The sequence below is a fragment of the Streptomyces sp. NPDC005722 genome (assembly GCF_040630935.1).
In the GTDB taxonomy this organism is placed as follows: Bacteria; Actinomycetota; Actinomycetes; order Streptomycetales; family Streptomycetaceae; genus Actinacidiphila.
Genome location: NZ_JBEXYN010000010.1, coordinates 114,800 through 171,259, shown reverse-complemented (window position 1 = coordinate 171,259; position 56,460 = coordinate 114,800). Strand labels below are relative to the sequence as shown.

The following is a 56,460-nucleotide window of genomic DNA, read 5'->3' as shown; positions in this document are numbered from 1 at the left end:
TCCCCGGAGGCCCTGGCCGTCCAGGAGGCCTACGCGGCCGAGCACCCCCGGCCGCTCGCGGACATCGGCACCGTGGCGGACCACCTGGACCACATGCGCGAGGTCGCCGGCGTCGACCACCTCGGCCTCGGCGGCGACTACGACGGGGTCGCCCACCTCCCCGAGGGGCTGGGCGACGTCTCCGGCTACCCGCGGCTGTTCGCCGAACTCCTGCGCCGCGGCTGGTCCGAGGACGACCTCGGGAAGCTCGCGTGGCGCAACGCGGTCCGGGTGCTGCGCGACGCCGGGTCGGTGGCGGCGGGGCTCGCGGGCAAGCGCGGCCCCTCCACCGCCTCCATCGAGGACCTGGACGGCTGAGCGTCCGGTGACCGCCCCGGCCCGGCGTACGCGCGCCGCCGGGTCAGCGGCGCAGGCGGCTCCACGGGGTGAACGTGAAGACCGCACCGCCGAGGAGGAGCACCGTCCCGGCGACGAGGGCGAGGGCGTGCAGGGCGGCCCGGTCGGACGAACCGGTGGCGGCGAGACCGCCGGAGGTGGTGCCCGTGCCGCCGGACGTGCCCGACGTGCCGGACGACCCGCCGGAGCCGCCGGTGATGCCGCCCTCCTGTCCGGTGACGTCCAGGGTCAGCGAGACCCCGGGGTCCTCGGTGGGGGTGCAGGTCGTGGTGGTGCCCAGGGCCTCGACGGTCAGCACGCCCGGGGTGAGGGTGGCCCGCCCGTCGTGGGCGGGTGTGTAGGTGCCGGTGAGGTCGGGGATCTCGATGGGGTCGCCGGCCTTGACGGGGTCCTCGTTGGTGGGGCCCTCGACGGCGACCTCGCCCTGGTCGGCGCCGCCGACCACGACCTTCATGGAGGGCTTGACGGAGTCGGCGGGTATGTCGGCCGGGCTGTCCATCACGGACTCCCCGAAGTGGACGACGAGGTCGTAGGCGCCGCCCTTCTCCTCGGCGTCGATCCGCACCGGCGAGACCGCGCTCTTGTCGCCGATCGGGGTCTTGCAGGCGTAGGAGACGTCGACCTCCTCGCCGGTGTGGGAGGTTCCGCCGGTGGAGGTGCCGCTGGGCGTGGTGGTCGGGGTCGTGGTGGGCGTCGTGGTGGGGGTGCCGCTCGGGGTGGTCGTGGGGGTGGCCGTCGGGGTGCCGGAGCCGCCGCCGTCCGCGGTCACCTTGATCGTCACGGCGACGGGGACGTCCTCGGTGGGCACGCAGGTGGTGTCCGTGGAGAAGGCGTTGATCGCGTAGCCGCCGGGGGTGAGCGTCACGTCGCCGGGTGCGGTGAGCTTGAGCGTGCCCTTCATGTCGGAGAGCTTCATCTCGCTGTTCTTGGGGATCGCCGGGTTCTCGCGCGGTCCCTCGACGGCGAGCGTGCCGTTCTGGGCGCCGGCGACGGTGACCTCGCCGGAGGGCTTGACGCTGTTCGCGGGGAGGTCGATCAGGTCCGGGTTCTTGGAGGCGGCCTGGGTGAACTTCCAGACCACCTCGACCTCGTCGCCCACCGCGGCGGTGGCGGGCGCGGTGACGTCGGCCTTGGTGGTGCCGTCGACCTTGGGCAGGCCGGACGCCGCGGGCGGGGTGCACTCGGTGGCGTACGCGACCTCGGCGGCCGCCGCCGGGAGGGCCGCGGCGAGGACGCCCGCACCGCTGAGCACCAGGGCGAGGCCGACGGCGGTGGCGGCCCGGGATCGTCGGTTGGTCACGAGGGGTTCCTTTCGTGGCGGTGGGCGGTGCCGTCCGCCCTGGGGATGCCCTCAGCGGTGCGGTGCTGCGGCTGGTGGTCGTGGGTGAACCACGGCAGGACGGGTGCGTAGCCGGGCTGCGGGCCCGCCGGGCCGGGGGCGCGCGGGCGGACCCGGTCGACGACGGCCATGCCGAGCCGGAAGAGCGCGGCGGGCACGACGAGGCAGAGCAGGAGCCAGAAGAGGGTCACGCCCCAGGGGCGCGGGACGTCCCAGCCCTCGGTGACCAGGACCCTTCCCCCGTGCTCCAGGGTCACGGTGTAGTCGCCGTGGGCGCCGGCCGCCAGCTCGACGGGCAGTTCGACCCGGGCCTTCGCGCCGGGGCGTACGGTGCCGCGCCAGGTGCGCTCCTCCCACTGCGGGCCGAAGAGCCCGTGCGAGGTGCCGACCCGGAAGACGGGGTCCTCCACCGGGCCCGAGCCCAGGTTGCCGACGGTGAGCACCAGGCGCCGGCCGGGCGGCGCGCCGAACCAGGTGAGCAGGCCGCTCGAGCCGTCGAGCCGGGCGGTGAGCACGGCGAGCCGGCCCGTGCCGGTCCGTTCGGGCAGCGGGGCGGTGGGGTGGCCGGCGACCACGAAGGGCGCGTCCACCACGGTGTGCGCGCCGGTGACGGTGGCGACGTGGACGACGCAGGGACAGGGCTCGGGCGGCTCCGCCACCGGCATCGCCCGGCGGAAGGCGCCGCGGGCGTCGGTGGTGACGGCCCGGCCGTACGCGTTGGCGCAGGAGTTGGTGCCGCCGATCGCGTTCCGGCCGCAGATCAGCAGCGTCAGGAGGGTGCCGGGCCGCCAGCCGGTCCCCCGTACGGTGATGTCGCCGCCGACGCCGGCCTCCCCGGGGGCGACGGTCACCGCCGGGCTCGGGGCCGCCGCGGCGGGGACGGGGGCGTTCGCCAGGAGCAGCGCGAGCAGGCAGAGGGCTGCCGCCGGGATGCGGTGGGTGGGCCGTCGCATGGGCCTCACGCCGTCCTGCCGCCGACGGACGCGCCCGTGGCGCCGGGGTCGTCGGGTCCGCCGCCCGCGCGGGCCGCGAGGTCGGTGCCGCCGGGCGGATACGGGTGCTCCCGCGCCGCCGGGTCCGTCTCCCCCGCCCGGCGCCGCCTGCGGATCCGCACCAGCAGGAGGACCAGGCCCCCGAGGAGGGCCAGGGCGAGGCCCACCGCCGCCCAGGGCACGGCGAGGAACGAGGCGTGGCCGGTCTCGTCGACGTCGCCGCGTACGGCGGTGACGCGCAGCCGCACGCCGACCCGGTCGAACCCGGGGGCGTCCGCCCAGGGTTCGGTGAGTTCGACGCGCTGGCCGGGCAGCAGTTCCAGGGGCAGGGTGCGCGCCGGGCGGTCCAGCAGGGTGCGGCCGAACAGGCCGCGCGCGGTGACGGCGAGCCGGGGGGTGAGCGAGACGTTGCCCCGGTTCACGAGGGTGTAGCGGATCGTGGCGCGGCTGTCGCCGGTGCCGGGGAGGAGCGGGCCGCGATGGTCGACGCCGACGTCCTCCACGGACAGGGCGGCGAGGCCGGGTCCCGCGACGCGCAGGTAGACGCGGGCCCCGACGGCCCTGCGGACGCCGACCCGCACGTCGCCCGGGGCGGTGCCGACGCGGGTGTCGAGGGCGACGACCGCGCCGGGGTGGTCGCCGGGCGAGGCGTCGGCGGGGACCGTGACGGTGAAGGGGACGTCGGCGCGGGTGCGGGCCGGGACGGTGATGCTGCCGCGGGCCAGCCGTATCCAGGAGCCGACGTCGGTGTTCCTCTCGTCGGCGCCGCGCACGGCGAAGCCGCCGTCGCGCGGGGTGTTGTACGCGTCGGCGCCGTAGAGCCGGAAGGTCATGGGCTCGCCGGAGAGGTTGGAGACGGAGACCTTGTCCCGGAGCGTGGTGCCGGGGTCGGCCTCCAGGGTGAAGAAGGGCCGTTCCTGGGCGGTGGGGCTGCGGTCCGCCGCCCCGGCGGCCGGGGCAGGGAAGACCGACCAGCGGCCGTTGTCCGCGGCCAGGGCGGCGGGAGCGGACACCGTGCCGAGCCCGAGGAGGACGGACAGCACGCCGAGCACGGACAGGACGGCCGGGAGCGCGCCGGACACCGTGGCTCCGGCCCCGGCTGCGGCCCTGGCTCTGGTCATGGCGGCGCTCCCTCGCGGTCCGGTGGTGGGCCGGCCGGGACCGGCCCACCCGAGCTATCTGACTGTGCGTCAGGTGAGCGTGAGGGTCAAGACTCCGGAGTAGCTTCCCGTGGCGGAGTACGCGGGCACGTCCAGCGACAGCCCCGCGTCCACGGCGAACTCACCGCCGGTGAGGGGCGCGTCGGGCGCCGAGGCCAGCGTCGCTCCCGCGCTGCCCACGGTGCCGGCGGAGCCCGCCGCACAGGTGCTGGGGCTGCCGGACGCCGCGACGCACACGGGCTGCCAGCTGAGCCGGTCGGCGCCGATGAGCGCGCCCCCGGGCCCCTTGAAGTCGGTGACCTTGCCGGTGAGCGACCAGCCGGTGTTCCCGCCGCGGAAGTCCTTGACGGTCACGGTCCGCAGCGCACCGGTGGAGGGGCCGCCCTCCCCGAAGTCGACGGGGGTCATCTCGACGGTGTCCCCGGCCTGGGTCATCGACAGCGTCCCCGCCTTCACCGAGGTGGTGAGCTTCTGGCTGCCGGGTGGCGGCGGGGTGGTGTCGATGACGGTGTACGCCACCGGCCCGGCGGCGGTCGCCGGGTCGTACCCGCCGCCCTCGAAGGCGACGATGCCGGTGGTGTCGAGGGCGCTGACGGTCAGCGCCGCACTGAAGGCGCCGGAGCCGTCGGCGGTGACGGAGGTGAACTCGCCGGTGGCGGCCGCGCCTTGGACGCCCGCGACGGTCACGGTGGCGCCGGCGGTGAAGCCGGTGCCGGTGACGGCGACCTCGGCCCCGATCGGCCCGGAGGCGGAACCGAGCGCGATGTGGCGGCCGTTGGGCGCGCTCACGGTGAGGGTCTCGGCGACGGGGGCGGGCGGGTTGAGCACGGTGCAGGGGGTGTCGGCCGAGATGCCGTAGTCGGAGTGCACGTTGTAGTCGCCCGGGGTCAGGGTGATCTGACCGGGCGCGGTGACCGTGAAGGTGCCGGTGATGGTGAAGTCCGGGAACTGGGCACCGGCCGGGATGACCGGGTTCTCCTTGGGGCCGACGAGGGTGAGCTCCTGCGTCTGCGCACCGCCGAGCCTCACCTTGACGGTCGGGGTGATCTGGTCCTCGGGGATGGGGAGGTTGAAGGAGCTGGTGTTGGCCATCGGGCCGTCCAGCACGTAGGTGACGGTGACCGTGTCGCCGACCTGCGGCGTCGTGTCGCTGACCGAGATGCCGGCGACGGTCGGCCCGTCGAACGGCGGGATGCCGGAGATGCCGGGCGGTACGCAGTGCACCTGGAAGGTGGAGGTCGCCGCGGCGACGGGCCCCGAAAGGAGGGTCCCGCCGCCCAGCACGAGGGCGAGCGCCCCGAGGACGGCGGCAGACCTCCGTCTCCATAAGGCGCCTTTACGAGGAATGGCGATCATTTTGCACCTCTTGATCACTTTTCTGGCACAGAGTCCCTTTCTGTACCGACGACGGACATTGACGTCCGGCGATCAAGAGAAGTCAATGCGAAAGCCTGACCGAATTTGACGGATCGTCAGATACGGTGCCCCGGACGGCGGGTCAGCCACAGCACCCCTGCCGCACCCACGAGCAGGACGGTTCCGCCGAGGGTGCCGAGGGCGACCGCGCCGTCCTCGGGTCCGGTCTGCGGCAGGGACTCGCCGCCGGAACTCCCGGACCCGCCCGAGCCGCTCGAACCCCCCGAACCACCCGACGCGGAGCCGCCCTTGGAGCCGCCCGCCGCCGTGACGTCGAGGGTCAGCGAGGGCCCCGGGGCGTTCCCCGGGGTGCAGGTCGTCGTCGTGCCGAGGGCCTTGATGGTGAGCACGCCCGCGGTGAAGGTGACCCTGCCGCTCCCGCGCGGGACATACGTGCCCGACAGGTCATTGATCTTGATCGGGGTGTTGGCGGGCACGGTCTCGGCGTTCGCCGGGCCCGAGACCTTGAGCGACCCGCGGTCGGCCCCGCCCAGGGTGATGACGGCGCTCGGGTTCATGGCGCCCTTCCCCAGGTCGACGGGGCTGGAGGACACGCCCTTGCGGAAGGACATCACGATCCGGTAGCCGGACCCCGACCTGGCGGCGGTGATGTCGATGGGCGAGACGGCGCTCTTGTCGCCGATCGGGGTCTTGCAGTCGTACTTGACGTCCACGACCTTCGCGTACGCGGCCGGGGCGGCGCCGAGGACGACCGCCGCCGCTACGGCGACGACGGCCGGCACCCCGGCCGCCGCCGCTTTGCGCTTGGGGAGCGACACCGGATGTCTCCCTTCCCCCAGAAGTTACTGACGATCCATCAGATGTGGCGCGACAGTACGCCCGTGGGGGAAAGAGGGGAAGGGATGCGGCTCAGGCGGGGGCCGCGACCTCGGCCCAGACCGTCTTGCCCGGCCGGCCGTCGGCGTGGCGCACGACCCCCCAGTCCAGGCAGAGCCGCTGCACTATGAACATCCCGTGCCCGCCGGGCCGTCCGGCCCGGTGCGGGGTGCGCGGGGAGGGGCTGCCGGAGCCGCCGTCGGCGACCTCCAGCCGCAGCGCCTTCGCGTGCCGGAACAGCCGGAGCTCCTCCGGGCCGCCCGCGTGCAGGCAGGCGTTGGTCACCAGCTCGGACACCACCAGCAGGACGTCCTCGGCGGCCGCACGGCGGTCCGCGGTGTCGGCCGGCAGCCAGCCCCAGTCATGGAGGGCCTGGCGCGTGAAGTCACGGGCGCTGGGCACCACGCCGGCCACGTCGGTGAGCGACAGCCGACGTGCCTCGCCGTCCTGCCGGGCCTGACCGCGCGTCGGCTCTGCCGCACCGCCCGGGTCCGGGCCGCGGTCGTCGGCCGCAGGGGGCCGGGTGGTGCTCATCAGCGCCTCCACTCACCGATGTCCGCCAGTGTCCGAAGTGATCCCCAGGTCTCTCCTGCCCGGGCCGCTCCCGTGAACACCTCCGGACGTGGACGAAACAGGGCGTGCCGCGGCACCCCCCGTGGGGGCCGCCGCGGAGGGTCACTCCTCGAGTGCGTCGTCCAGGGTGTCGTGGACGGTGAACACGGCCTCGGCGCCGGTGATGGCGAATACCTTGGCCACGGCCGGCTTCATCCCGGCCAGATGGACCGCACCGCCCGCCGCCTCGGCCTTCAGCCGGGTGCCGAGCAGGACGTTCAGGCCCGTGGAGTCGCAGAACTCCAGATGCGTGCAGTCGACCACGAGGGTGCCGAAGCCGTCCTCGATCAGGGTGTCGAGCGGTTCGCGCAGTAGGTCGGCGGTGTGGTGGTCGAGCTCACCCGCCGGCGCCACGACCGCCTTCGTGCCGTAGCGCTGCACGGAAACGTGCAGCCGGTCACGCCCGGCCGTGTCGACCATCTCGCGGTCCATGCACACTCCTCCCGGACGACTCGGCGATCCGCACCTCGCACCCTACGCGCTTCCTGACCTGGGTGGTAGTCGCTCCGGCGGTCCGGAGATCGATGTCCGCCGGGTTGCAATATCCCCGCCGGACGGGGTAGGCGTTGAGTGTGGGCTGAATTTCACGCTCCGCTTGCCCTGCCGCCGCACCCGAGGGAGGAGAGCATGGCATCCCGGCTCGACGCGCACGACGCGTCGGCGACCACCGAGGCCGGCGTCCACGAGGAACACGGAACACCGGAGGGCCTGGAGGACCTCCCGGAGATCCCGCCCTTCGACGAAGTGGGCCCGGTGGACGCACGGGCCCTGTCCAAGACGCTCTTCCAGCGACTGGAGACGCTGGAGGAGGGCACCCACGAGTACAGCTACGTGCGGAACACCCTGGTCGAGCTCAACCTGGCCCTGGTGAAGTTCGCCGCCTCCCGGTTCCGCTCCCGCAGCGAGCCGGTCGAGGACATCATCCAGGTGGGCACGATCGGCCTGATCAAGGCCATCGACCGCTTCGAGCTGAGCCGCGGGGTCGAGTTCCCCACCTTCGCCATGCCGACCATCATCGGCGAGATCAAGCGCTTCTTCCGCGACACCTCCTGGTCCGTGCGGGTCCCGAGGCGGCTGCAGGAGCTGCGGCTGGACCTGGCCAAGGCGGGTGACGAGCTCGCGCAGCAGCTGGACCGCGCGCCGACCGTCGGCGAGCTGGCCGACCGGCTGCAGATCAGCGAGGCCGAGGTCGTCGAGGGCATGAGCGCGAGCAACGCCTACACCGCGAGCTCGCTGGACGCCCAGCCCGAGGAGGACGACTCCGAGGGCGCGCTCGCCGACCGCATCGGGTACGAGGACCACGGTCTGGAGGGGATCGAGTACGTGGAGTCCCTCAAGCCGCTGATCGCCGAGCTCTCGGCGCGCGACCGGCAGATCCTCTCGTTGCGCTTCGTGGGCAACATGACGCAGTCCGAGATCGGCGCCGAGCTGGGCATCTCCCAGATGCACGTGTCGCGGCTGCTCAGCCGCACCCTCGGGCGTCTGCGGCGGGGCCTGCTCGTGGAGGAGTGACCCGCCTCCCTCCCCCCGGAACGGAGCGACGGGCCCGGTGAGAGTCCTCTCACCGGGCCCTCCGCGTGCTCAGGACGGGCCGGCGGGGGAAGGCCGTGTACGCGATGTCGGCGCTGCCGGTGATCGTCTCGGACGCCGTCCCGCCAGGCGCGACCGAGGACGGCGCGGGCACGACCCGGCCGAGCGGCCGGGCCCCGTCACCGGCGCCGGAGGCCGGTGCCGCCGTGACGCACGGGGCCGTGCCGAAGGGGCCCGCGGCCGCCAGGGACAGCAGGGCCCCGGTCAGCACCCGTAGACGTCTCGATCCCGAACGTCCGCCACCGGTGCGGCCGCGTCCGCCCGCGCCTGGCGGGGGTCAGAGCGATGCGCGCACCCCGCGCCGCCATACGGCGGACACCAGCGGCACACCGGGCCGGTAGGCGAGGTGGACGTGCGACGGGGCGTCCAGCACGACCACGTCGGCCCGCGCGCCGGGGGCGAGCCGTCCGACGTCGTCCCGGCGCAGCGCCTGCGCGCCGCCCAGGGTCGCGGCCCGCACGGCCTCGTCGGGGGTCATCCCCATGTCCCGCACGGCGACGGCCACGCAGAAGGGCATCGAACTGGTGAAGGAGGAGCCCGGGTTGCAGTCCGTGGACAGCGCGACCGTCGCGCCCGCGTCGATCAGCCGCCGCGCGTCGGGGTAGACGGCGCGGGTGGAGAACTCGGCGCCGGGCAGCAGCGTGGCCACCGTGCGGCTGTTCGCGAGCGCGTCCACGTCGGCGTCCGTGAGGTGGGTGCAGTGGTCGGCGGAGGCCGCGTCCAGCTCCACGGCGAGCTGCACGCCCGGGCCGTGGCCGAGCTGGTTGGCGTGCACCCGCGGGACCAGCCCGCGGGCGGCGCCGGCGGTGAGGACGGCGCGCGCCTGGTCGCCGTCGAAGGCACCGCGCTCGCAGAAGACGTCGACCCAACGGGCGTACGGGGCGCAGGCGTCGAGCATCGGGCCGGTCACCAGGTCGACGTAGCCGGCCGGGTCGTCGGCGTACTCGGGGGCCACGATGTGCGCGCCGAGGAAGGTCACCTCGTCGGCGTGGTCGCCCGCGATGCGCAGGGCGCGGGCCTCGTCGTGCGGGGTGAGGCCGTAGCCGGACTTGGTCTCGATGGTGGTCGTGCCCTGGCGCAGGGCCTCGGCGACGTAGCGGGCGACGTTGGCGTGCAGTTCCTCGTCGCTCGCCGCACGGGTGGCGGCGACGGTGGTGCGGATGCCGCCCGCCGTGTACGCCCGGCCGGACATGCGGGCGTTGAACTCCTGGGTGCGGTCCCCGGCGAAGACCAGGTGCGAGTGGGAGTCGACGAAGCCGGGGACGACCGCCCGTCCGGCCGCGTCGTACGACTCGTCCGCGGCGGGCGCCGCCGCACGGGCGCCGACCCAGGCCACGTGCTCGCCGTCGATGACGACGGCGGCGTCCTCCAGCAGCCCGAGCGGGCCCTCCCCGAGCGCCGGGTCGTTGGTGACCAGGCTGCCGATGTTGGTGATGACGCTGCTGCTCATGACGGGTTTCCTTCGGCGGCGGGGACGGCGGAGATCGCGGCGGTCAGGGCGGCGCCGACGTCGTGGACGAGCTGGTGCACGCCGTCGCGGACGACGTGCCGGCCGCCGACCACCGTGTGGCGGACGTCGGCCCCGGTGGCCGCGAAGACGGCGGTCTCGGCGCCGAGCCGGGCGGGGGGTCCGGCGGTGCGCGGGCTGTCCAGCGCGATCGTGGTGAAGTCGGCGAGCGCGCCCGCCTCCAGCCGCCCGGCGTCGTCCCAGCCGAGTGAGGAGTGGCCGTCGGCGGTGGCGGCGCGCAGCAGCTGGGCGGCGGTCCAGTGGCCGCGGGTGCGGGTGCGCAGCCGCTCGTCCAGCTCCATGGCCCGCGCCTCCTCGAACAGGTCGATCACGGCGTGGCTGTCGCTGCCGAGGCTGAGCGGGCTGCCCGCCTGCTGCACCCGGCCGGCCGGGCCGATCCCGTCGGCGAGGTCCCGTTCGGTGGTGGGGCACATGCACACCGTGGTGCCGGAGCCGCCGAGCAGCGCGACGTCCTCATCGGTGAGGTGGGTGGCGTGCACGGCCGAGGTGCGCGGGCCGAGCACGCCGTGGTCGGCGAGCAGCCGGGTGGGGGTGACGCCGTACGCCGCCTGGCAGGCCTCGTTCTCGGCGGGCTGCTCGGACAGGTGGACGTGCAGCGGCGCCTGGCGCTCCTCGCCCCAGCGCACGACGGTCGCCAGCTGGTCCGCCGGGACCGCGCGCACCGAGTGGACGGCCGCACCGATCCGCGCGTGCGGCCGGTCGGTGAGGGCGGAGGCACGCTCGGCCCAGGCCTCGGCGTCGCCGTCGCTGAAGCGCAGCTGGTGCGGTTCGGGGGCGGCGCCGAAGCCGGAGGAGAGGTAGACGGTGTCGAGCAGGGTGATCCGGATGCCCGCCTCGGCGGCGGCGGCGATCAGCGCCTCGCCCATGGCGTTGGGCTCCTCGTAGGGGCCGCCGCCGGGCCGGTGGTGGACGTAGTGGAACTCGCCGACGCAGGTGATGCCGGCCAGCGCCATCTCCGCGTACGTGGCGCGGGCGAGGTCGAAGTAGGTCTGCGGGGTCAGCGCGGCCGCCACCCGGTACATGACCTCGCGCCAGGTCCAGAAGGTGCCGCTGCCCTGCTGCACGGTGCCGCGCAGCGCCCGGTGGAAGGCGTGGCTGTGCGCGTTGGCCAGGCCCGGCAGGGTGAGCCCGCGCAGCGTCACCGCCCCGACGGGCGGCGCGGCGGCCCCGGTGCGCACGGCGGCGATCCGGCCGTCGGCGGCGGTGTCGAGGACCACGCCCCGTTCGACGCGGCCGCCCGTCCACGCGTACTCGGCCCAGTAGCTCTGCGGCGTCAGCGACACGCCAGGCCCTCCAGTACGTCGGCGAGTGCGGTCACCCCGGCCAGGCAGTCGTCCTCGGTGGCCGTCTCGGCCGGGGAGTGCGAGACCCCGGTGGGGTTCCGTACGAACAGCATGGCGGTCGGCACGGCCTCGGAGAGGATGCCGGCGTCGTGTCCCGCCCCGGTCGGCAGCACGGGCACGTTCCCGAGCAGCTTGACCAGCTCGTCGCGCAGGCCGTGCGCGAACTCCACGACCGGGGTGAACGACTCCCGTGTGACCTGCACCCGGACGCCGTCGCGCGCGCCCCGCTCGACCGCGGCGCGCTCGATCTCGCCCACCACCTCGGCCAGGGTGGCCTCGTCGGCGGCGCGCGAGTCCAGCCAGCCGCGTACGAGGGAGGCGATGGCGTTGACGCCGTTGGGCTCCACGCCGACCTTGCCGAAGGTGGCCAGCGCCCCGGCGAGCCGGGCCTTCTTGCGGGCGGCCAGCACGGTGTTGGCGTAGGTCAGCATCGGGTCGCGGCGGTCCTCCAGGCGGGTGGTGCCCGCGTGGTTGGCCTCGCCGTGGAAGTCGAACCGCCAGCGGCCGTGCGGCCAGATGGCGGAGGCGACGCCGACCGCGTGCGGGGTGTCGGCGAGGAAGCGGCCCTGCTCGACGTGGAGCTCGACGAACGCGCCGATGCGGGCGAGGCGTTCGGGGTCCGGGCCGATCGCCTCGGGGTCGTGGCCGGCGCGTTCCATGGCCTGGGCGAGGGTGACGCCGTCGCCGTCGCGCAGGGTGTGGGCCCTGTCGGGGGTGAGCTGTCCCGCGGTCAGCCGGGAGCCGACGCAGGCCAGCCCGAAGCGGGCGCCCTCCTCGTCGCCGAAGTTGACGACCGCCAGGGGCCTTGCGGGAGCGGCGCCACGGGCGCGCAGCTCGTCCAGCGCCGCGAAGGACGACACGACGCCCAGCGGCCCGTCGAAGGCGCCGCCGTCCGGCACCGAGTCCAGGTGCGAACCGGTGACGACGGCGTCCCCCGCGGCGGGGTCGCCCAGCCAGGCCCACTGGTTGCCGTTGCGGTCCAGCTCGTAGGCCAGGCCCCGGCTCTCGGCCTGCGCCCGGAACCAGGCGCGGCAGTCGGTGTCCGCGCCGGTCCAGGCGTAGCGGCGGTAGCCGCCGGAGCCGGAGTCGCGACCGATCGGCCGCAACTCCGTCCACATCTCGTGGAACGAGGAGGTCACGCCTCCCCGCCTTCCGCGCCCTCGCGCATGGGCACGCGCACGCCGCGCTCGGCGGCGACCTCCTCGGCGCGCTCGTACCCGGCGTCGACGTGCCGGATGACGCCCATGCCGGGGTCGTTGGTGAGCACGCGGCGGATCTTCTCGCCCGCCAGCTTGGTGCCGTCGGCGACGGTGACCTGGCCGGCGTGGATCGAGCGGCCGATGCCGACGCCGCCGCCGTGGTGGATGGAGACCCAGGAGGCGCCGGAGGCGACGTTGACCATGGCGTTGAGCAGCGGCCAGTCGGCGATGGCGTCGGAGCCGTCGAGCATGGCCTCGGTCTCGCGGTACGGGGAGGCCACCGAGCCCGCGTCGAGGTGGTCGCGGCCGATGACGACCGGCGCGGCCAAAGTGCCGTCGGCGACCATCTCGTTGAAGCGCTCACCGGCCTTGTCGCGCTCGCCGTAGCCGAGCCAGCAGATGCGGGCGGGCAGGCCCTGGAAGTGGACGCGCTCGCCGGCCATCTTGATCCAGCGGGCCAGCGACTCGTTCTCCGGGAAGAGCTCCAGGATCGCCTTGTCGGTCTTGGCGATGTCGGCCGGGTCGCCGGACAGCGCCGCCCAACGGAAGGGGCCCTTGCCCTCGCAGAACAGCGGGCGGATGTAGGCCGGGACGAAGCCGGGGAAGGCGAACGCGCGCTCGTAGCCCGCGAGCTGGGCCTCACCGCGGATGGAGTTGCCGTAGTCGAAGACCTCGGCGCCGGCGTCCATGAAGCCGACCATGGCCTCGACGTGCTTGGCCATCGCCTCGCGGGCCCGCTGGGTGAACTCGGCGGGCTTCTCGGCCGCGTAGGAGGTCATGTCCGCGAAGTCGACCCCGATCGGCAGGTACGCCAGCGGGTCGTGCGCGGAGGTCTGGTCGGTGACGATGTCGATGGGCGCGTCCATCGCCAGCAGCTGCGGCACCAGTTCGGCGGCGTTGCCCAGCACGCCGATGCTGAGCGGCTTGCGCTGGTCGCGGGCCTCGGTGGCCAGGGCGAGGGCGTGCTCCAGGGAGTCGGCCCGCACGTCCAGGTAGCGGTGCTCGATGCGGCGCTCGATGGCGCGCGGGTCGACGTCGATGCAGATCGCGACGCCGCCGTTCATGGTGACGGCGAGCGGCTGGGCGCCGCCCATGCCGCCGAGACCGGCGGTGAGGGTGATGGTGCCGGCCAGGCTGCCGCCGAACTTCTTCTCGGCGACGGCGGCGAAGGTCTCGTAGGTGCCCTGGAGGATGCCCTGGGTGCCGATGTAGATCCACGAACCGGCCGTCATCTGGCCGTACATGGTCAGGCCCAGCGCCTCCAGGCGGCGGAACTCCTCCCAGGTGGCCCAGTCGCCGACGAGGTTGGAGTTGGCGATGAGCACGCGCGGCGCCCACTCGTGGGTCTGCATCACGCCGACCGGGCGGCCGGACTGGACGAGCATCGTCTCGTCCTGCTTGAGGCCCTGGAGGGTGCGCACCATCGCGTCGAACGACCGCCAGTCACGGGCGGCCTTGCCGGTGCCGCCGTAGACGACGAGCTTCTCGGGGTGCTCGGCGACCTCGGGGTCGAGGTTGTTCTGCAGCATCCGCAGCGCGGCTTCCTGCTGCCACCCCTGGGCGGTGAGCGCGCTGCCGCGCGGTGCGCGTACGGTCCTCGGTCCGGCACCGGTTCCGGTCATGCCCCTGCCTCCTCGTGACTGGATTGAGTCATTCACATCCTGGTCTGCTGAATAGCACTAGTCAACCGGGCCGCGGCACCTCCGCGACGCCCCTGCCGCCCCGATGCACCGCTGGACACGTCCCCCTTCCCGGCCCGCTCGTACCCGCCGGCCCCGCACGACGGCACCCAGCGGCCACGGGACGCGCGGGCGGCACCCGGCACGGCCCGGAGCCGGCCACCCCGCCGGCGGCCTCCGGCACCCGCGGCACGGACGTCGCACGCACCGTCGTCGCGCCGCAGGCAGGGCACCCGGCTCGGGCGCGTCGGCACCGGACCGGCGCCCGCAAGGGACGCCCCGCACGACTCGTGGGCCGCGACCGGCACCACCGTCGCGGGCGGACGCGGGGAGCCTGCCCGTAGCGGTCCCGGGCTGACACGATGGCGGTATGACCGAGGAACCGGCGGCACGACGGGGACGGGCACTGCGCGCGGCGGTCGAACAGGGCCTGGTCGGCCCGGACAGACCCGTGGTCGGACTGCTCGACCTGGACGGCGTCCGGGCGGCCGCCGCCGAACTGCGGGCGGCCTTCGCGACGCCCGGGGTGGAGGTCACGCACACCTTCGCGGTCAAGGCGGCCTCCTTGGTGCCGGTGCTGCGGCTGCTGTCCGAGGAGGGCATCGGCGCGGAGGTCGCCAGCCCCGGCGAGCTGGCCCTGGCCCGGGCCGCGGGCGTACCCGCCGGGAGGATCGTGCTGGACTCCCCCGCCAAGACCCCGGACGAGCTGCGGGAGGCGCTCGCCCTCGGCATCGCCCTCAACGCCGACAACCCGCAGGAACTGGCCCGCCTGGACCGGCTCGTACCCCCCGGCACCACCGCCGCCCCGCTGGGCCTGCGGGTCAACCCCCAGGTCGGCGCGGGCAGCATCGGGGCGATGAGCACGGCCACCGCCACGTCGAAGTTCGGCGTCGCCCTGCGCGACGAGGGCGCCGTGGACTGGGTGGTCCGCGCCTACCTCGACCGGCCCTGGCTCACCCGGCTGCACACCCACACCGGGTCGCAGGGAGTACCCCTGGAGCTGATGGCGGCCGGGGTCCGCGCCGCGTACGAGCTCGCGGAGCGGATCAACACGGCGGCCGGGCGCCGGCAGGTGACCACCCTCGACATCGGCGGCGGTCTGCCGGTCAACTTCGCCTCCGACGAGGTCCGGCCCGGTTTCCGCGCCTACGCCGACGCGCTCCGCGCCGCCGTGCCCGGGCTCTTCGACGGGCGGTACGCGCTGGTCACGGAGTTCGGGCGGTCACTGGTGGCCAAGCAGGGCACGATCCTGGCGCGCGTGGAGTACACCAAGTCCGCCGGGGGCCGCGCGATCGCCGTGACGCACGCCGGCGCCCAGGTCGCCACGCGCACCGTCTTCGCGCCCGGCGCCTGGCCGCTGCGGGTGCTGGCCCTCGATCCGCGGGGCCGCCCCAAGGACGGCGCCCCGGTCGTCCAGGACGTGGCCGGGCCGTGCTGCTTCGCGGGCGACCTCGTCGCGACGGCGCGCGAACTGCCGCTGCTCGCGGAGGGCGACCTCGTGGCGCTGCCCGACACGGGGGCGTACTACTTCTCGACGCACTTCGCGTACAACTCGCTGCCCCGCCCCGCCGTCCACGGCTACTCCGGGCCCGACCCGGACTTCCGCACCCTGCGCCGCGCCCAGACCATCGAGGACCTCGTACGGGAGAGCGGCGGCTGAACCGGCCGGGCCGCGGCACGACCGGCCCGCCCCGGCCGTCACCCGGACGGCTCAGTGGGCCGCCGCGGCCCGGCGGCGCGACGATCCGCCCGGACCGGCGTCGCCCGCGACCGGCCCGGTGGCCTCGTACCCGGGGACGGACGGGGCGGCGGGACCGCGTCTTGCGTGCTCGGGCCGGACCCACAGCAGCGTCTCGTGCGCCCGCTCCCAGCGTCCGAGCCATACGGCCTTGGCCCACAGCCCCGCCCCGGCACCGGCCAGCAGCATCCCCGCCGCCGCTGGCGCGGCGACGCCGGACGCGACGGCCACCGCGAACGCCCCGAGCAGCCACCAGCGCCGGGCCCGGGACCAGGCGCGTGCGGTGACCCGGCGGTCCTGCAGGAAGGCGCCCCGGGGCGCGCGCTCGGCCGCCTCCGCCAGGGCGGTGTACCGCCCCCGGCGCACCAGGAAGGCCACCACCGCGGCGACCACGAAGAGCGCGGCCCCGCCCAGCACCCCGATCCGGCGGCCGGTCAGTCCGGGCACGAACACCCCGACGCCCGCCGCCACGAGCCCCAGCCACCACAGCCACCGCGCCGGTACCCGCACCAGGACCGCCACCCGCGCCAGCGCATACGCTCCCCGCACCACCGCTGCCTCCTCCACGGCTCGTTCCGAGTGTGCTGGGGAGGGAGGTTACTCACGGAACATCAAGATTCCGTGAGAAAGGACCCGGGACCGGCACCGCATGCGGCCCCCGGGGCGCGGTGCTACCACTGAGAGCAGGGGCCAGAGGGGCTGGAGTGGTGCGTATGAACATCGTGGTCGACCTCAATCGCTGCCAGGCCTACGCGCAGTGCGCGTTCCTCGCTCCCGAGGTCTTCGAACTGCACGGCGAGGAGGCGCTGCTGTACGTCCCGGCCGTCCCGGAGGACCAGCAGGAGCGCGTCCACCGGGCCGCGGTGGCGTGCCCGGTGCAGGCCATCCTCGTGGGCGGGGCGGCTGGTGCCGATGTCCGATGAACTGCGCGACGGGCGCATCGTCGTCGTCGGCGCGTCCCTGGCCGGTCTGCGGGCCGCCGAGACGCTGCGCGACGAGGGGTTCGAGGGCTCGCTGACCCTGGTGGGCGACGAACCCCATCCACCGTACGACCGGCCGCCGCTGTCCAAGCAGGTGCTGCTCGGCCGGGTGCCGGCGACGGGGACCGGGCTCCCCGCGCGCCGCCCGGTGGACGCGCGGTGGAAACTGGGCGTCGCCGCGACGGGCGTGGACGGGGCCGGCAAGCGGGTCTTCCTCGCGAACGGCGAGGAACTGCCGTACGACCGCCTGCTGATCGCCACCGGCACCCGTGCCCGCCCCTGGCCGAACCCCGCCGAGGCCGCGCTGGACGGGGTGTTCGCGCTGCGGACCAGCGACGACGCGGCCGGGCTCGCGGAACGGCTGGACGCGGGGCCCCGGCGCGTGCTGGTGATCGGCGCCGGGTTCACCGGATCGGAGATCGCCTCCGCCTGCCGGGAGCGGGACATCCCGGTGACCGTGGTGGAGCGCGGCCCCGCGCCCCTGGTGGGCGCGCTCGGCGGGACGCTCGGCGCGGTCGCCGCGGAGATGCACCACAGGCACGGGGTGGACCTCCGCTGCGGGGTGCAGGTCACCTCTCTGGAGGGTGATGGCCGGCTGACCGGCGCCCGGCTCTCCGACGGGAGCATCGTCGAGGCGGACGTGGCGGTGGTGGCCCTCGGCGCCGTGCGCAACACCGAGTGGCTGGCCGATTCGGGCCTGGCCGCGGGCCCGCGCGGCGTGACCTGCGACGCCGGCTGCCGCGCCTTCAACATGTACGGCATCGTCACCGACGACGTGTTCGTCGCCGGCGACGTGGCCCGTTTCCCGCACCCGCTCTTCGGCTACCAGTTGATCGCCCTGGAGCACTGGGGCAACGCGGTCGCGCAGGCCGAGGTCGCGGCCCACAACATGGTCAGCGCGGGGCCGTTCCGGCGGCCGCACCTGGCGGTGCCGACCTTCTGGTCCAGCCAGTTCGGCCACAACATCAAGTCGGTGGGCGTGCCCACCTACTCCGACCAGGTCGTCGTCGCCCAGGGCTCGCTGCGCGAGGCGCGGCTGGTCGTCGTCTACGGCTACAAGGGCCGCATCACCGCCGCGGTGTCGGTGAACCGGGCCAAGTGGCTGGACTACTACCAGAACCTGATCGAGACGGCCGCGCCGTTCCCGCCCGAGCCGGGGGCCGCCGACCGGACCGCCCCGATGATCCCCCTGCCGTCCGACGTGCCCGACCCCGCGGTGCTCTCGCACGGCCCGACGGTCGCCCTCACCGGTCATCTGCCGGACCGGCGCCTGACCCTGGTGCGGCCCGCCGGCTGAGGCCGCCGCCCACCGCCTGGCCGACGGGCCGTGGCAGGACGCCGCGGCCCACGACGACGAGGAGCCCCCGCGCATGGCTGCGGACACGCTGTTCCGGAGGATCACCGACTACGCCAGCCGGCCCGATCCGTACCCGCTCTACGCCGAACTCCGCGAGAGCAAGGTGGCGCCGCAGGACGACGGCAGCTACCTCGTCGGCACGTACCACGAGATCACGGCCCTGCTCCACGACCCGCGGATCAGCTCCGACCGGCGCCACCGCAGCGATCCGGAGGAGGTCCGGCTGGCCGGCGAGCTGGCGCCGTCCTTCATCGGCCTCGACGACCCCGAGCACGACCGGCTCCGCCGCACCACGATGCGGCCCTTCGGCCCGCCGCACACCCCCGGCCGGGTCGACGCCATGCACGGTGAGATCGTCCGCATCGCCGACGGACTCGTCGCCGGGCTCCGCGGCAAGGAGCGCATCGACGTCGTCGACGACTTCGCCTACCCGCTCCCCGTCACCGTGATCTGCCGCCTGCTGGGGGTGCCCCGGGAGGACGAGCCGAAGTTCCGCGGCTGGTCCGACGCGATCGTCGGCGGACTGGACCTCAACCCCGACGAGGACCCCACCGAGCGCACGCAGGCGGCCACCGAGGCCCGCCGGGCGATGGGGGTCTACCTGGGCGGGCTGGCCGAGGAGCGGCACGGCAAGCCCTCCGACGACCTGCTGTCGGCCTTCGTCAACGACCAGGACCCGGCCGGCGGGCTGAACCGGATCGAGCTGATGGTCACCTCGGTGCTGCTGCTCGTCGCCGGGCACGAGACCACCGTCAACCTGATCACCAACGGCATGCTCACCCTGCTGCGCCGGCCCGACCAGCTGGAGCTGCTGCGCGGCGAACCGGCCCTGATGCCGCGGGCGGTGGAGGAACTGCTGCGCTTCGAACCGCCCGTGCAGATGCTGCCCCAGCGCACCCCGCTGGTCGACGTCGAGATCGCCGGGGTCACCGTGCCCAAGGGGGCGCCCCTGGTCCTGGTGCTCGCTTCCGGCAGCCGCGATCCGCGGCGGTTCCACGACCCCGACCGGTTCGACCCGCGGCGCACGGACAACCAGCACCTGGGCTTCGGCAGCGGTGTGCACAGCTGCTTCGGGGCGCCGCTCGCCCGGCTGGAGGCGCAGATCGCCCTGACGGCCCTGCTGCGCGACCTGGACGGCCTGCGGCTGGTGGAGGACCCGCCGCCCTACCGGCGCAGCCCGGTGCTGCGCGGTCCCCGCCACCTCCTTGTCGAGCACGACGGGACGGGCGCCTGACCGCGGCCCGTCACCGGGCCGGGGGCCGTCACCGGGCCGGGGACGGGTCATTCCACGAACAGGCCCTGCGCCGCGGCCTTGGTGTCGAACTCCTCCAGCCGCGCCTGCGCGTCCGGCAGCCCGTCGCACATGGCCTCCAGCAGGACCCGCCCGAGCAGCATCGGCGCGCACGCCGTGTCGAAGGCGAGCCCCGTGCCGACGGCCGCCGGGAGGAGGACGTCGGAGTGGGCGGCGACCGGCGCGAACGCGCTGTCGGCGACGGTGACGACGGTGAGCCCGGCGGAGCGGGCGTACTCCAGGGCCTCGACCACCTCGCGCGGGTGCCGGGGCAGCGCGAAGCACAGCAGGGCGCTCGCCCCGGCCCGGACGGCCGCGTCGACGCGGTCGGCGAGCATGCTGCCGCCCTCGTCGAGGAGCCGGACGTCGGGGTGCACCTTGGCGGCGAAGTAGCCGAAGCCCCGGGCCTGGGCGGCCGCGGCGCGCAGGCCCAGCACGGGCAGCGGCCGGGACGCGGCGAGCAGGGCGCCCGCGCGGGCGACGGGCGCGGGGTCGGCGAGAAGTGCGGCCAGGTGCCGCAGGTTCTCGATCTCGGCCTGCACGGCTTCCTGGTACTCGTTGTACGTGTCGCCGGCCGGCCGGCCCGGGGGCACCGCGGCGGGGGCGACCTCGCGCAGGTGGCGGCGGAGCGCGGGGTAGCCGTCGAAGCCGAGCGCGACCGCGAAGCGGGTCACGGAGGGCTGGCTGACCCCGGCCAGTTCGGCGACCTCGACGCTGGACAGGAACGGCGCGTCGGCGGCCCGCCGCACGAGGCAGTGGGCGATGCGGCGCTGGGTGGGCGTGAGCCGGTGCGCTTCGAACAGCTTCACCAGGCGCGCCGACGCGCTGTCGGTCCCGTCGGCCGCGGTGGCGTTGTCGGTGGCCATGACGCCCTCTCCGCTCGGCTATTCATGTGCCGATGACTCTGCATGATTCTATGCAGGACGGCAAGGCGGCCCCGCTCACGCGGGCGGCAGCAGCTTCTTCTGCGGTTTGCCCATCGCGTTGCGCGGCAGTTCGGTCAGGAAGCGGACCTTGCGGGGGCGCTTGTGCACGGACAGGTGCCCGGCCACGAAGTCGATCAGCTCGCGCTCGCCGACCCCGTCCGCCACCACGTAGGCCACGATCTCCTGGCCGAGGTCGGCGTGCGGGGCGCCCACGACGGCCGCCTCGCGCACCGCGGGGTGGTCCAGCAGGGCGTTCTCCACCTCGCCCGCGCCGATGCGGTAGCCGCCGGACTTGATCAGGTCGGTGGAGGCCCGCCCGACGATCCGGTGCATGCCGTCCGGCTCGATCGCCGCGATGTCACCGGTGCGGAACCAGCCGTCCTCGGTGTACGAGGCGGCGGTCGCCTCCGGCCGCCCCAGGTAGCCGTCGAAGAGCGTGGGCCCGGTGAGCTGCAGCTCGCCGATCTCCGCGCCGGGCTCCGCCGCGATCCGGGTGCGGATCCCCGGCAGCGGCAGCCCGACCGAGCCGGGGCGCCGCTCACCGTCCGCCCGGGTGCTCACCGTGATCAGGGTCTCCGTCATGCCGTAGCGCTCGACCGGCCGCTGCCCGGTCAGCGCCGCCAGGTCCCGGAAGACCGGCGCGGGCAGCGGCGCGCTGCCGGAGACCAGCAGCCGGGCGCCGCTCAGCGCCCTGGCGGAGTCCGGGTCCGCCGCGACCCGGCCCCAGACGGTCGGCACGCCGAAGTACAGGCTGCCGCCGGCCGCCGCGTACGCCTGCGGGGTGGGCCGGCCGGTGTGGACCAGGCGGCTCCCGGTGCGCAGCGCGCCGAGCACGCCGAGCACCAGACCGTGCACGTGGAACAGCGGGAGCCCGTGGACGAGGGTGTCCTCCGCGGTCCACTCCCAGGCCCCGGCGAGGGCGTCCAGGTCGGCGGCGACCGCCCGGCGCGACACGAGCACGCCCTTGGGCGCCCCGGTGGTGCCCGAGGTGTACAGGACGAGGGCCGTGGTGTCCGGGTCCGGCTCCGGGCCGTCCCAGGACCCGCGCTCGGTGAGGACGGCCGGGGGTGCCTGCACGGCCCCGGAGTCGCGCAGGATGTGGTCGCGCTCGGCCGGACCCGCGTCGGGCGGCACGGGGACGACGGGGACGCCCGCGAGGAGGCCCCCGACGACCGCCGCGACCGTCTCCAGGGACGGCGTCGCGTGCACCGCGACCGCCGGGGCACCCGCGACACGTGCCGCGAAGGCAGCCGCGGCGCCGAGCAGTTCCTCGCGTGAGCAGGGGCGTCCGTCGACGGTGACCGCGTCGGGGCGGTCGGACGGGGCGTGGTGGAGGGCGGTCAGCAGGCGCGGCACGTGTCCGGTCACGGGACGACCCTACTGGGGCGATCCCCGGGAAGGTTCGGGGGTTTCCCCCAGTGCCACGGGGCCGCCCGGTCCGTACGGTGGCGTCATGGACGCCCGTGACCCTGAGCTCAAGAAGGAATTCGCCGCCACCCTCCAGGCGCGCAAGGACCTGGGGGAGGAGTACGAATCCGCCCTCATCGACTCCTTCCTGGAGAAGATGGACCGGCGCATCGACTCCCAGGTCGAGCGGCGGGTGCGCCGTGAACTGGCAGAGAACCAGACGGCGTTCGCCCGTTCCGGTCGCCGGGTCGGCCCGGAGGCGCGGGGCCACGGCGGCGGCCGTTTCGGCGCCCGCTACGGCTTCGGCGCGTTCTCCCTGATCATGGCCATCCCGCTGTCCGCCATCGCGGCCGACAAGGCCGACCTGCCCGGGCTGCTCGTCGCGTGGGTCGGCATCGTCGCCGTCAACGCGGCCCACTCGCTGGGGTGGCTCCTCCACGAGCGGGGCGCTTCCCCGCGCCGCGACAGGGACCAGGACGCCTGGGAGGACTGACGGCCTGACGGCGGCGGGCGCTCCCCGCACGCGTCGAGGGCGCACGACCCGACGCACGGGTGGCCGCCCGCGCGCCCGGCTCCCCCGCCGCTCGGGGCGTGGGGGAGAACGTTCGAAGAGCGCGGCGGCCCGTTCCAGGAGCGTGGCAGGGACGGCCGCGGTCGCGGCCGCGCTCGTGGTTGCCGTGGTTGCCGTGGCTGCCGCGGATGCCGCGGATGCCGCGGCGACCACGGATACGGACGGCTGCCTGCGACGGCGATGAGTTGCGGTGGTCGATCCCATGTCAAGGACGGTAGGCGGAACGCCGCCCACAAGATGATCTTGCTCGAATCCTGTGGATGACCCGCGGGTTGTGGACAACCCCGTCACCCGAAAGACGTCACAGCGCTGCCCGGGCCCACCGGCGCCGGCGCGCCACTACGCCGTGAGCAGTGCGACGACACGGCGGGCCGCGCTCTCGTCGCGGGCCGCGGCGAAGGGCAGCGGCCCCGCGGCCATGCGGAACGGCAGCCCGTCCGCGCCGAGCACCGTACCGCCCGCCTCGGCGACCAGCAGGATCCCCGGGGAGTGGTCCCAGGGGTTGTCGTAGGCGTAGGTGGCCGCGTCGAGCCGCCCGAGGGCGACGTCGAGGTAGTCGCAGCCGGCGGAGCCGCTCGCCCAGGGCTTGACGCCGTGTGCCGCCCCCGTCTCGTACAGCCGCCGGTGCTGGTCGGCCGTGAGGTGCGCGGGCCGGGCGCCGGCCACCAGCAGCACCTCGTCCGCGTCCCGCGCGCCGCCCGCGGCCAGGCGCAGCGGCCGGCCCCCGGCGTACGCGCCCTCACCGCGCCGGGCGGTGGCGAGGACCCCGTCGACCGGCCGGTACGTCCAGGAGGCGAGCAGCTCACCGCGGGCGGCGAGGGCGACCTGGGTGACGAACGAGGAGTCGCCGCGGACGAAGTTGGAGGTGCCGTCGACCGGGTCGACGATCCAGACCGGATCGTCGCCCAGCAGCGCCCCGAGCAGCGCGGGGTCGGCGTGCACGGCCTCCTCGCCGATGACGGCCGAGCCCGGCAGCAGGCGGGTGAACGTACGGGTGAGGCGTTCCTCGATGCGGCGGTCGGCGACCGTGACGAGGTCCAGGGGGCCCTTCTTCTCGTCGACGTCGCCCTCGGCGAGACGGCCGAAGCGGGCGAGCGCCTCCTCGTCGGCCGCGGTGCGTATGGACTCCTCGACGGCTGCGAACGTCTGCGCGCTGATCACGGCGGCCACTCAACCAGAAGAGCGGTCCGCGCGGGGGCGCGGACCGCTCTTCCACAGATAGCGCGGGAACCGCCGCACCCCCGGTCACCCGGGGGGCGGGACGACGGCGGTCCCCGCGAGGGACGCGGGCCGGATCAGGGCCGGGCCACGCGTCCTTGGGGTCACCATGGAGGTCCGGGAGCCGCTCCGGAGGTCCTTGGCGCCACATCCGTGGTGTCGGCCGGGCGACCGGTGTGCCGTCCGCCGACATCCACCAATGTGCCGGAGCCGTGTTAAATGCGTGCTGCGGACACGTGACGCCGGTGTACCACTTCCGCGAACCCGCGGCGGACCCGCCCGGGGTCGCCCGGGGTCGCCCGGGATTCGCCCGGGATCCTCCGGGGGGTGCCGTTACCTGGCCTCTTCGGCGAGGAAGGCGAGCAGGTCCTGGCGGCTGACCACGCCCGTCGGCTTGCCCTCGACCAGCACGATCGCCGCGTCGGCCGAGCCCAGCACGGCCATCAGGTCGCCGACCGGCTCGCCGGAGCCCACCTGCGGCAGCGGCGCGCTCATGTGCCGCTCCAGCGGGTCGTCGAGGGTGGCGCGCTTGGTGAACAGCGCGTCGAGCAGCTCCCGCTCCACGACGGAGCCGATGACCTCGGCGGCCATGACGTCGGGGTGGCCGGCGCCCGGCTTGACGATCGGCATCTGCGAGACGCCGTACTCGCGCAGCACCTCGATGGCCTGGCCGACGGTCTCCTCGGGGTGCATGTGCACCAGGTGCGGCAGGCCGCCGTCCTTGCGGTCCAGGACGTCGGCGACACGGGCCTGGCCGGTGCCCTCCTCCAGGAAGCCGTAGTCGGCCATCCACTCGTCGTTGAAGATCTTCGACAGGTAGCCGCGGCCGGAGTCCGGCAGCAGCACGACCACCACGTCGTCCGGGCCGAGCCGCTCGGCCACGCGGAGCGCCGCGACGACCGCCATGCCGCAGGAGCCGCCGACGAGCAGGCCCTCCTCCTTGGCCAGGCGCCGGGTCATCTGGAAGGAGTCCTTGTCGGAGACCGCGACGATCTCGTCCGCGACGGTGCGGTCGTAGGCGGTGGGCCAGAAGTCCTCACCGACGCCCTCGACGAGGTACGGGCGGCCGGAGCCGCCGCTGTAGACGGAGCCCTCCGGGTCGGCGCCGATGACCTTCACTCCGCCGTCCGAGGCGTCCTTCAGGTAGCGGCCGGTGCCGGAGATGGTGCCGCCGGTGCCGACGCCCGCCACGAAGTGCGTGATCTTCCCCTCGGTCTGCTCCCACAGCTCCGGGCCGGTGGAGTGGTAGTGCGAGGCCGGGTTGTTGGGGTTGCTGTACTGGTCGGGCTTCCAGGCGTTCGGGGTCTCGCGCACCAGCCGGTCGGAGACGTTGTAGTAGGAGTCCGGGTGCTCGGGGTCCACGGCGGTGGGGCAGACCACGACCTCGGCGCCGTAGGCCCGCATGACGTTGATCTTGTCCGCGGAGACCTTGTCCGGGCAGACGAAGATGCAGTGGTAGCCCTTCTGCTGGGCCACGATCGCCAGGCCCACACCCGTGTTGCCCGAGGTGGGCTCCACGATCGTGCCGCCGGGCTTGAGTTCGCCGCTCTTCTCCGCGGCCTCGATCATCCGCAGCGCGATGCGGTCCTTGACCGAACCGCCGGGGTTGAAGTACTCGACCTTGGCCAGGACGGTCGCCTGGATCCCTGCCGTCACGCTGTTGAGCCTCACCAGCGGGGTGTTGCCGACGAGACTGATCATCGAGTCGTGGAACTGCACCATTGTCTCCGGGTTCTCCGTGATTGTGAGGCCAGGGTAAGCGGTTTTGCGGCGGGGGGCGGCCCCCTCGGGGACCGGGCGTCGCACCCTTCACATTGGTGTTACGTACGCCCCGGAAGGTCCGGTTGTAGAGTCGCACCGTGGCGCGATCACGACACGTCGCACTTACGACACCGGGCTTGTACAACCGGGGGGTGGGCCATGCCTGACGAGAAGCACCCGGACACCGCCGGCGCGGGCCCGGGCAACGCCGACTACCTCGCCGCCCTCAGCGGTCTGGCGGCCGTGGAGTCCGGCCTCGCCGCGGTGCGGGAACGGCTGACGGCGCTGGCCGCCGTGCGCCCGGCGCGGCCGGCCGAGCCGGTGATGCCGGGCGGGATCGCCGAGGTGATCCACGGCGAGGCGGAGCAGCAGCACATGATCGAGCAGCTGCAGCGCGAGGCCCGCAAGGAGGTGCTGACCTTCGTCCGGCCGCCGTACGTGGCCGCGGCGGGCAACGTGGTGCAGAAGGAGCGGCTGACCGCGGGGGTGGAGTACCGCTCGCTGTACGAGACCACCGCCCTGGTCTACCCGGGGGCGGCGGACATGCCGGGCTTCGTCGAGCCGGGCGAGCTGGCCCGGGCGGCGCCGAGCGTGCCGATGAAGCTGATGATCGTCGACGCCGAGCGGGCGCTGCTGCCGCTGTCCGGCGGCCGCGACCGGTCCGTGGTCTCCTCCGCCGGACTGCTGCTGCTCCACCCCTCGGTGCTGGTGGACGCGCTGCTGGAGCTCTTCGAGGACCGCTGGCTGCGCGGCACGCCGCTGCGGATGCCCTCGCCCGGCGAGACCGAGGAGGACCCGGAGTTCCCCGGCTCCCCCGAACTGGACGAGCAACTGCTCTCGCTGCTGATGTCCGGGCTGCCCGACAAGGCGATCGCCTCCCAGCTCGGGATATCCCTGCGCACGCTGCAGCGCAGGATCCGGTCCCTGATGGAGTCCACCGGAACCGCCAACCGCACCCAGCTCGCCTGGTTCGTCGCCCAGCAGCGGCTGACCTGAGTCCGGGCCGCCCAGCGGTTGCGGCGGGCATCGGACGGGGCAACAAATCGTTGTACGGGTCGGGCCACGGGGGCCCGCACACCCGGCGCGGGAGGTGGACGTTGTCCAGGGCAAGGGTGGCGCGGCGGATCGCTACGGCCGCCGCGTACGGAGGAGGCGGCATCGGGCTGCTGGGCGGCGCCGCGGTCGGCCTGCTGCTGACCGAGGGCGCGCTCGCCCGCCGGGCCGTGGGCGGCTCCGACGCCGTCCCGCCCCGCGCGGACGGGGTGTACGGCGCCGCCTTCGCGCTGAGCACCGACGAGCGGCCGATCGTGCTGGCCCTCGCGGGTGACTCCACGGCGGCGGGCCAGGGGGTGCACCGGGCGAGCCAGACCCCCGGTGCGCTGCTGGCGTCCGGGGTGGCGGCGGTGGCGGAACGGCCGGTGCGGATGGTCAACGTGGCCAATCCCGGCGCACAGTCCGACGACCTGGCCCGCCAGGTCGATCTCCTGCTGGGGTCCGGCCCCGGTACGGCACCCGACCTGTGCGTGATCATGATCGGGGCGAACGACGTGACCCGGCGGATGCCACTGGCCGTCTCGGTGCGGCTCCTGTCCGACGCGGTACGGCGGCTGCGCGAGGCGGGCTGCGAGGTGATCGTCGGGACCTGCCCCGACCTGGGCACGATCGAGCCGGTCTACCAGCCGCTGCGCTGGATCGCCCGCCGGCTGAGCCGGCAGCTCGCGGCGGCGCAGACCATCGCGGTGGTCGGCATCGGCGGCCGCACCGTCTCCCTGGGCGACCTGCTCGGGCCCGAGTTCGAGTCCCGCCCCCGCGAGATGTTCGGCCCGGACAACTACCACCCCTCGGCCGAGGGGTACGCGACCGCGGCCATGGCGATGCTGCCGACCCTCTGCTCCGCCGTCGGGCTGTGGCCCGAGGAGGACGAGCGCCCCGACGCCCGGCGCGGCGAGGGCTTCCTCCCGGTGGCCCAGGCTGCCGCGGAAGCCGCCGGCGAGGCCGGTACGGAGGTCACCGCGGCCGCCGGCACGGTCTCCGGCCCCCGCGGCCGCTGGGCCCTGCTCAAGCGGCGCCGCCGGCGCCGCCTCCCCGACGCGACCGAACCGGCCGCCACGGCGGCGGCCGAGGCCGCCCAGAACTAGGGCCTCCCGGCGGGGCGCGGGCCCTCGGACGGCGGTACGCGCCGCCGCCGTCCGCGGGTCCGTTGCGCCTGCGGCGGGCCGTCTCCCACCCACCCACCCGAACCCCGGACGATCGGCCACCGCAGGGGCACTCGGCGCGCACCGCCGCCCTCCGACGGAGGCGGCGTGGGCCCCGGCGAGACCTCCGCCCGGCGACCGCGACCGTCCGGGGTCCGCTGCGCCCGCAGCAAGGTCATCCCCCCACCGCCGCCCTCCGCGGAAGGCGCCTGTGGGCTGGCGCCGGAGCGGCAGCTTGCCGCCGTCCACTGGTCCGCTGCGCCCGCGGCCGAGTCGCGGTCACGGACGCACAAGGCCGCCTTGTCGGCGCCCGCCGCAGCCGCGGCCGCGCCCCCGGGCCGTAGCGCGGTGGCGGGCGCGACGACCCGGGCCCGCGACCACCACAAGACAGCCGCTGGCAACCGCCCCGCGGGCCACCGGCATTGGCCCTGCGGCGCAACCACCGGCACGACAACCCGGGCCCGCCCGCCACAGGACGGCCGCCGGAAAACGGCCCCCGGGCGGCCGGGAACCCCCGGGCCGCCGGCGTCAGCCGAGCGGCGCGAGCACGAAGCAGACCCCGTCGCAGGACCGCCCGGAACACGGCAACCCAGGCCCGCCGGCGTCAGCCGGCCTTGCGCTGGTTGAAGCGGAGCAGGTTGCCGGAGGGGTCGCGGAAGGCGCAGTCGCGGACGCCGTAGGGCTGGTCCATGGGCTCCTGGAGGACCTCGCCGCCCGCGTCGCGGATGCGCTCGAAGGTGGCGTCGACGTCACTGGTGGCGAAGATGACCCCGCGCAGCATGCCCTTGGCCAGCAGTTCGCTCATGGCCCGCTTGTCCGCGTCGGAGGCGCTGGGGTCCGCCAGGGGCGGTTCGAGGACGATCTCCACGCCCGGCTGGTCGGGAGAGCCGACCGTCACCCAGCGCATGCCCTCGAACCCCACGTCGTTGCGGACCTCCAGGCCGAGGACGTCGCGGTAGAAGGGAAGCGCCTTGTCGTGGTCGTCGACGGCGATGAAGCACTGCGACAGCGTGATGTCCATGCGGACCACGCTAGGCCCGCGCGGCCGGCTTCGCTTCCTTGTTCCTGACCGGCCTCGTGTACCGCTTCGCGACGCACGCCGGGATCGGCGCGCCCGGCCCGTGGTCGCGGGCGCGGTAGGCGCTCGGGGTCTCCCCCACGAGCTCGGTGAAGCGCGAGCTGAAGGAGCCGAGCGAGGTGCACCCCACCGCGAAGCAGACCTCCGTGACCGTGAGGTCGCCGCGCCGGAGCAGGGCCTTGGCGCGCTCGATCCGGCGCGTCATGAGGTAGCTGTACGGGCTCTCGCCGTACGCGGCACGGAAGCTGCGCGAGAAGTGGCCGGGGGACATCAGTGCCGTGCGGGCCAGCGCGGTGACGTCGAGGGGGTCCGCGTAGTCGCGGTCCATCGCGTCGCGGGCGCGCCGCAGCCGTACCAGGTCGTCCGGATTCACCGGCCCAGCATCGCACGGGGGGCGCGTTCGCCACGAGGATGCGCCATCATGGACTAAGCAAGCGCTCAGAAAGAGGTCCGCGTCACAGCGTCCAAGCCGTGACTCGCTCCGCTACGTACAGGTAACTTCCCAGAGAGTCCCAGCCGTACCCCCGCCGCCTCGTCGAGGAGTCGCGATGCCCGAAGCCGTGATCGTATCTGCCGCCCGTTCGCCCATCGGCCGGGCCGTCAAGGGGTCCCTGAAGGACCTGCGTCCCGACGACCTGACCGCCACGATCATCCAGGCGGCCCTCGCCAAGGTGCCGCAGCTGGACCCGCGCGAGATCGACGACCTGATGCTGGGCTGCGGCCTGCCCGGCGGCGAGCAGGGCCACAACCTGGGCCGGATCGTGGCCGTGCAGATGGGCATGGACCACCTCCCGGGCTGCACGGTCACGCGCTACTGCTCCTCCTCGCTGCAGACGACCCGGATGGCGCTGCACGCGATCAAGGCGGGCGAGGGCGACGTCTTCGTCTCGGCCGGCGTCGAGACCGTGTCCCGGTTCGTCAACGGCAGCTCCGACGGCATGCCCGGCACCCACAACCCGCTCTTCGCGGAGGCCGAGGCCCGCACCGCGGCCCGCGCCGCGCAGGGCGGCGGCGAGTGGCACGACCCGCGCGAGGACGGCCTGGTCCCGGACGCGTACATCGCGATGGGCCAGACCGCGGAGAACCTGGCCGCCCTCAAGGGCGTCACCCGGGCCGACCAGGACGAGTTCGGCGTCCGCTCGCAGAACCTGGCCGAGCAGGCCATCGAGAAGGGCTTCTGGGAGCGGGAGATCACCCCGGTGACCCTGCCCGACGGCACGGTCGTCGCGAAGGACGACGGCCCGCGCGCCGGCGTCACCCTGGAGGCCGTGCAGGGCCTGAAGCCGGTCTTCCGCCCCGACGGCACCGTGACCGCCGGCAACTGCTGCCCGTTGAACGACGGCGCCGCGGCGCTGGTCGTCATGAGCGACACCAAGGCGCGCGAGCTCGGCATCACGCCGCTCGCCCGGGTCGTCTCCACCGGCGTCTCCGGCCTGTCCCCGGAGATCATGGGCCTCGGCCCGGTCGAGGCCTCCCGCCAGGCGCTGCGGCGGGCCGGGCTGACCATCGACGACATCGACCTGGTCGAGATCAACGAGGCCTTCGCCGCGCAGGTCATCCCCTCCTACCGGGAGCTGGGCGTCGACCTCGACAAGCTCAACGTCAACGGCGGCGCGATCGCGGTCGGCCACCCCTTCGGCATGACGGGCGCCCGCATCACCACCACGCTCATCAACTCCCTCCAGTGGCACGACAAGCAGTTCGGCCTGGAGACCATGTGCGTCGGCGGCGGCCAGGGCATGGCCATGGTCATCGAGCGCCTGTCGTAACGGACCCCCTACGGCCCCCTGCGGGGCCCTCGGACATACGTTCGAGGCACAAGTCGCAATCGAACCGCCCCCGGGATGTGACCTAATCCCGGGGGCGGTCGTTTATGCAGGTCAGGGGTGTGCCACCCCTGCGGTCCGAGACTTTCGACCCTCCCATTTCGTGACGTTCCGCACTGCAGAGGCCATGGATTCCGGTGCAGAGTGGTGGTGTACAGGGGGCCAGGCTCGGGAAAGCACAGTCGGGAGTACGCCAGTGAGCGCCATGTTCCTCGTCCTGCTGACGGGTGCGGCAACCGCCGTGGCCGCCGGCGCCGCCGCGCTGCTCGCCACACGCGGCGTACGTCGTGACGTCGCGGCTCTGCGCGCGGACCTGGCCGAGGCCCGTGCCGCACGGGCGACCGCGGTGCCCGCGGCGCGCAGCACTCCGGACGCCGAGGCCATCCGCACGGCCGTCGCCGACGCGCTCGCCGACGAGCGGGAGCGCGAACTGGCCGAGGCACGCGCCTTCTGGGCCGCGCAGGAGGCCCCCCTGGGCTACGGGACGGGCGAGGCCGGCGAGGCCCTCGTCGACCCGCAGTTCGACGCCCAGCTCTTCGGCGGCCCAGGCGCAGGTCCCGTGCCCGGCACCGCGGGGACCGACTACGAGGTGCTCCCGTACGGCCCGTTCCTGCCCCGGCAGGCCGACCTCGCGGGCCTGGAGCCCGGCGGCCCGGTGCCCCTGCGACACCCCTCCGACCCCGACTTCGGCGTCCCCGCGCCGGTCGTGGCCAACCAGGAGCAGACCGCCGAGCGGCTCTCCGAACTCGCCGACCTGCGGATGCCGCTCGCCGACGTCCGGCCCGGCCCGCTCGGCACGCTCGACGTGTACGTCTTCGCCGACGGCACCACGCTCTGCATGACCCCGGGCGACCGGGACACCGCCGACCGCCTCTGCGAGGCCCTGGACCGCGGCGAGTCCCCGGTCCTGCTGGGCGGCTCCGCCGTCGCCGGCGGCTACGCGCTGACCTTCACCTACGGCGAGGAGTCCGTCTACGTGCTGGCCGACCGGGTGGTCGCCTCGCTGTAGCCGGCCCCTAGAGACCGCAGCGCGCGGCCGTGTCCCGGATCAGGGACACGGCCGCGTCGCGTACGTCCGCCAGTTCGGGGTGGGGTTCCAGCGCGGCGGCCAGGTCGTGGGCGGCCACCGAGAGCTGGTCGCCGATCGCGAAGACCCCCTCGTCCGACATCGTCAGCGGTTCCCGCCCGGGGGACTCGATCCGCTGTGCGCGGACGGCCAGTTCACGGGCGAGCTCCAGGCCCTCGCGGGCCACCTCGCCGCGGAGCCGGCTCTGCGGCAGGGAACGGTAACGGGACGCCAGGAGACCGGCGGCGTCGCGGAGCGTCGTACAGTCGAGCACCCGGCGAGCCTACCGGTGCGTACACACAACCGAGCGCGTCGCACTGTTGCCAACGGTCGACGGCTCAGGCACGGTGGGGTGACCGGAACGCATACCGGAGGCGCCGATGTCACAGACCTTCTCGGAAGAGACCCACCGGAACCTGCTCTCCCACATCCCGCAATGCACCGGCCGCGAGATCGGCGAATGGCTTCGCACGGTCGACGACGGGCCCGCATTCCTCCGCTTCGATGAGAAAGTCAGCTGGCTCCGCAGCGAGCACGACCTTTCCTACGGACACGCCAAGGCGATCGTCCACGAATACGACCTGAGGCGGGCCGCGCGGAGGTTCGGCTGACGCGCCTCCCCCACCGCGCATGCGAACGGGCCCCGAAAGGCACTGCCTCCGGGGCCCGTTGACTGTCCCTCGCGGGTCAGCGCACTCAGTCGTCGCCCCGCAGGATCGCGATCAGCCGCAGCATCTCCAGGTAGATCCAGACCAGGGAGAGCGTCAGGCCGAAGGCCGCCAGCCAGGACTCCTGGCGCGGAGCGCCGTACTGGATGCCGTCCTCGATCTGCTTGAAGTCCAGCGACAGGAAGAACGCGCCCAGCGCGATCCCGATGACGCCGACCACGATGCCCAGCGCACCGCTGCGCAGGCCCAGGCCGTCACCGCCGCCGATCATGGCGGCGATCAGGTTGACGAACATCAGGATGACGAAGCCGATGGCGATCGCCATGCCGATGCGGGTGTAGCGCGCGGTGACCCGGATGAGGCGCGTGCGGTACGCCACCAGCATGCCGACGAAGACCGCCATGGTCCCCAGCACGGCCTGCAGCGGGATGCCCGGCCACATGAAGTTGAGGATCTTGCTCCAGATCCCGAGGAAGACGCCCTCGAAGACCGCGTAGCCGAGGATCAGCGCGGGCGAGGCCTCACGCTTGAACGACTGGATCAGGCCCAGGACCAGGGCGACGAGCGAGGCGCCGATCGCCAGGCCGTAGCTCTTCTCCGAGACCGGCAGCACGAACCATGCCACGAGCGCGCCGAGCACCACGGTGCCCAGGGTCATGGCGGTGCGCATGACGACGTCGTCCATCGTCATCCGGCCGGTCTGCGCGGGGGCGGCCGGCGGGGCCTGGTACGTGGTGTCGTGGGGGTTGCTGCCCGCGTACGGGTTCGTGCCCGCGTAGGGGTTCGCGCCCGTGCCGGGCCCGCCCTGCGCCTGCGGCTGACCGCCGAAGCCCGCGTAGCCCTCCCCGCGGGAGAACCCACGCCGCGAGAAGACCGGGTTGCTGCTCCTCATCTGTCACTCCTCCATGGCCGCGCGATACGGCTTCGCACCAAGAGTAATGGTATGGCAAAGCGGGTCGCCTACGCCTCAAGGAGGATCTTTTGCGCCACCCGCCATGCCTGCCACCACGCCTTTTCCCCGTCTCAGCGGCGCCACACCGCCCGGGGACGGACGGCGGGTGCCGGGGAGGGGAAGCCCCCTCCCCGGCACCCGCCGGACGTCGGGTCGTCGATCAGCGACGCGTCGCCAGGATCTCGCTCAGCACGTCGTGCACGTAGGTGTTGGCGTGCTTGCCGGTGAAGCGGTCCGCCAGCGGGCCGGCCGCGGTGACCGGGACGTCCACGCCGGTGTGACCCGAGGTGGTCCAGTCCATGTAGAAGGTCTTGTCGCTGCCGCGGATGCTGAACGGACCGTCCTCGGCGGAGATGCCGTCGCCGGACTCGTCGGCCGCGTCGGCCTCCTCGACGGCCAGGCCGCCGGTCTCGTGGTCACCCGTGACGACCAGCAGGGTGTCGGGGTGGGTGGCGACGTAGGCGCGGGCCACGGCCACGGCCTTCTCCAGCTCCTGCATGGACTGCAGGGTGCGGGTGCCGTTGTTGGAGTGCGCGAACTCGTCGGTGCCCTCCTCCTCGACCATGAGGAAGAAGCCCTTCTTGTTCTTGTCCAGCGTGCTCAGGGCCTTGCTGGTCATGGTGGACAGGCCGACCACCGGGTTGTAGACGTCGCCCTGGCCCTCGGGGCGCTGCTGGAACATCTCCTCGTTGGCGAAGAGGCCGAGGAGCTTGCCGCCCTTGGCGCGGTTCAGCTGGTCCGCGCTGTGGACGTAGGAGTAACCGGCCTTCTGGGCCTTCTTGATCAGGTCGCCCTTGGTGCCCTTGCTCGCCTCGGACGTGTCCTCGGCGGGCTTGTCCTGGAAGGCGCCGGCGTCGCCCGCGGGCAGCCACCAGTCCTCGCCACCGCCCAGGATGACGTCGGGCTTGCTGACCTCGATGTACTGGCGCGCGATCTCGTCCTGCGCCGACCGGTTGGCGGTGCTGGAGAAGAAGGCGGCCGGGGACGCGTCGGTGACCTGCGCGGTCGTGACGAGACCGGTGGCCTTGCCGGCGGCCTTGGCCTGCTGGCCCAGGGTGGCCAGCGGGTTGCCGTCCACGTCGACGCTGATCGCGCCGTTGTAGGTCTTCTCACCGGTGGCCCACGCGGTCGCGGCCGCGGCGGAGTCGGTGATGATGGCCTTCGGGTCGTCGGGCTCGGTGGTCAGCTGGCCCGAGTAGGGGAGCTTGTCCATCGCGAGCTGACCGTTCAGGCCGCTCAGGTGCAGGCGCGCGGCCTGCCGGGCAGCGGCACCCATGCCGTCGCCGTTGATGAAGATGACGTTCTTCGCGGCCGGGGCCTTGCCCTTGCCTGCGGTCTGGGGAGCCGTGGCCGACGCACCCAGCGTCGGGTTGATCACCATGGTCACCACCGCGGCAGCGGCGGCGGCCGCCACCGGCGCGGCGAACCGTCGGGCCCTGCGAACACCCTCGGACACAACGACCTCCGTTGCTCACTGCTTGCCATTGCTTGGTCGTGAACTTAGGAGCCTTAGGGGGAAGGTTGACTAAGCGCAGATGTCCAGAACGCAACGGAACCTTCAGGTGACGGTAAAAGCGTAGGCCCGGACTTGTCCGTACAGGTAGCCCGGGCGCCACGCCGCACAGGGCCGCACACCCCCCTGTTTCCGGCCCGTTCGCGCAGATCATCGCGGTCGCGCGGGCCCGCGATGCGCGCAGCGCGGAGGGGTCCTGGACGGCCCTGCGGCCCGCTCACACCGCTTTCGCGCCCGGCAGGGCGATGGTGAAGTCGTCCTCGACCGGCGGGTCCAGCTCGTGCGCGAGCAGGCCCGTGGCGGCGAAGCAGCGCACGCGCACGGCGGAGGGGCTGACGTCCAGCCGCAGGAAGCTCTTGAAGAACGGCGGGCTGTACGTCGCCGAGCCCGGGGAGAGCAGGCGGGTGAGCATCCGGCGGACGGGCAGGCGTAGCCGGCGCCTGCGGTCCGGGCGGGGCGGGGCGCCCAGGACGCTCGCGACGAAACGGGTCCGCAGGGTCACCCGGGCGCCCGTGGTCCGGGTGGCCGCGACGCCGAGCCGCCGGGCGAGGACCGCTGACGCCTCGTCGGGGGTCAGGTCGAACAGCCGGCGCAGGTGGAGGCGTCGGCCGTAGAGCCGGCTGTAGAAGGCGAGGGAGTCGCCGCGCATCGGGTAGCAGCGGAAGCGGTCCTCGGTGACGCCGCCGACCTCCACCCGGGGGATCGTGTGGGTGGCGTGCATGAAGGCGCCCCCGCCGCCGGAGACGACGTACTCGATCCTGCGGCCGTCCACGTCGACCGGGTAGCGCTGGTAGTTGTGGATGTCGCCGCCGATCACGGCGACGAAGTTGCGCTCCGGGTCACGGACGACCTCGTCCACCGTGCCGCCGCCCTCGACGGCGCAGGGGTGGTGCTCGCCGTCCACGTAGATCGGGGAGCCGGTGACGAGGATCTTGGGGCGGGGGCCGAGCGAGACCCGGCGCAGCCACTCGCCCTGCTCCCGGTCGATGTCGCCGAGCAGGCCGGTGTCGATGCCTATGATCCGTATCGGCCCCGAGTCGATCGCCCAGTACGGGCCGGGCTGGGAGGCCGTCTGGGAGGGCGCCGAGCGCATCAGGCGGGCCGCGTCGAGCCGGGCGTCGTCCGGCACGTCGGGCTTCGCCCACAGCAGGGTGCGCCACCAGGCGCGGGACAGCGGACGGGGGCGCGGCACGGGCGGCAGGGCGGGGGCGCGGCAGAACACCCGCATGAAGCCGGTCAGTCCGTCGTACCAGTCGTGGTTCCCGGGGATGGCGTACACGGGGGCGTCGTAGTCCCGGTAGGGCCGGAAGAACTTGGTGTCGTACTCGTCGGCGCTGCCGACCGGGTAGAGGACGTCGCTGCAGATCACGGCGTAGCGGGTGCCGGCGCCTGCCTTGAGCATCCCGGGGACGACGGCGTACTGCGGGTCGTCGCCCTCGCCGGTGTCGCCGAGGAGGAGGAAGGAGAACGCGTCGGGGTCGTCCCGCTCGATCACCAGGTCCGCGCCGGCCGCCCCCCGCTGCCGCTGGCCGTCCACCCAGCGCTGCCGGTCCCGGCCGGTCGGATCGCCGAACAGGGAGGCGAGCGGCCCGTTGCGGGCCTTCCACAGGGTCGCCGGGTCCAGCCACGAGAGGTTGACCACCCGGGCCGGCATCAACTCACGGTAGGCGCCGGGCTGCTGGCTCTCCCAGCCGGCGCCGGCCAGGGATTCACGCGAGGAGTCGGACACGGGCGCACTGTAGCAACCGGCCCGGACACCGCCCCCGGCGCCCGCGACTCCCCTCAGTCCTGGGCGTCCTGCGGGTACCAGCGCAGTTCCACCGTGTTGCCGTCCGGGTCCGAGACGTACGTCGACAGAGCCTCGCCGCGCGCGCCGAACCGCCGCACACCGGCCTCCAGGACCGTGAACACCCCCGAGGCGACGACCTCTTCCCAGTCCAGCGGCTCCACGGTGAGGCAGATGTGGTCGACGTTGGACTCGCCGCGGGGGCCCGCGACCAGGTCGATGATGGTCTCCGGGGTGATCCGCACCGACGGGAACGGGGCCTTCCCGGCGCGCCATTCGTCCACGCGCACCGGCTCCAGGCCGAGCGGCCCGGTGTAGAAGGCCAGGGACCGCTCGACGTCGGCGACGTTGAGGACCAGGTGGTCGAAGGCCTTCACACGCAGCACGGTCATGTCTCCTCCAGTTGTGGTGTGCCGGGCGTCCCTCACGGGCCGGGGCAGGGTGGTCAGAAGGGCGCGAAGCAGACCGCGGCCAGGGTGCCGTGTTCCACGGTGTCGCGCGGCAGGGTGAGGCCGAAGTGGCGTTCGCCCATCTCCAGGATCTCGTCCTCCCCGTCGGCGTCGGGTGCGGAGGTCCCGTCGGGGAGGAGCAGGCCCACCTGCTGCATGGCCGGCACCAGCCGGCCCGGGTCGTCGCCGCCGAGCTGGGCGGCCTCGACACCGGGCTCGAAGTCGCCGACGACCCGGCCGTCCTCGGCGTGGAGGAACCACCGGGGCGGGGTGCCGCTGTTGAGGTACACGACCGCCTCGGTCCCCCGGGAGACCTCCCGGAGGGTCCGGCGGTCCATGCCCTCGGCGCTCCAGTGCTCCAGGGCGAAGGCCCATCCGCCGCAGGTGCCGAGCCGGGCCACCGGCCCCTTCTCGAAGGCCCAGTGCATCGCGGCGTCGGCGGAGACTCCCGTGCGGATCGCACCGGGGTCGCCGTCCATCCGGCGGACCAGTTCGGCGACCTCCAGCCCGCGGGCGAAGGTCAGGCAGTAGGTGTCGAAGGCCCCGGCGATCCACCGGATCCCGTCGTCCGTCACAGGAACTCCCCCCGCACGATGTGTGGCTCCGCCGTACGCCGGAAGGATGACGCGCTCCTCCCCGCGGCCGGTCAGCCGCCACACTACGCACCGGGGCGGCCCCGCGGCGTCGGCGGGAGAGGTGGTGCCCGGAACCGGATTTGAACCGGTACGCCCGCAAGGGGCAGCGAGGTTTAAGCTCGCCGTGTCTGCATTCCACCATCCGGGCAGGGCGACGCCGGAGCGCAGTACGAGCCTATCCGGCGGGGCGGGTGGAACAGGGCCCCGGAATCGTCATGTTGTCTGATTTTAAGGCTGCCTGACGAGCCATCAGATTTGACCGGTCCGGAGGAAAGCACAGGCCCGGGGCGGTCCGGGCAGCGGACCCGGCTCCCCGCAGATGACGCGAAATCGCTTCCACCCGGAGGCGGGATCTCGGGGTCCCCGTCATACCCGAGTAGTACGCGGGGGTCCGCGCGTACCTCTCGGGACTGCCTGCAGAACCACGATGTGGATGGATCCCGACGACGTCTCCCGTCGGGACGATGGACGGGTCCGATCGACTCCCCCGTCCCGACAGGAGCAGCGTGCCGTGACCACCACCACCGCACACCCCACCGCCACGGCCACGGCCGCCCGTGCCGTCGACCTCAGCAAGGTCTACGGAGAGGGCGAGACCCGGGTCGTCGCGCTCGACGCGGTGTCGGTCGAGTTCCGCGCCGGCGAGTTCACCGCGATCATGGGGCCCTCGGGCTCGGGCAAGTCCACGCTGATGCACTGCATGGCGGGCCTGGACACGGTCTCCTCCGGCTCCGCGCGGATCGGTGACACCGAGCTGTCCGCGCTCAAGGACAAGCAGCTCACCCAGCTCCGCCGGGACAAGATCGGCTTCGTCTTCCAGGCGTTCAACCTGCTGCCGACGCTCACCGCCGCGGAGAACATCACGCTCCCGATGGACATCGCCGGCCGCAAGGCCGACAAGCAGTGGCTGGACCGCGTCGTGGAGACCGTCGGGCTGTCCGAGCGGCTGTCGCACCGGCCGTCCCAGCTCTCCGGCGGTCAGCAGCAGCGCGTCGCGGTCGCCCGGGCGCTGGCGAGCCGGCCCGAGATCATCTTCGCCGACGAGCCGACCGGCAACCTCGACTCCCGTTCCGGCGCGGAGATCCTCGGCTTCCTCCGCAACTCCGTGAAGGAGCTCGGCCAGACCGTCGTCATGGTCACCCACGACCCGGTCGCCGCCTCCTACGCGGACCGCGTGGTCTTCCTCGCCGACGGCCGGATCGTCGACGAGCTGCACGGCCCGACCGCGGACACGGTGCTGGAGCGCATGAAGCGCTTCGACGCCAAGGGCCGCACCAGCTGATCCCCGCCGCCGACCACGAGCCACGACCGAGAGACAAGCCCTGACATGTTCCGTACCGCCCTGCGCAACGTCCTCGCGCACAAGGCCAGACTGCTGATGACCGTGCTCGCCGTGATGCTCGGCGTCTCCTTCGTCTCCGGCACCCTGGTGTTCACCGACACCATCGGCAACGCCCTCCGCAAGGCCTCCGCCCGGAGCTACTCCGACGTCTCGGTCGCCGTCACCTACGGCGACGTCGACCACCCGCTCCCCCAGCGGCTGGTGGACGAGATCCGCCGGCTGCCCGGCGCCGAGTCCACCACCGCGACCGTGACGGGCTTCACCGCCATCGCCGACAAGAAGGGCCGGCTGGTCGGCGACGGCTGGTCCACCCGCGGCGGCAACTACGCCGGTGCGAGCCGCTACCCGATGAGCGAGGGACGCGCCCCGCGGACCTCCGCCGAGATCGTGCTGGACTCCAGGACCGCCGAGCGGACGGGCTACGGCGTCGGCGACACCGTCCGGATGTCCATCGACGGCCCGGTGATGCGGCAGAAGGTCACCGGCGTCTTCCGCACGGACGACGGCAACGTCGCCGCGGGCGGCAGCCTGGTGCTCTTCGACACCGCCACGGCCCAGAAGCTCTTCGGCAAGCCGGGCACGTACGAGGAGATCGACGTCAAGGCGGCCCCGGGCACCGCGCAGGCCACGCTGAAGGCGGGGATCGAGAAGCTCCTGCCGCGCTACGCCAAGGACGCCACCGCGACCACCGGACAGCGACTGGCGGACGACGAGGCACGGCAGATCGCCTCCGACCTCAGCCAGTTCAACACCACCCTGCTCAGCTTCGCCGGCATCGCGCTCTTCGTGGGCATCTTCATCATCGCCAACACCTTCACGATGCTGGTCGCCCAGCGCACCAAGGAGCTGGCGCTGCTGCGCGCGGTCGGCGCCAGCCGCCGGCAGGTGACGCGTTCGGTGCTGGGTGAGGCCCTCGTCGTGGGCACGGTGGCCGGCGTGACCGGCTTCCTGCTGGGCATCGGCATCGCGGCCGTCATGCGGGCGGTGCTCGGCTCGGCGGGCGCGGAACTGCCCGACGGCGCCCTGGCCGTGCAGCCCGGCACGGCGGGCGTGGCGCTCGCGGTCGGTGTGGGCGTCACCGTGCTCGCCGCGTGGCTGCCGGCCCGCCGGGCCGCGAAGATCCCGCCGGTCGCGGCGATGAGCAGCGTGCACGCCCCGGCCACCGTCAAGGGCCTGCTGCTGCGCAACACGCTCGGCGCGCTGCTGTCGGCGGCCGGCATCGTCCTGGTGGTGGCCGGCTCGGGGATGAAGGACGGCGGCAACATGGTCCTCGGCGGCGGCGCCGGGCTGCTGCTGATCGGCGTCTTCGTCCTCACCCCGCTGCTGTCCCGGCCGGTGGTCGCCGCGGCCGCGCCGCTGCTGCGGCCCTTCGGGGTCACGGGCAAGCTCGCCCGGCAGAACTCGGTGCGCAACCCGCGCCGCACGGCCGCCACGGCCTCCGCCCTGATGATCGGCCTCACCCTGATCACCGCCCTCACGGTGGTGGCCATCTCGGTGAAGACCACGGTGGACGAGCTGGCGGCCGCCCATCTGAGGGCCGACTACCAGATCACCATGGCCACCGGCCAGAACCTGTCCCCCGAGGTGGCGAAGCAGGTCGCCGGCACCGACGGCGTCAGCGACTCCAGCGCCGTGCGCGACGCGCACACCGAGCTGGACGGCGAGGACGAGTGGGTCACCGGCGTCGACGCGCCGCAGATCGAACGGCTGCTGGCCCTGGACTTCACCCACGGCTCCCTGGCCGCGGCGCGCGGCGACTCCGTGGTCGTGGACTCCGACACCGCGAAGCGGCGCGGCTGGCACCTCGGGGAGAGCCTGCCGGTGCGCTACGACGACGGCACCAAGGGGCGGTTGACGATCGGCGGCGTCTTCGTGGGCGGCGACCTCATCAACGGCGTGATCATGGACAACGCCACGGTGACCCCGCACACCCCGAAGGCCGGGGACATGCGGGTGCTGGTGAAGATGGCCGACGGCCCCTCCGAGGCCCACCAGGACGCGCTGGTGAAGGCGCTCGGCGACAACCCGGTCGTCAAGGTGCAGGACAAGGCGGACATCTCCCGCGCGCTCAGCTCCACGATCGACCTGATGCTGAACATCCTCTACGGGCTGCTCGCGATGGCCGTGCTGGTGGCGGTGCTGGGCGTGATCAACACGCTGGCGATGTCGGTCTTCGAACGGCAGCACGAGATCGGCATGCTGCGGGCGATCGGACTGGACCGTGCCGCGGTCAAGCGGATGATCCGGCTGGAGTCCCTGGTGATCTCGCTCTTCGGCGCGGTGCTGGGCCTCGGCCTCGGGGTGTTCCTCGCCTGGGCGGTCGGCGGGCTGATCCGGCCCGAGCTGCCGAGCTACGCGATGGTGCTGCCCTGGGACCGGATCGCGGTCTTCGTGGCGATCGCCGCCGTGGTGGGTGTCCTGGCCGCGCTGTGGCCGGCCCGGAGGGCGGCCCGGCTGAACATGCTGGAGGCCATCAAGGCCGAGTAGCGGTACGGCGGCAGACGCCGGGGGCGGGGGCCGTGTGCGGCCCCCGCCCCCGGGCGCGTTCAGGCCTGCCGGCCCGTGCCCAGCCAGTCGGCCCGGGTGCGGGGCATCCCCGAGCCGCCGTCCTTCGTCGGGCGGACGGCGAGGACCTGGTTGACGCCGATGCGGTTCTGCTCGAAGGAGAGCGCGGAGGCCGCCATGTAGAGCCGCCAGACGCGGGCGCGGCCGGCCCCGGCGAGCCGGACGGCCTCCGGCCAGTGGGCCTCCAGGTTGGCCACCCACTGCCGCAGCGTCAGGGCGTAGTGCTCGCGGATCGCCTCCACGTCCCGTACCTCGAGCCCGGCCTCCTCCAGCCGGGCGACGGTGGAGCCGACCGGGGCCAGCTCGCCGTCGGGGAAGACGTACCGGTCGATGAACTCGTCGACGTGGTAGGCCTCCTCGTCCGCCCAGGGGCGGCGGCCGATCTGGTGGTTGAGCAGCCGCCCGCCGGGCCGCAGCAGCCCGTACAGCACCCCGGCGTACTGCCGGTAGCGCTCGCGGCCCACGTGCTCGGCCATGCCGATCGAGGAGATGGCGTCGTAGGGCCCGTCGTCGACCGCCCGGTAGTCCTGCACGCGGATCTCGATCCGGTCGGCCAGACCGGCGTCGGCGACCCGCTTGCGGGCGTAGGACGCCTGCTCGGTGGAGAGCGTGACGCCGGTGGCGCGGACGCCGTGGTGCTCGGCGGCGTGCATCACCATCGAGCCCCAGCCGCAGCCGACGTCCAGCAGCCGCTGCCCGGGCTGTAGTTGCAGCTTGCGGCAGATCAGGTCCAGCTTGGCCCGCTGGGCGTCCTCCAGGGTCGCGTCGGGCCCCTCCCAGTAGGCGCACGAGTAGACCATGGACGGGCCGAGCACCCGCTCGTAGAAGTCGTTGCCGACGTTGTAGTGGTGGCTGATCGCCTGCCGGTCGCGGACCGGGCTGTGCAGCACGCCGGAACGCCGGCGGACCTCCTCCGGCGGCGGGGGCGGCGGCAGACCGGGGCCGGCCAGGGCGAGGGCCTCGCGGGCCAGCCGGTAGGTGGCGGGGTCGCGCGCGATGCCGAGCAGCCGGCGCGGCGAGGTCCCGCCGCCCTCGGTGGGGCGCTCCCAGACGAGCCCGGAGAGCCGGTCCAGGGCCTCGTACAGGTCGCCCTCGACGTCGAGTTCACCGGCCACCCAGGCGCGGACCAGGCCGAGTTCGCCGGGCTTGTAGAGCAGCCGGCGCAACGCCCGGCGGTGCCGTACGACCAGGACCGGGGCGTCGGGGGGTCCGGTCTCGCTGCCGTCCCACGCGCGGATGCGCAGCGGGATGGGAACGCCGAGCGCCTGCTCGGCGAGGGCGGTCAGTCGTCCGGCCGCATCGGCCATGGCGCGTACCTCCGTGCCTCCATGAAGACGGGTCCACTGGGCTGGGAAACGGATGCGGGATACACCGACATTCCCGCACTACCGCTTCTTTACCTCTACCCATCTCATGTCCTGTGCCCCGGAGCCAGGGACACGGGCACGACGAAGGGCGCCCGCCCCACGGATGGCGGACGCCCTTCGGCCGTACTGCTACCTGCTCAGGCCTTGGCCTTCGCGGCTTCGGCGGGGACCGCCGCGGCCGGGACCGGCCTGGCGGCCTCGTAGAACTCCTCGCGCGGGTTCTCGATGGCGCCGAGCGAGACGACCTCGCGCTTGAGGAACATCGCCAGCGTCCAGTCGGCGAGCACCCGGATCTTGCGGTTGAAGGTCGGTACCGCCATGCCGTGGTAGCCACGGTGCATGTACCAGGCCAGGCGGCCCTTGAACTTCAGCTTCATCTTGCCGAAGCGGACCAGGGCGACGCCCTTGTGCAGGCCGAGGCCGGCCACGGCGCCCTTGTTGGCGTGCTTGTACTCCTTCTGCGGGAAGCCCCGCATGCCCGACACCACGTTGTCGCCGAGCACCTTGGCCTGGCGCAGCGCGTGCTGGGCGTTCGGCGGGCACCAGGCGCCGGGGCCGGAGGCCAGGTCGGGGACCTGGGCGTTGTCGCCGGCCGACCAGATGTAGTCGGTGCCCTGGACCTGGAGCGTCGCGGCGGTGTCCACGTGGCCGCGCGGGCCGAGCGGGAGGCCGTACTTGGCGAGCACCGGGTTGGGCTTGACGCCGGCCGTCCACACGATGGTGGAGGCGTCGACCTCCAGGCCGTTGGCGAGCACCACGTGCTTGTCGACGCAGGAGGTCATGGAGGTGCTGAGGTAGACCTCGATGCCGCGCTCGCGCAGGTGCTCCAGACCCCAGGTGCCCAGCTCGGGACCGACCTCGGGGAGGATCTTGTCGGCGGCGTCGACGAGGATGAACCGCATGTCCTCGCGCTTGACGTTGGTGTAGTACTTGGCCGCGTCGCGGGCCATGTCCTCCACCTCGCCGATGGTCTCGGCGCCGGCGAAGCCGCCGCCGACGAAGACGAAGGTGAGCGCCTTGCGGCGGACGTCCTCGTCAGTGGTGGAGTCGGCCTTGTCGAGCTGCTCCAGCACGTGGTTGCGCAGCCCGATGGCCTCCTCGACGCCCTTCATGCCGATGCCGTGCTCCGCGAGGCCCGGGATCGGGAAGGTGCGGGAGACCGCGCCCAGAGCGACCACCAGGTAGTCGAAGGGCAGCTCGTAGGTCTCGCCCACGAGCGGCTCGACGACCGCGACCTTGCGGTCCTGGTCGATGGTGGTGACCCGGCCGGTGAGGACCTCCGCCGTGGGGAGCACGCGGCGCAGCGGCACCACGACGTGGCGGGGGGAGATGCTGCCGGCGGCGGCCTCCGGCAGGAAGGGCTGGTACGTCATGTACGAGCGCGGGTCGACGACGGTGACCGTCGCTTCCGCGTAACGCATCTTCTTGAGGATGCGCCGCGCCGCGTACAGGCCGACGTACCCTCCGCCTACTACGAGGATCCTGGGACGCTCCGTGGTGCTCATGCTTCGAGTATTCACCACGCCCCAGGGGGTACCTCGTGAGCCCCTTCACAAGGTTTCCGGTGCCCTCTGCTACACTGCGCCGCTTCGTGATCAGGACCACAGCGCCCGGGGGGAACCCGGCGGGCCGCGCGGGCGTTGAGCGCCCGCTCCGACCAGCGGCGATCGGCATCCGGGGGCACCTCTTCACGGTCCCGCAACACAGCCGAAACACGTGGGCAGCAAGGGTTCTTGGGGCTCCTGGGGGACCCGGCCGCGGGGAGTTGGGCCGTCCGGCGGGAACTTTCATGTGAAGAAATTCACGAACTTCGCGGGGCGGGCGTGTCACGCCCGCCCCCGGACCCCGCTCAGATGGAAAAGGCCCTGCTCAGGCGATGCTCCAGGCGATGCCGTCGAGGATGTCGTGCTCGGAGACCACGACCTCCCGGGCACCCGTCCGCTCCATGATCCGCAGCAGTACCAGGGCCCCGGCGCCGATCACGTCGACCCGGCCCGGGTGCATCACCGGGATCGCGGCGCGCTCGGCGTGCGTGGCCGCCAGCAGGCGGGCGCTGATCTCGCGCACCGTCCCGACCGGGATGCGGGAGTGGTGGATGGCGGCCCAGTCGTACTCGGGCAGACCCAGCGCGATCGCGGCGACCGTGGTGACGGAGCCCGCCAGCCCGACGAGGGTACGGGCCTCGCGCAGCGGGACGGTCCGCTCGGCGAGGTCGAGGGCGGCGTCGATGTCCCGCGTCATGGCGGCGATCAGATCGGCGGTGGGCGGGTCGACGGCCACGCCGTCGCGGACCAGGTGGCGCTCGGTCATCCGCACGCAGCCGACGTCGACCGACCGTGCGGCCGTGACGCGGTCGTCGCCGACGACGAACTCGGTGGAGCCGCCGCCGATGTCCACGACCAGGAAGGGGCGTTCGAGGTCCGCCCGCCCGGCGAGCTCCTTGGTGGCGCCGGTGAAGGAGAACTCCGCCTCCTGGTCGCCGGTGATCACCTCGGGCTCGACGCCGAGGATGTCCACCACCCCGCGCACGAAGTCGTCCCGGTTGGCGGCGTCCCGCGAGGCGGAGGTGGCCACGAACCGGAGCCGCTGCGCCCCCAGCTCCCCGATCACGCCCGCGTACTCGCGGCAGGCCGCGAAGGTGCGCTCCAGGGCCTCGGGGGCCAGCCGGCCGGTGCGGTCCACGTCCTGACCGAGCCGGACGATGGTCATCCGGCGGTCCAGGTCCTTGATCTCGCCGGTCGCGGGGTCCGCGTCCGCGACGAGCAGGCGGATGGAGTTGGTGCCGCAGTCCACGGCGGCGACGCGGGTCACGAGTCCTCGCCCTCCTCCCGGCCGGCGCCGCCGCAGGGGCTCACGCACGGGCCCTTGCGCCACCACTCGGGCAGCATCGCGATCGTCTCGTCGCCCAGCGGGTTCACCCCGGGGCCGGCCGCCAGGGAGTGGCCGACCAGGACGTGCAGGCACTTGACCCGGTCCGGCATGCCGCCGGCGCTGGGGAAGCCCTCCAGGACCTCGACGGCGTCCCGGCGGGCGATGTAGTCCTCGTGCGCGGCGCGGTAGGCGGCGGCCAGTTCCTCGTCCTCGGCGAGCCGGGCCGTCATCTCCTTCATGACGCCCTCGGCCTCGAGGGTGCCGATCGCCGAGGCGGCACGCGGGCAGGTCAGGTAGTACAGCGTCGGGAACGGCGTCCCGTCCTCCAGGCGCGGCGCGGTCTCCACCACGTCGGGGTTGCCGCAGGGGCAGCGGTGCGCGATGGCCCGCAGGCCGCGCGGCGGGCGGCCGAGCTGCTCCTTGAAGGCGGCGATGTCCGCCTCGGTGGGCGGGGCGGGCTCGGTCTGCGGCGGGGGCTTTTCCATGCCTGGGCGTGTCTCTTTCGGGGCGTGCGTCAACGGTGTGCTGCGGCGGCGTCCGCGTGGTCCACGCCGTCCCACAGGTTGGAGTACCAGGGGCGGCGGGCGGCGCTGTCGCTGTGGCGGGCGCCGGACCCGTCGGGGGCCGCGGCTCCGCTGGGCTCCACCACCGTATACGCCGTCTCGCCCGGCAGTACGTAGTGCAGCCGGGCCCGGGCCTGCGCCTTGACGTACTCCGGGTCCTGCCAGCGGGCCTTCTCCTCGCGCAGCTCGTCGACCCGCTTGCGCGCCTGCTCGGCCTGCTTGCGCTGGTCGGCGATCTGCGAGCGCTGCGCGACGTACTGGCGCATCGGGTAGGCCAGGGCGACCACCAGGGCGCAGACCACCAGCGCCAGCAGCGCGGCCCGGCCGGTCAGCCGGCTGCGGCCGCGCGGCAGCGAGGGCCGCGGACGGCCGGCCGCGCGGTAGACGCGGGCCTGCGCCTGTGCCCCGAGGGCACGGATGCGCGTCGCGGTGGAGAAGCGATCCGGCACGTGCACCTCCGGTGGGGTTCGGATGGCCCTTGCTGCGCACGGTGCCGCCCGCCGCGGGCGCGGCGGGCGGCACCGGACGACGTCAGCCCTTGAAGCGCGGGAACGCGGAGCGGCCGGCGTACACCGCGGCGTCGTCGAGGATCTCCTCGATGCGCAGCAGCTGGTTGTACTTGGCGACGCGCTCGCTGCGCGCGGGGGCGCCGGTCTTGATCTGGCCGCAGTTGGTGGCGACGGCGAGGTCGGCGATGGTGACGTCCTCGGTCTCGCCGGAGCGGTGCGACATCATGCACTTGTAGCCGTTGCGCTGGGCCAGCTCGACCGCGTCCAGCGTCTCGGTCAGCGAGCCGATCTGGTTGACCTTGACCAGGAGGGCGTTCGCCGTGTTGCTGTCGATGCCGCGCTGCAGGCGCTCGGGGTTGGTGACGAACAGGTCGTCGCCGACCAGCTGGACCTTGTCACCGAGCTGGTCGGTGATCGTCTTCCAGCCGTCCCAGTCCTCCTCGTTCAGCGGGTCCTCGATGGAGACCAGCGGGTACGCGTCGACCAGCTCGGCGTAGTACGCGGTCATCTCGGCCGCCGACAGCGACTTGCCCTCGAAGGAGTAGCTGCCGTCCTTGTAGAACTCGGAGGCGGCGACGTCGAGCGCGAGCGCGATGTCCTGGCCGGGCTGGTAGCCGGCCTTCTTGATGGCCTCGACGATCAGGTCGAGGGCGTCGCGGTTGCTCGGCAGGTTCGGGGCGAAGCCGCCCTCGTCGCCGAGGCCGGTGGACAGGCCGCGCTCCTTCAGGACCGCCTTGAGGGTGTGGTAGACCTCGGCGCCCCAGCGCAGGGCCTCGGAGAAGGACTCCGCGCCCACGGGCGCGATCATGAACTCCTGGATGTCCACGTTGGAGTCGGCGTGCGAGCCGCCGTTCAGGATGTTCATCATCGGGACCGGCAGCACGTGGGCGTTCGGGCCGCCCAGGTAGCGGAAGAGCGGCAGGTCGGAGGCCTCGGAGGCGGCGTGGGCCACGGCCAGCGAGACGCCGAGGATGGCGTTGGCGCCGAGCGAGGACTTGTCCGGGGTGGCGTCCAGGTCGAACATCGCCTGGTCGATCAGGCGCTGCTCGGTCGCGTCGTAGCCGACCAGCTCGGGGCCGATCTGCTCGATGACCGCCAGCACGGCCTTCTCCACGCCCTTGCCCAGGTAACGGCTCTTGTCGCCGTCGCGGAGCTCGAGGGCCTCGAACGCACCGGTGGACGCACCGGAGGGGACGGCTGCACGGCCCGTGCTGCCGTCGTCGAGGCCGACCTCGACCTCGACGGTGGGGTTGCCTCGCGAGTCGAGGATTTCCCGGGCTACGACGACGTCGATGGACGGCACGTGAGTCTCCTTCTGGATGTCTCTTCGTTTCGGCATGAGCCTAACCGACCCGAAAAGCCACGGCCGGGCACGCTCGGGGGATGGACATGCGCGCGCTCGGAACGGAGGAGAAAGTTCAGCCCGATGTCAGCAGGCGTCCGCCGGGCGGGGGTGGACCCCCGGCCCGGCGGCGTGCGGGGGTCAGCGGCCGAGGTTCAGGTACGAGCCGGCGCTGATCGCGTTCGGGTCGTCGCCGATGACGTCGCGGTTCGCGTCGTACAGGCCGCGCCAGCCGCCCGTCACGTGCTGTTCCATCGCGATCTCGCAGAGCGAGTCGCCCTCCTGCACCAGGTAGCGGCCGCCGGTGGTGGTCTTGGCGCTCGCGTCGTTGGCCCGGCCGGTGTCGGCCTTCTTGGTCTCGGTGCGCGTGTCGGGCGTGAGCGGGATGACGCCCCAGGCGGCCTCGCCCTCGACGAAGTGGGCCGGCAGGCCGCTGGGGCCGTGCTCCTGGGTCCCGGTGGAAGCCGTGCCGTTCCCGGCGGCGGGTGCGTCGGTGGCGGTGCCCGCGTCCGGCTTGCGGTGCTTGCCGGCGCCCTTGCCCTTGTCGCCGGCGGTGGGGGTCGCGGAGGCGTCGGCGCCCTGGGTCGGGTCGGCCTCCGGCACGGCGGTGGTGTCGTCGCCGGTGCCCGGTGCGGTGGTGCCGGTGGTGTCGTCACCGGAGGTGGCGCCGTCACCGTCACCGTCGGTGTCCTGGTCGCCCGAGCCGGTGGAGTCGCCCCCCTGGCCGTCGTGGTCCTGGCCGCCGTGCAGCAGGCCGTCGAGGGCGTCGGTGAGCCCGGAGGAGTCGGCGCAGCCGGACCAGGCGTCGGGGCCGAGTTCCGCGAGGATCTTCTCGGCCACGGATATCTGCTCGTTGCGGCTGGCGAGGTCGGGGCGCTCGGCGTACTGGTCGCCGCCGTACTGCTGCCAGGTCTCCTCGGTGATCTGCAGACCGCCGAAGAAGCCGTTGCCCGTGTTGGAGCTCCACAGGCCGCCGCTCTCGCACATGGCGACCGCGTTCCAGGTGCTGTTGGCGTCGGCGGCGCTGGCGCCGCCCGCTGCGAAGAGGGGGAGCGTGAGGCCCGCCCCGGTCGCCGCGACCGCGACCATGGCGGTCGGGGCCTGACGCGGCTTGCGGTGTCGGCCGTTCCCGGACTTCAGCATGCGCCATCGCCTTTCACGTTCGAACATTGCGATGGCGCCAGACCGTAGCCGCCTTGGCCCATGCATCACAAGTCGATGTCTCACGGATCACGCCAAGATCACGTTCTGACGCTACGTCAGTCACTTTGCGGTGTGAACGCGACCGGCAGGGTCCGCAGACCGCGCATGATCAGGCCGCCACGCCACCTCAGATCGGCCGGATCCGCGGCCAGTCGGAGGTCCGGCAGCCGGGTCAGCAGGGTCGCCAGCGCGGCCTGCGCCTCCAGCCGGGCGAGCGGGGCGCCGAGGCAGTAGTGGATGCCGTGGCCGTAGCCGAGGTGCTGGTTGTCGCGGCGCGTCAGGTCCAGGGCGTCGGGGTCGGCGAAGCGGGCCGGATCGCGGTCGGCGGCCGCCAGGACGACGAGCACCGGGTCGCCGGCGGCGACCGACTGCCCGCCCACGGTGAGCGGTTCGGTGGCGAAGCGCCAGGTCGCCAACTCCACCGGGCCGTCGTAGCGCAGCAGTTCCTCCACGGCGGTAGCGAGCGGCTCGCGCTCGCCGCGGGCGAGGGAGTCCTGCAGCCACCGCCGCTGCTCCGGGTGGCGCAGCAGCGTGTAGGTGCCGTTGCCGATGAGGTTGACGGTCGTCTCGAAGCCCGCGAAGAGCAGGATGAAGGCCATCGCGGCGGCCTCGTTCTCGGTGAGGTGCTCACCGTGGTCGCTCGCCCGGATCAGCCCGGAGATCAGGTCGTCGCCGAGGTCCGAGCGCTTGCGGTGGATCAGTTCCAGCAGGTAGGCGCGCATCTTCTTCACCGAGCGCGCCACTCCCCCGCGCGGACCGCCGCCGTGCCGGATCATCATGCCCGCCCAGTCGCGGAAGTCGTCCTGGTCCTCGGAGGGGACGCCCAGCAGGTCGCAGATGGCGTAGATCGGCAACGGGAACGCGAACTCATGGATGAGATCCGCCTCGCCCTTGGCGGCGAAACCGTCGATCAGGCGGTCGGTGAGCTCCTGCACCCGCGGCGCGAACTCCGCCACCCGGCGCGGGGTGAAGGCCTTCGAGACCAGTCGCCGCAGCCGGGTGTGGTCCGGTGGGTCGATGTTCAGCAGGTGTGTCATCAGGTCCGCGCTGCGCTCACCCGGGATGCCCACCTTGCCCTTGGCGTGGGCGCGTTCGGAGTGGTGGACGGGGTTCTTGCTGAGCCGGGCGTCGGCCAGCGCCTGCTTGGCGTCCGCGTACCGGGTGACCAGCCACGCCTCCACCCCGCTGGGCAGGGTCGTGCGGTGCACCGGCGAGTGCTCGCGCAGCCACGCGTACGCGGGGTAGGGATCGGTCGCGAACTGCCAGCCGAACAGCTCGGGGGCGGGCGGGATGCCGGGGTCGGGGGTCACGCTGTCATGCACCCCATGACGTTAGCCGGTCGCGGCTGAGCCGGTCGGCCAGCCTGGTCGTCTCCGGCAGGCGGTAGGAGGGGGCGAGGGCCAGCACATGGCGGCAGGCGGTGTCCAGGTCGACGCCGTGGCCGGTCGAGACGTAGACCGGCTTCACGCCCCGCTGGGTGCGCAGCACCCGGCCCACCGTCTCCCCCGCGTCCACCAGCGGCGCGGTCGATCCCCGGGCGTCACCGAGCGCCGCCGGGTCCCATGTGCCGACGAACGGCGTCTTGGCCACCCCCGCGGTGGGCAGCCCTGTGAGCACCCCCAGATGGCAGGCGAGGCCGAAGCGGCGCGGGTGCGCCAGCCCCTGGCCGTCGCAGAGCAGCAGATCGGGGGTGACGGAGAGCTTCTCCAGCGCGTCGATCAGCACGGGCAGCTCACGGAAGGCGAAGAGTCCCGGCACGTACGGGAAACCGGCCAGGGCGGTCGCCGTGACCTGCTCGACCGGGGCCAGCGTCCCGGCGTCGAGCACGACGACGGCGGCGGCCACGGCGTCGCCCTCGGCACCGTGGCCGCCGCCGTAGGCGACGTCCAGTCCGGCCACGTACCGCGGATGCCGCGGACCGGGTCCCCTGTGATCCGCCAGCGGGCGGAGCCGGTCCTGCAGGGCCAGTGCCTCGGCCTCGTCACGCGGCCACGCGTGCGGTACGTCGATGCGCATGGCCGTGAGCCTAGGCGCGCCGCATCAGCAGGCGCACGATCGTCCGCGCAGCCGGCTGCTCGGACGGTTCGACGGCGCACGGCGCCCACCCCCGGCCGAGGGCGGGGGTGGGGTGACGACACGACCCCGGCCGGGCCCGAGCCCAAGCGGGAGTCAGTGCTCTTCCTTGCCGCTCTCCTCCTGGCCCGGGCCGGAACGCGTCGGCCCGCCCCTGGGGGCGCCGCCCGGAGCACCGCCCGCGGCGCCCGCCGGTGTGCGGCGCTCCGCGGCGCTCCGGGTGTCCCCGGGGGTTCCCGTGTCACCGGTGCCGCGGACGTCCCCGGGACTTCGGGCGCCGGCCGCGGGGCCGCGGGTGCCGCCCTCCGGGCCGCTCACCCCGTGGGAGCCCCAGTTGCCGAAGCCCTTGAGGGAGTGCGGCAGGTGCCGGATGCCGTCCTGCGGCCACTCGTCCGGTTCCCGCCATTCGGTGAGCGTGTGCCGCTCGCCGTCCTGGTGGCCGGGGCCGTGGTCGGCCGACGTCTCCCGCCCGTGCTCCTGGCGGGTGTGCCACGCCCCGCCGCGGGGCTGCGGTTTCTGTTCCGGTGGGGGCTCCTTGCTCCGTGCCCACACACCGATGGAGACGGCGCCGACGAGGATGCCGACGAGGAAGATGCCCACCACCAGTGGCGCGATGCCGACGAGATAGTCGTGCGGCACGGCCAGCTGGATCTGTTCCAGTGCTCGCATACGTCCCATTTACCCGCTGTGCCCCGAACTGACCCACATCGCCGGAAGGGGATCTTCCGCAACCGGACCGCGCGGCTGGTCAGCCGGTCTTCTCGGCCTCCAGGATCGCGTCCCGGTAGCGGCGCGCGGCGGCCCGCAGGGCGGACTCCGGGTCGATGCCGGCCGCCTGGGCGGCGAGCGCGAGCGCCAGCAGGCGGTCACCGGTGTCCGCGGCGTCCTGGTCCGGGACGGCCACGGACAGCCCCGCCTGGCGGGCCCGGGAGCCGAGCTTGGCGGCGAGGGCGAGCGCGGGCTGCCCGAGGGGGATGCCCTCGGTGACCGAGCCGCGCTGCTTCTCCTCCGCCTTGGTGCGCAGCCAGTGCTCGCGGACGTCCTCCGGCGTCTCGGCGACGGCGTCCCCGAAGACGTGCGGGTGCCGGTGGATCAGCTTGTCCACGATGGTGGCGGCGACGTCGTCGATCGAGAACGGCTCCTCCGGGTCGTCCTGCGCGATCCGCGCGTGGAAGACGACCTGCAGCAGCACGTCGCCGAGCTCCTCGCGCAGGGCGTCCCGGTCGCCCTCCTCGGCGGCCTCGGCGAGCTCGTAGACCTCCTCGATGCCGTACTTCACCAGTTCCTCGGTGGTACGGACGCTGCTCCAGGGGCACTCGCGGCGGATCCGGTCCATCACCTGCACCAGGTCGAGCAGCCGCGCGCCCGGCAGGTCGTAGGAGGCGGGCAGCAGCTCCAGGTCCGGCATGTGGACCCGGCCGGAGCCGCCCAGCCGGGCCAGCTCGTCGGTGACGGCGCGGTCGCCCTCGCCGCCCGCCAGGTAGACCACGGTGCGGCCGTCCCCGGTGAGGTCGACCAGCTCCCGCCCGGTGGGCGCGGACGGCTCGACACGGACCCCGGCCTCGCGCAGGTACGGCAGCTGCGGGTTCCCCGGGTCGGGGCAGACGACCAGGTCGGCGGCGCGCAGCAGCTCCCAGGCGGGCCAGGAGAGCAGGCCGGGCGCGACCCGGTGGGTGGTGGTCAGCAGTACCAGGCGGCCCGGGCGGGCGGAGTCATCGGAGTGGTCCACCCGACGAAACTACCTCGCCGCCGGACGGCACCGGGGCCGGGCCCGAGGGTCGGACCCGGCCCCGGCTGCGGCCCCGGTCGCGCGGCGCCCTACGCCTGGGCGGCGCGGCGGCTGACCTCGCTCAGCCACGGGTCCTTGGTGGCGTCCAGGTCGAGCTTGTCCGAGTTCCACGTGCCGAAGCGCGGGTTGACGTCGATCTCCAGCTTCTTCGACGTGTCGCGCAGCACCTTGATCAGCGCCGTCTGGCCCTCGGGGGTCTGCACGTCGGCGCCGTAGTGGGCGGCGACCTTCTGCATCAGCAGGTCGGTGCGGATGCTCTCGTCGATGTCGGCGGGCACCATCGCGTAGGTCTGCAGCAGCTGGGCCTCCAGGGCCTCCTTGCCGCCGGCCTGCAGCTCACTGTCCGCCCGGGCCTTCTGCAGCTCGCGCCGGGTGACGGAGGCACCGATGTCGTCGGCCGCCCGCTCGATGACCTCGTTCTGCACCAGCCGGTGCACCACGTTGCGCTGGAGATCGCTGCTGGCCTCGATGAGCTGGGCGGCCTGCGGGGTCCTCTCCTGCGCGGCGCGGACCGCGGCGACCTTCGACTGGACCGACTCCACGGTGATCTGCTCGCCGCCCACGACGGCCGCGGCGCCCGCGTGCGGTGTGCCGCAGGAGGTCAGCAGTGGCGCCGCGAGCAACACGGCTGCGGCGGCGGTGGCGGCGAGAGCAGTCCTGCGGCGGAGCATTTTTGCCTCCCGGCAAGGGATCGAGCGACGGTGCACGACCTGGCAGTGATGCAGTGATCGAGGATATTGAGCGGGGCGCCGGGATATCCAGCACTCTGCACAACACACTGCGCAAACGATCCGCCGGACCTCAGGTGTCGCAGGCGACGCCGTCGCCGTCCCGGTCCAGCGAGCGCGAGTAGCCGGGGTCCCCGCGGTGCAGCGGGGCGGCGCCCGCCTCGCGGGCCGCGGCGCAGTTCGCGTACGTGGCGTCCGGCGAGGGGGCGGTGCCCTGCTTGCCGTCCCCGTCCCCGCCGCCGTCCCCGCCGTCCCCGCCGGACCCGCCGGACCCGCCGGACGCCACCGGCTTGCCGTCGTCCGGCAGGGGTTCGTCGGGGCAGGTGTCCAACACCTTCACCATGGCGGCCTTCTCGGCCTCGGTGACCCACAGCCCGTACTTCTTCTTCACCGCGACCTGGCGGGCCACGTAGGGGCAGCGGAAGCCCTTGTCCGGCGGCAGCCAGGTCGCCGCGTCGCCGTCGCCCTTGCCGCGGTTGGTCGGGCCGTCGACGGCGAGGAGGTTCAGCGGGTCGTTGGCGATCTGCGTACGCTTGTCTCGGGACCAGTACTTGGCCCCCTTCTGCCAGGCGTCGCTGAGGGCCACGACGTGGTCGATGTCGACCGTGCTGCGGCCGCGCGTGAAGTCGATCCGCCTGCCGGTGTACGGGTCGGCGAGGGTGCCCGAGGCGACGACGCAGTCCCCGCCCCGGTCGGCGCGGTAGGAGGTGCCGGTGAGGTCGCGGCGGAGTATGTCGTCGCGGGTCCCGCAGCCGTTGTGGTCCGTGTCCGCCCAGGCCGCGCCGAACTCGTCCCGCGCGTAGCCCGTCTTGGGGGCTCTGCCCTTCACCGCCAGGTCGCCGACCGCCTTGAGCGCGCTGCCCTTCGGCGCCCCGTCGCTCCCGGCGCCGCTGCCCGTGCCGCCGCCGAGGCCCTCGCCGGTGCAACCGGCCAGACCCGCGCCGAGCAGCACGGCGGCGGCCGCCGCTGCCGCTGCCGTTCCCGCCCTGGTTGTACGCACCTTGGCACTCTAGGGGGTGGGGGGTGCGGCCCGGCAGGGGGCGTCCGGCGGCCGAACGGTCACCGTACGGGGGCGGTTCGGCGCAGCTCGTCCACAAGGGAGAGGAAGAGGAGGAAGTTCGGGATGTCCTTGACCTTCTTGGACGACCAGGACAGGGACTTGCCGGCCTTCTTCAGCACGAGCACGCCGTCCGAGACCCGCACGCCCTCGATCTCCTGCCAGGTGACGGCCCCGCGCCTGGGCGTCGCGACACCGGTGCGGTTGACCGCGATGTCCCCGAAGGTCAGCGTCCCTCCCTCCGCCAGCATGCGCAGCATGCCCGGCAGCTGGAACCCGGCGACCTCCTGCTGGATGAACGGCCCCCAGCGCTCGGGCTCCGCGTAGAAGTTGAGGATCTTCCGGACCGTGCCGTCGCCCTTGTGCAGGGTGTAGCGGTAACCGGTGGCGACGTGGATGCCGTTGACGTAGGACTCGGTGATCTCCTGCAGCACCGTCATCGAGTCCCAGCGGAAGGCGGCGGGGACGCCGGCGTGGTCGATCTCGACCAGCCCGAACTCGTAGAAGTGCAGTCGCCGGGCGGCGGCCTTGCGGGAGAAGTTCGGGGTCCGCAGGGCGTGGTGGAGGAACCACAGGCCGGGCAGGACGAAGCAGGCCAGCCCCACGAGGATCATGAACACGAAGTTGCAGGTCATCAGGAAGCCGTGCCGCTTCGGCAGGATCGTGAAGCGGTGCCGGCCGAGGCCCTCGGCCGCGGCGGCGGCCGCGACGTCGTCGGGTATCCGGTCTTCCATGGTGCGTTCCGCCGTTCTCGGGGAGGGGACGGGAGAGGACGGCCCTGGCGCGGCGTGCGCCAGGGCCCGGGGATCGTAGCCGGTGGCCGTTAACCGGTGGCCGTTAACCGGTGACCGGTGGCCGGTGGCCGCTGGTCTCAGCCGGCCAGCTTGTCGATGTCGACGGTGTCCTTGGCGGCCGGGGCGCTGAGCGCCGCCTGCTCGTCGAAGTCGGAGAAAAGCATGGTGCCGGGCTCCTTGCCGCCCTTGACGACCACCTTCAGCACGTACGGCTTGCCCTCGGTGGCCACGTAGGCGGTGGTGGTCTCGGCGCCGTCCTTGCTGACGATGGGCAGGGCGGGCGTGCCGGCGAGGGTGGCGGGCTTGCCCTTCTTCCCGCCCAGGTCGCCGTCCGCGTCCTTCTCCAGCTCGGCGAGGAACTTGTTCAGGTCGCAGGCCTCGATGAAGTCCTTGTTGTCCGGGGCGTCCGCCTTGGTCTTCATCCAGCGGTCCCCGATGAAGTCCTGCGCGGCCGCGCCGTCCGAGCCCTGGGACTTCCAGAAGGCGTCGTCACCCTTCATGTAGAGCGCCTTCCCCACCTTGACCAGCCGCACGTTGCCGCCCTCGACGGTGACGTCGCCCTTGCAGTCGCCGGTCCTGCTCATGGTCATGTGGAACTTCATCGGCTCGCCCTCGGAGACGCCGTCGAGGTCGACGGTCATCGACGAGGCCGACTTCATGGCGGCCACGGACTTCTTGCCGATGTCGGCGACCGGCTGGTCGGCCAGGGCGGTGGAGGCGGGCTCCGCCTTGTCGCCGCCGAGCGGGCC

The 56,460-nt window shown here is 73.5% G+C and carries 54 protein-coding genes and 1 tRNA gene (2 of these 55 only partly in view); 14 read left to right on the top strand and 41 right to left on the bottom strand.

Annotation, left to right across the window (positions count from 1 at the left end):
- Positions 1-357 carry the 3' portion of a dipeptidase gene (locus ABZ479_RS15100; protein ID WP_500461994.1) on the top strand. Its footprint begins 828 nt before the window's first position, so the window shows 357 of its 1,185 coding nt (coding positions 829-1,185); the start codon falls outside the window, past its left edge; the stop codon is at positions 355-357.
- A 43-nt stretch (positions 358-400) separates the two neighbouring features.
- Here the strand turns inward: ABZ479_RS15100 and ABZ479_RS15095 are convergent, their stop codons facing one another.
- From ABZ479_RS15095 to ABZ479_RS15065, 7 genes are all read right to left on the bottom strand, one after another.
- Positions 401-1,696, bottom strand: a complete 1,296-nt coding sequence (locus ABZ479_RS15095; RefSeq protein ID WP_500461993.1) for a hypothetical protein — start codon at positions 1,694-1,696, stop codon at positions 401-403.
- Complete coding sequence (locus ABZ479_RS15090) at positions 1,693-2,688, bottom strand: hypothetical protein (RefSeq protein ID WP_500461992.1); 996 nt, start codon at positions 2,686-2,688, stop codon at positions 1,693-1,695. The genes ABZ479_RS15095 and ABZ479_RS15090 overlap by 4 nt, the downstream gene beginning before the upstream one ends.
- A gap of 5 nt (positions 2,689-2,693) precedes the next feature.
- Positions 2,694-3,848 carry a DUF916 domain-containing protein gene (locus tag ABZ479_RS15085; protein ID WP_500461991.1) on the bottom strand — a complete coding sequence of 385 codons (1,155 nt, stop codon included), beginning with the start codon at positions 3,846-3,848 and terminating at the stop codon, positions 2,694-2,696.
- A 69-nt stretch (positions 3,849-3,917) separates the two neighbouring features.
- Positions 3,918-5,243 (bottom strand): WxL domain-containing protein, encoded by a 1,326-nt coding sequence (locus ABZ479_RS15080; protein ID WP_500461990.1) that lies wholly within the window; start codon positions 5,241-5,243, stop codon positions 3,918-3,920.
- Between the two features lie 116 nt (positions 5,244-5,359).
- On the bottom strand, positions 5,360-6,082 hold the full coding sequence (locus ABZ479_RS15075; RefSeq protein ID WP_500461989.1) for an LPXTG cell wall anchor domain-containing protein: 723 nt from the start codon (positions 6,080-6,082) through the stop codon (positions 5,360-5,362).
- A gap of 91 nt (positions 6,083-6,173) precedes the next feature.
- Complete coding sequence (locus tag ABZ479_RS15070) at positions 6,174-6,674, bottom strand: ATP-binding protein (RefSeq protein WP_499600245.1); 501 nt, start codon at positions 6,672-6,674, stop codon at positions 6,174-6,176.
- 141 nt (positions 6,675-6,815) lie between these two features.
- Positions 6,816-7,184, bottom strand: a complete 369-nt coding sequence (locus tag ABZ479_RS15065) for an STAS domain-containing protein (protein ID WP_500461988.1) — start codon at positions 7,182-7,184, stop codon at positions 6,816-6,818.
- 195 nt (positions 7,185-7,379) lie between these two features.
- Between ABZ479_RS15065 and ABZ479_RS15060 the strand changes: the two genes are divergently transcribed.
- Positions 7,380-8,264 carry an RNA polymerase sigma factor SigF gene (locus ABZ479_RS15060; RefSeq protein WP_499600243.1) on the top strand — a complete coding sequence of 295 codons (885 nt, stop codon included), beginning with the start codon at positions 7,380-7,382 and terminating at the stop codon, positions 8,262-8,264.
- A gap of 49 nt (positions 8,265-8,313) precedes the next feature.
- Here the strand turns inward: ABZ479_RS15060 and ABZ479_RS15055 are convergent, their stop codons facing one another.
- The 5 genes from ABZ479_RS15055 to hutU all read right to left on the bottom strand — a co-directional run bounded on the left by ABZ479_RS15055 (position 8,314) and on the right by hutU (position 14,034).
- Positions 8,314-8,553: a hypothetical protein gene (locus ABZ479_RS15055; protein WP_500461987.1), complete on the bottom strand. Its 240-nt coding sequence runs from the start codon at positions 8,551-8,553 to the stop codon at positions 8,314-8,316.
- Positions 8,554-8,619: 66 nt separating this feature from the next.
- Entirely contained in the window at positions 8,620-9,792 is a 1,173-nt protein-coding gene (gene hutI, locus ABZ479_RS15050) for an imidazolonepropionase (RefSeq protein WP_500461986.1), read from the bottom strand.
- Positions 9,789-11,147 (bottom strand): formimidoylglutamate deiminase, encoded by a 1,359-nt coding sequence (locus ABZ479_RS15045; protein ID WP_500462034.1) that lies wholly within the window; start codon positions 11,145-11,147, stop codon positions 9,789-9,791. Before ABZ479_RS15045 ends, hutI begins: the two co-directional genes overlap by 4 nt.
- Entirely contained in the window at positions 11,144-12,352 is a 1,209-nt protein-coding gene (locus ABZ479_RS15040) for an allantoate amidohydrolase (protein WP_500461985.1), read from the bottom strand. Before ABZ479_RS15040 ends, ABZ479_RS15045 begins: the two co-directional genes overlap by 4 nt.
- Entirely contained in the window at positions 12,349-14,034 is a 1,686-nt protein-coding gene (gene hutU / locus ABZ479_RS15035; RefSeq protein ID WP_500461984.1) for a urocanate hydratase, read from the bottom strand. Before hutU ends, ABZ479_RS15040 begins: the two co-directional genes overlap by 4 nt.
- A gap of 427 nt (positions 14,035-14,461) precedes the next feature.
- Here hutU and ABZ479_RS15030 point away from each other — a divergent pair, with 427 nt between their 5' ends.
- Entirely contained in the window at positions 14,462-15,751 is a 1,290-nt protein-coding gene (locus ABZ479_RS15030; protein ID WP_500461983.1) for a type III PLP-dependent enzyme domain-containing protein, read from the top strand.
- A gap of 51 nt (positions 15,752-15,802) precedes the next feature.
- Here the strand turns inward: ABZ479_RS15030 and ABZ479_RS15025 are convergent, their stop codons facing one another.
- The gene (locus ABZ479_RS15025) at positions 15,803-16,381 is read right to left on the bottom strand and encodes a hypothetical protein (protein WP_500461982.1); all 579 of its coding nucleotides are present in this window, start codon (positions 16,379-16,381) and stop codon (positions 15,803-15,805) included.
- 161 nt (positions 16,382-16,542) lie between these two features.
- Here ABZ479_RS15025 and ABZ479_RS15020 point away from each other — a divergent pair, with 161 nt between their 5' ends.
- The 3 genes from ABZ479_RS15020 to ABZ479_RS15010 all read left to right on the top strand — a co-directional run bounded on the left by ABZ479_RS15020 (position 16,543) and on the right by ABZ479_RS15010 (position 19,400).
- Positions 16,543-16,752 carry a ferredoxin gene (locus tag ABZ479_RS15020; RefSeq protein WP_089222253.1) on the top strand — a complete coding sequence of 70 codons (210 nt, stop codon included), beginning with the start codon at positions 16,543-16,545 and terminating at the stop codon, positions 16,750-16,752.
- Entirely contained in the window at positions 16,742-18,106 is a 1,365-nt protein-coding gene (locus ABZ479_RS15015) for an NAD(P)/FAD-dependent oxidoreductase (RefSeq protein ID WP_500461981.1), read from the top strand. The genes ABZ479_RS15020 and ABZ479_RS15015 overlap by 11 nt, the downstream gene beginning before the upstream one ends.
- Before the next feature lie 73 nt (positions 18,107-18,179).
- A complete protein-coding gene (locus tag ABZ479_RS15010; protein ID WP_500461980.1) occupies positions 18,180-19,400 on the top strand; it encodes a cytochrome P450 in 1,221 nt (406 codons plus the stop codon).
- A gap of 47 nt (positions 19,401-19,447) precedes the next feature.
- Here ABZ479_RS15010 and ABZ479_RS15005 read toward each other — a convergent pair whose 3' ends face one another.
- Together ABZ479_RS15005 and ABZ479_RS15000 are read right to left on the bottom strand one after the other, a co-directional pair.
- Positions 19,448-20,323, bottom strand: a complete 876-nt coding sequence (locus tag ABZ479_RS15005) for a MurR/RpiR family transcriptional regulator (RefSeq protein WP_499600232.1) — start codon at positions 20,321-20,323, stop codon at positions 19,448-19,450.
- Positions 20,324-20,398: 75 nt separating this feature from the next.
- The gene (locus tag ABZ479_RS15000; RefSeq protein WP_500461979.1) at positions 20,399-21,751 is read right to left on the bottom strand and encodes an acyl-CoA synthetase; all 1,353 of its coding nucleotides are present in this window, start codon (positions 21,749-21,751) and stop codon (positions 20,399-20,401) included.
- An 85-nt stretch (positions 21,752-21,836) separates the two neighbouring features.
- Here ABZ479_RS15000 and ABZ479_RS14995 point away from each other — a divergent pair, with 85 nt between their 5' ends.
- On the top strand, positions 21,837-22,283 hold the full coding sequence (locus tag ABZ479_RS14995; protein ID WP_500461978.1) for a hypothetical protein: 447 nt from the start codon (positions 21,837-21,839) through the stop codon (positions 22,281-22,283).
- 417 nt (positions 22,284-22,700) lie between these two features.
- Here ABZ479_RS14995 and ABZ479_RS14990 read toward each other — a convergent pair whose 3' ends face one another.
- A complete protein-coding gene (locus ABZ479_RS14990) occupies positions 22,701-23,522 on the bottom strand; it encodes an inositol monophosphatase family protein (protein WP_500461977.1) in 822 nt (273 codons plus the stop codon).
- Positions 23,523-23,912: 390 nt separating this feature from the next.
- Positions 23,913-25,298: a cystathionine beta-synthase gene (locus ABZ479_RS14985; protein WP_499600292.1), complete on the bottom strand. Its 1,386-nt coding sequence runs from the start codon at positions 25,296-25,298 to the stop codon at positions 23,913-23,915.
- Positions 25,299-25,499: 201 nt separating this feature from the next.
- Here ABZ479_RS14985 and ABZ479_RS14980 point away from each other — a divergent pair, with 201 nt between their 5' ends.
- Together ABZ479_RS14980 and ABZ479_RS14975 are read left to right on the top strand one after the other, a co-directional pair.
- Complete coding sequence (locus ABZ479_RS14980) at positions 25,500-26,336, top strand: helix-turn-helix transcriptional regulator (RefSeq protein WP_499600228.1); 837 nt, start codon at positions 25,500-25,502, stop codon at positions 26,334-26,336.
- A 116-nt stretch (positions 26,337-26,452) separates the two neighbouring features.
- Positions 26,453-27,478 carry an SGNH/GDSL hydrolase family protein gene (locus ABZ479_RS14975; RefSeq protein ID WP_500462033.1) on the top strand — a complete coding sequence of 342 codons (1,026 nt, stop codon included), beginning with the start codon at positions 26,453-26,455 and terminating at the stop codon, positions 27,476-27,478.
- A 661-nt stretch (positions 27,479-28,139) separates the two neighbouring features.
- Here the strand turns inward: ABZ479_RS14975 and ABZ479_RS14970 are convergent.
- A complete protein-coding gene (locus ABZ479_RS14970) occupies positions 28,140-28,556 on the bottom strand; it encodes a VOC family protein (RefSeq protein WP_499600227.1) in 417 nt (138 codons plus the stop codon).
- Positions 28,557-28,566: 10 nt separating this feature from the next.
- Positions 28,567-28,986, bottom strand: a complete 420-nt coding sequence (locus ABZ479_RS14965; protein WP_499600226.1) for a helix-turn-helix transcriptional regulator — start codon at positions 28,984-28,986, stop codon at positions 28,567-28,569.
- A 175-nt stretch (positions 28,987-29,161) separates the two neighbouring features.
- On the opposite strand from ABZ479_RS14965, the gene ABZ479_RS14960 reads away from it, so the two are divergent.
- Positions 29,162-30,382 (top strand): acetyl-CoA C-acetyltransferase, encoded by a 1,221-nt coding sequence (locus tag ABZ479_RS14960; RefSeq protein WP_500461976.1) that lies wholly within the window; start codon positions 29,162-29,164, stop codon positions 30,380-30,382.
- Between the two features lie 253 nt (positions 30,383-30,635).
- The gene (locus ABZ479_RS14955) at positions 30,636-31,448 is read left to right on the top strand and encodes a hypothetical protein (protein WP_500461975.1); all 813 of its coding nucleotides are present in this window, start codon (positions 30,636-30,638) and stop codon (positions 31,446-31,448) included.
- 7 nt (positions 31,449-31,455) lie between these two features.
- Here the strand turns inward: ABZ479_RS14955 and ABZ479_RS14950 are convergent, their stop codons facing one another.
- Positions 31,456-31,779, bottom strand: coding sequence for a hypothetical protein (locus tag ABZ479_RS14950; protein WP_500461974.1), 324 nt, complete (start codon positions 31,777-31,779; stop codon positions 31,456-31,458).
- Between the two features lie 106 nt (positions 31,780-31,885).
- Between ABZ479_RS14950 and ABZ479_RS14945 the strand changes: the two genes are divergently transcribed.
- Positions 31,886-32,116 (top strand): DUF4287 domain-containing protein, encoded by a 231-nt coding sequence (locus ABZ479_RS14945; RefSeq protein ID WP_500461973.1) that lies wholly within the window; start codon positions 31,886-31,888, stop codon positions 32,114-32,116.
- 85 nt (positions 32,117-32,201) lie between these two features.
- Here the strand turns inward: ABZ479_RS14945 and ABZ479_RS14940 are convergent, their stop codons facing one another.
- The 6 genes from ABZ479_RS14940 to ABZ479_RS14915 form a co-directional block, all read right to left on the bottom strand.
- Positions 32,202-33,065, bottom strand: a complete 864-nt coding sequence (locus ABZ479_RS14940; protein ID WP_500461972.1) for a Bax inhibitor-1/YccA family protein — start codon at positions 33,063-33,065, stop codon at positions 32,202-32,204.
- A gap of 220 nt (positions 33,066-33,285) precedes the next feature.
- The gene (locus tag ABZ479_RS14935; RefSeq protein ID WP_500461971.1) at positions 33,286-34,581 is read right to left on the bottom strand and encodes an alkaline phosphatase; all 1,296 of its coding nucleotides are present in this window, start codon (positions 34,579-34,581) and stop codon (positions 33,286-33,288) included.
- 274 nt (positions 34,582-34,855) lie between these two features.
- Positions 34,856-36,367 (bottom strand): metallophosphoesterase family protein, encoded by a 1,512-nt coding sequence (locus ABZ479_RS14930; RefSeq protein WP_500461970.1) that lies wholly within the window; start codon positions 36,365-36,367, stop codon positions 34,856-34,858.
- Positions 36,368-36,420: 53 nt separating this feature from the next.
- Positions 36,421-36,816, bottom strand: a complete 396-nt coding sequence (locus ABZ479_RS14925; protein WP_500461969.1) for a VOC family protein — start codon at positions 36,814-36,816, stop codon at positions 36,421-36,423.
- A 53-nt stretch (positions 36,817-36,869) separates the two neighbouring features.
- Positions 36,870-37,448 (bottom strand): DUF6461 domain-containing protein, encoded by a 579-nt coding sequence (locus ABZ479_RS14920; protein WP_500461968.1) that lies wholly within the window; start codon positions 37,446-37,448, stop codon positions 36,870-36,872.
- A gap of 122 nt (positions 37,449-37,570) precedes the next feature.
- Positions 37,571-37,656 (bottom strand) — tRNA-Leu (locus ABZ479_RS14915).
- A 363-nt stretch (positions 37,657-38,019) separates the two neighbouring features.
- Between ABZ479_RS14915 and ABZ479_RS14910 the strand changes: the two genes are divergently transcribed.
- Positions 38,020-38,790 carry an ABC transporter ATP-binding protein gene (locus ABZ479_RS14910; RefSeq protein WP_500461967.1) on the top strand — a complete coding sequence of 257 codons (771 nt, stop codon included), beginning with the start codon at positions 38,020-38,022 and terminating at the stop codon, positions 38,788-38,790.
- A 45-nt stretch (positions 38,791-38,835) separates the two neighbouring features.
- Entirely contained in the window at positions 38,836-41,337 is a 2,502-nt protein-coding gene (locus ABZ479_RS14905; RefSeq protein WP_500461966.1) for an ABC transporter permease, read from the top strand.
- A 59-nt stretch (positions 41,338-41,396) separates the two neighbouring features.
- Here ABZ479_RS14905 and ABZ479_RS14900 read toward each other — a convergent pair whose 3' ends face one another.
- The 15 genes from ABZ479_RS14900 to ABZ479_RS14830 form a co-directional block, all read right to left on the bottom strand.
- Complete coding sequence (locus ABZ479_RS14900; RefSeq protein WP_500461965.1) at positions 41,397-42,722, bottom strand: class I SAM-dependent methyltransferase; 1,326 nt, start codon at positions 42,720-42,722, stop codon at positions 41,397-41,399.
- A gap of 197 nt (positions 42,723-42,919) precedes the next feature.
- Positions 42,920-44,287: an NAD(P)/FAD-dependent oxidoreductase gene (locus ABZ479_RS14895; protein WP_500461964.1), complete on the bottom strand. Its 1,368-nt coding sequence runs from the start codon at positions 44,285-44,287 to the stop codon at positions 42,920-42,922.
- A gap of 364 nt (positions 44,288-44,651) precedes the next feature.
- Positions 44,652-45,593 carry a Ppx/GppA phosphatase family protein gene (locus ABZ479_RS14890; protein WP_499600212.1) on the bottom strand — a complete coding sequence of 314 codons (942 nt, stop codon included), beginning with the start codon at positions 45,591-45,593 and terminating at the stop codon, positions 44,652-44,654.
- Positions 45,590-46,138, bottom strand: coding sequence for a DUF501 domain-containing protein (locus ABZ479_RS14885; RefSeq protein WP_500461963.1), 549 nt, complete (start codon positions 46,136-46,138; stop codon positions 45,590-45,592). Before ABZ479_RS14885 ends, ABZ479_RS14890 begins: the two co-directional genes overlap by 4 nt.
- A 29-nt stretch (positions 46,139-46,167) precedes the next feature.
- The gene (locus ABZ479_RS14880; RefSeq protein ID WP_499600210.1) at positions 46,168-46,665 is read right to left on the bottom strand and encodes an FtsB family cell division protein; all 498 of its coding nucleotides are present in this window, start codon (positions 46,663-46,665) and stop codon (positions 46,168-46,170) included.
- An 82-nt stretch (positions 46,666-46,747) separates the two neighbouring features.
- A complete protein-coding gene (gene eno, locus ABZ479_RS14875; RefSeq protein WP_499600209.1) occupies positions 46,748-48,028 on the bottom strand; it encodes a phosphopyruvate hydratase in 1,281 nt (426 codons plus the stop codon).
- Positions 48,029-48,208: 180 nt separating this feature from the next.
- Positions 48,209-49,210 (bottom strand): transglycosylase family protein, encoded by a 1,002-nt coding sequence (locus tag ABZ479_RS14870; protein WP_500461962.1) that lies wholly within the window; start codon positions 49,208-49,210, stop codon positions 48,209-48,211.
- A 116-nt stretch (positions 49,211-49,326) separates the two neighbouring features.
- The gene (locus ABZ479_RS14865) at positions 49,327-50,592 is read right to left on the bottom strand and encodes a cytochrome P450 family protein (protein ID WP_500461961.1); all 1,266 of its coding nucleotides are present in this window, start codon (positions 50,590-50,592) and stop codon (positions 49,327-49,329) included.
- The gene (locus tag ABZ479_RS14860) at positions 50,585-51,286 is read right to left on the bottom strand and encodes an endonuclease V (protein ID WP_500461960.1); all 702 of its coding nucleotides are present in this window, start codon (positions 51,284-51,286) and stop codon (positions 50,585-50,587) included. The genes ABZ479_RS14865 and ABZ479_RS14860 overlap by 8 nt, the downstream gene beginning before the upstream one ends.
- 153 nt (positions 51,287-51,439) lie before the next feature.
- A complete protein-coding gene (locus tag ABZ479_RS14855; RefSeq protein ID WP_500461959.1) occupies positions 51,440-52,012 on the bottom strand; it encodes a DUF6479 family protein in 573 nt (190 codons plus the stop codon).
- 79 nt (positions 52,013-52,091) lie between these two features.
- On the bottom strand, positions 52,092-53,072 hold the full coding sequence (locus ABZ479_RS14850; protein WP_500461958.1) for a nucleoside triphosphate pyrophosphohydrolase: 981 nt from the start codon (positions 53,070-53,072) through the stop codon (positions 52,092-52,094).
- Between the two features lie 89 nt (positions 53,073-53,161).
- On the bottom strand, positions 53,162-53,803 hold the full coding sequence (locus ABZ479_RS14845; RefSeq protein WP_500461957.1) for a SurA N-terminal domain-containing protein: 642 nt from the start codon (positions 53,801-53,803) through the stop codon (positions 53,162-53,164).
- Between the two features lie 130 nt (positions 53,804-53,933).
- Positions 53,934-54,860, bottom strand: a complete 927-nt coding sequence (locus ABZ479_RS14840; RefSeq protein ID WP_500461956.1) for a GmrSD restriction endonuclease domain-containing protein — start codon at positions 54,858-54,860, stop codon at positions 53,934-53,936.
- Positions 54,861-54,919: 59 nt separating this feature from the next.
- Positions 54,920-55,651 (bottom strand): DUF6585 family protein, encoded by a 732-nt coding sequence (locus ABZ479_RS14835; protein WP_500461955.1) that lies wholly within the window; start codon positions 55,649-55,651, stop codon positions 54,920-54,922.
- Between the two features lie 137 nt (positions 55,652-55,788).
- Positions 55,789-56,460: the 3' portion of a hypothetical protein gene (locus tag ABZ479_RS14830; RefSeq protein WP_500461954.1), read on the bottom strand. Its footprint extends 69 nt past the window's final position; the window shows 672 of its 741 coding nt (coding positions 70-741); the start codon falls outside the window, past its right edge; it ends in the stop codon at positions 55,789-55,791.

Excerpts from the sequence above, each read along its gene's own strand:
- ABZ479_RS14960 (WP_500461976.1), top strand. The coding sequence starts at position 29,162 with ATGCCCGAAGCCGTGATCGTATCTGCCGCCCGTTCGCCCATCGGCCGG.
- ABZ479_RS15005 (WP_499600232.1), bottom strand. The coding sequence starts at position 20,323 with ATGGCCACCGACAACGCCACCGCGGCCGACGGGACCGACAGCGCGTCG.
- ABZ479_RS14895 (WP_500461964.1), bottom strand. The coding sequence starts at position 44,287 with ATGAGCACCACGGAGCGTCCCAGGATCCTCGTAGTAGGCGGAGGGTAC.
- ABZ479_RS14835 (WP_500461955.1), bottom strand. The coding sequence starts at position 55,651 with ATGGAAGACCGGATACCCGACGACGTCGCGGCCGCCGCCGCGGCCGAG.
- ABZ479_RS15030 (WP_500461983.1), top strand. The coding sequence starts at position 14,462 with ATGACCGAGGAACCGGCGGCACGACGGGGACGGGCACTGCGCGCGGCG.
- ABZ479_RS15085 (WP_500461991.1), bottom strand. The coding sequence starts at position 3,848 with ATGACCAGAGCCAGGGCCGCAGCCGGGGCCGGAGCCACGGTGTCCGGC.
- ABZ479_RS14940 (WP_500461972.1), bottom strand. The coding sequence starts at position 33,065 with ATGAGGAGCAGCAACCCGGTCTTCTCGCGGCGTGGGTTCTCCCGCGGG.
- ABZ479_RS14845 (WP_500461957.1), bottom strand. The coding sequence starts at position 53,803 with ATGCTCCGCCGCAGGACTGCTCTCGCCGCCACCGCCGCCGCAGCCGTG.
- ABZ479_RS15010 (WP_500461980.1), top strand. The coding sequence starts at position 18,180 with ATGGCTGCGGACACGCTGTTCCGGAGGATCACCGACTACGCCAGCCGG.
- hutI (WP_500461986.1), bottom strand. The coding sequence starts at position 9,792 with ATGAGCAGCAGCGTCATCACCAACATCGGCAGCCTGGTCACCAACGAC.
- ABZ479_RS14925 (WP_500461969.1), bottom strand. The coding sequence starts at position 36,816 with ATGACCGTGCTGCGTGTGAAGGCCTTCGACCACCTGGTCCTCAACGTC.
- ABZ479_RS14860 (WP_500461960.1), bottom strand. The coding sequence starts at position 51,286 with ATGCGCATCGACGTACCGCACGCGTGGCCGCGTGACGAGGCCGAGGCA.
- ABZ479_RS14900 (WP_500461965.1), bottom strand. The coding sequence starts at position 42,722 with ATGGCCGATGCGGCCGGACGACTGACCGCCCTCGCCGAGCAGGCGCTC.
- ABZ479_RS14995 (WP_500461978.1), top strand. The coding sequence starts at position 21,837 with ATGGACGCCCGTGACCCTGAGCTCAAGAAGGAATTCGCCGCCACCCTC.
- ABZ479_RS14905 (WP_500461966.1), top strand. The coding sequence starts at position 38,836 with ATGTTCCGTACCGCCCTGCGCAACGTCCTCGCGCACAAGGCCAGACTG.
- ABZ479_RS15080 (WP_500461990.1), bottom strand. The coding sequence starts at position 5,243 with ATGATCGCCATTCCTCGTAAAGGCGCCTTATGGAGACGGAGGTCTGCC.
- ABZ479_RS14970 (WP_499600227.1), bottom strand. The coding sequence starts at position 28,556 with ATGGACATCACGCTGTCGCAGTGCTTCATCGCCGTCGACGACCACGAC.
- ABZ479_RS15015 (WP_500461981.1), top strand. The coding sequence starts at position 16,742 with ATGTCCGATGAACTGCGCGACGGGCGCATCGTCGTCGTCGGCGCGTCC.
- ABZ479_RS14855 (WP_500461959.1), bottom strand. The coding sequence starts at position 52,012 with ATGCGAGCACTGGAACAGATCCAGCTGGCCGTGCCGCACGACTATCTC.
- ABZ479_RS14945 (WP_500461973.1), top strand. The coding sequence starts at position 31,886 with ATGTCACAGACCTTCTCGGAAGAGACCCACCGGAACCTGCTCTCCCAC.
- ABZ479_RS15065 (WP_500461988.1), bottom strand. The coding sequence starts at position 7,184 with ATGGACCGCGAGATGGTCGACACGGCCGGGCGTGACCGGCTGCACGTT.
- ABZ479_RS14980 (WP_499600228.1), top strand. The coding sequence starts at position 25,500 with ATGCCTGACGAGAAGCACCCGGACACCGCCGGCGCGGGCCCGGGCAAC.
- ABZ479_RS15060 (WP_499600243.1), top strand. The coding sequence starts at position 7,380 with ATGGCATCCCGGCTCGACGCGCACGACGCGTCGGCGACCACCGAGGCC.
- ABZ479_RS15070 (WP_499600245.1), bottom strand. The coding sequence starts at position 6,674 with ATGAGCACCACCCGGCCCCCTGCGGCCGACGACCGCGGCCCGGACCCG.
- ABZ479_RS15020 (WP_089222253.1), top strand. The coding sequence starts at position 16,543 with ATGAACATCGTGGTCGACCTCAATCGCTGCCAGGCCTACGCGCAGTGC.
- ABZ479_RS14885 (WP_500461963.1), bottom strand. The coding sequence starts at position 46,138 with ATGGAAAAGCCCCCGCCGCAGACCGAGCCCGCCCCGCCCACCGAGGCG.
- ABZ479_RS15090 (WP_500461992.1), bottom strand. The coding sequence starts at position 2,688 with ATGCGACGGCCCACCCACCGCATCCCGGCGGCAGCCCTCTGCCTGCTC.
- hutU (WP_500461984.1), bottom strand. The coding sequence starts at position 14,034 with ATGACCGGAACCGGTGCCGGACCGAGGACCGTACGCGCACCGCGCGGC.
- ABZ479_RS14870 (WP_500461962.1), bottom strand. The coding sequence starts at position 49,210 with ATGCTGAAGTCCGGGAACGGCCGACACCGCAAGCCGCGTCAGGCCCCG.